This window comes from Baekduia sp., assembly GCF_035996765.1.
GTDB lineage: Bacteria > Actinomycetota > Thermoleophilia > Solirubrobacterales > Solirubrobacteraceae > Baekduia.
In genome coordinates this window covers 1-55,009 of record NZ_DASYJG010000092.1, presented here as the reverse complement: position 1 = coordinate 55,009, position 55,009 = coordinate 1, and the positions used below count along the sequence as shown (strand labels likewise).

At 71.1% G+C, this 55,009-nt stretch carries 57 protein-coding genes (1 of these 57 cut by a window edge); 23 read left to right on the top strand and 34 right to left on the bottom strand.

Features of this window, described 5'->3' with window-relative positions:
- Positions 1-791: the 5' portion of an NAD(P)H-dependent glycerol-3-phosphate dehydrogenase gene (locus tag VGO10_RS19855; RefSeq protein WP_327471689.1), read on the bottom strand. Its footprint begins 364 nt before the window's first position; 791 of the gene's 1,155 nt are visible here — the first part of the coding sequence; the start codon lies at positions 789-791; the stop codon falls past the left edge of the window.
- A 75-nt stretch (positions 792-866) separates the two neighbouring features.
- Here VGO10_RS19855 and VGO10_RS19850 point away from each other — a divergent pair, with 75 nt between their 5' ends.
- Both VGO10_RS19850 and VGO10_RS19845 read left to right on the top strand, forming a co-directional pair.
- Complete coding sequence (locus VGO10_RS19850) at positions 867-2,042, top strand: FIST signal transduction protein (protein WP_327471687.1); 1,176 nt, start codon at positions 867-869, stop codon at positions 2,040-2,042.
- Positions 2,039-4,363, top strand: coding sequence for a putative bifunctional diguanylate cyclase/phosphodiesterase (locus VGO10_RS19845; protein WP_327471685.1), 2,325 nt, complete (start codon positions 2,039-2,041; stop codon positions 4,361-4,363). Before VGO10_RS19850 ends, VGO10_RS19845 begins: the two co-directional genes overlap by 4 nt.
- Before the next feature lie 537 nt (positions 4,364-4,900).
- Here VGO10_RS19845 and VGO10_RS19840 read toward each other — a convergent pair.
- Positions 4,901-5,911, bottom strand: a complete 1,011-nt coding sequence (locus tag VGO10_RS19840) for a glycerate kinase (protein WP_327471683.1) — start codon at positions 5,909-5,911, stop codon at positions 4,901-4,903.
- Here VGO10_RS19840 and VGO10_RS19835 point away from each other — a divergent pair.
- Both VGO10_RS19835 and VGO10_RS19830 read left to right on the top strand, forming a co-directional pair.
- On the top strand, positions 5,910-6,932 hold the full coding sequence (locus tag VGO10_RS19835) for a DNA polymerase domain-containing protein (RefSeq protein WP_327471681.1): 1,023 nt from the start codon (positions 5,910-5,912) through the stop codon (positions 6,930-6,932). The two genes, VGO10_RS19840 and VGO10_RS19835, sit on opposite strands and share 2 nt — an antisense overlap.
- A gap of 9 nt (positions 6,933-6,941) precedes the next feature.
- Positions 6,942-7,832 (top strand): NAD(P)-dependent oxidoreductase, encoded by an 891-nt coding sequence (locus VGO10_RS19830; RefSeq protein ID WP_327471679.1) that lies wholly within the window; start codon positions 6,942-6,944, stop codon positions 7,830-7,832.
- Between the two features lies 1 nt (position 7,833).
- On the opposite strand, the gene VGO10_RS19825 is transcribed toward VGO10_RS19830, so the two are convergent.
- Together VGO10_RS19825 and VGO10_RS19820 are read right to left on the bottom strand one after the other, a co-directional pair.
- Entirely contained in the window at positions 7,834-8,766 is a 933-nt protein-coding gene (locus tag VGO10_RS19825; protein WP_327471677.1) for an ATP-dependent DNA ligase, read from the bottom strand.
- Positions 8,702-9,652 (bottom strand): DMT family transporter, encoded by a 951-nt coding sequence (locus tag VGO10_RS19820; protein ID WP_327471675.1) that lies wholly within the window; start codon positions 9,650-9,652, stop codon positions 8,702-8,704. The genes VGO10_RS19825 and VGO10_RS19820 overlap by 65 nt, the downstream gene beginning before the upstream one ends.
- A 196-nt stretch (positions 9,653-9,848) precedes the next feature.
- Between VGO10_RS19820 and VGO10_RS19815 the strand changes: the two genes are divergently transcribed.
- Both VGO10_RS19815 and VGO10_RS19810 read left to right on the top strand, forming a co-directional pair.
- Positions 9,849-10,796 carry a LysR family transcriptional regulator gene (locus tag VGO10_RS19815; RefSeq protein ID WP_327471673.1) on the top strand — a complete coding sequence of 316 codons (948 nt, stop codon included), beginning with the start codon at positions 9,849-9,851 and terminating at the stop codon, positions 10,794-10,796.
- Between the two features lie 24 nt (positions 10,797-10,820).
- Entirely contained in the window at positions 10,821-11,534 is a 714-nt protein-coding gene (locus VGO10_RS19810) for a metal-dependent transcriptional regulator (protein ID WP_327471671.1), read from the top strand.
- 122 nt (positions 11,535-11,656) lie between these two features.
- Here VGO10_RS19810 and VGO10_RS19805 read toward each other — a convergent pair whose 3' ends face one another.
- On the bottom strand, positions 11,657-12,283 hold the full coding sequence (locus VGO10_RS19805) for a TetR/AcrR family transcriptional regulator (RefSeq protein ID WP_327471669.1): 627 nt from the start codon (positions 12,281-12,283) through the stop codon (positions 11,657-11,659).
- A 79-nt stretch (positions 12,284-12,362) separates the two neighbouring features.
- Between VGO10_RS19805 and VGO10_RS19800 the strand changes: the two genes are divergently transcribed.
- Both VGO10_RS19800 and VGO10_RS19795 read left to right on the top strand, forming a co-directional pair.
- Positions 12,363-13,766, top strand: a complete 1,404-nt coding sequence (locus VGO10_RS19800; RefSeq protein WP_327471667.1) for an MFS transporter — start codon at positions 12,363-12,365, stop codon at positions 13,764-13,766.
- Entirely contained in the window at positions 13,763-14,467 is a 705-nt protein-coding gene (locus VGO10_RS19795) for an SGNH/GDSL hydrolase family protein (RefSeq protein ID WP_327471665.1), read from the top strand. Before VGO10_RS19800 ends, VGO10_RS19795 begins: the two co-directional genes overlap by 4 nt.
- Before the next feature lie 512 nt (positions 14,468-14,979).
- Here the strand turns inward: VGO10_RS19795 and VGO10_RS19790 are convergent.
- Positions 14,980-16,089 carry a PLP-dependent aminotransferase family protein gene (locus VGO10_RS19790; protein WP_327471663.1) on the bottom strand — a complete coding sequence of 370 codons (1,110 nt, stop codon included), beginning with the start codon at positions 16,087-16,089 and terminating at the stop codon, positions 14,980-14,982.
- A gap of 64 nt (positions 16,090-16,153) precedes the next feature.
- Between VGO10_RS19790 and VGO10_RS19785 the strand changes: the two genes are divergently transcribed.
- Positions 16,154-16,543 (top strand): response regulator, encoded by a 390-nt coding sequence (locus VGO10_RS19785; RefSeq protein WP_327471661.1) that lies wholly within the window; start codon positions 16,154-16,156, stop codon positions 16,541-16,543.
- Positions 16,544-16,587: 44 nt separating this feature from the next.
- On the opposite strand, the gene VGO10_RS19780 is transcribed toward VGO10_RS19785, so the two are convergent.
- The 4 genes from VGO10_RS19780 to sucC form a co-directional block, all read right to left on the bottom strand.
- Positions 16,588-17,313 carry a hypothetical protein gene (locus tag VGO10_RS19780; protein ID WP_327471659.1) on the bottom strand — a complete coding sequence of 242 codons (726 nt, stop codon included), beginning with the start codon at positions 17,311-17,313 and terminating at the stop codon, positions 16,588-16,590.
- A gap of 61 nt (positions 17,314-17,374) precedes the next feature.
- Positions 17,375-18,133 (bottom strand): hypothetical protein, encoded by a 759-nt coding sequence (locus VGO10_RS19775; RefSeq protein ID WP_327471657.1) that lies wholly within the window; start codon positions 18,131-18,133, stop codon positions 17,375-17,377.
- 109 nt (positions 18,134-18,242) lie between these two features.
- On the bottom strand, positions 18,243-19,115 hold the full coding sequence (gene sucD / locus VGO10_RS19770) for a succinate--CoA ligase subunit alpha (protein ID WP_327471655.1): 873 nt from the start codon (positions 19,113-19,115) through the stop codon (positions 18,243-18,245).
- Positions 19,115-20,269 (bottom strand): ADP-forming succinate--CoA ligase subunit beta, encoded by a 1,155-nt coding sequence (gene sucC, locus VGO10_RS19765; protein WP_327471653.1) that lies wholly within the window; start codon positions 20,267-20,269, stop codon positions 19,115-19,117. The genes sucD and sucC overlap by 1 nt, the downstream gene beginning before the upstream one ends.
- A 166-nt stretch (positions 20,270-20,435) precedes the next feature.
- Here sucC and VGO10_RS19760 point away from each other — a divergent pair, with 166 nt between their 5' ends.
- The 4 genes from VGO10_RS19760 to VGO10_RS19745 all read left to right on the top strand — a co-directional run bounded on the left by VGO10_RS19760 (position 20,436) and on the right by VGO10_RS19745 (position 23,243).
- Positions 20,436-21,113 carry an HAD-IA family hydrolase gene (locus VGO10_RS19760; protein ID WP_327471651.1) on the top strand — a complete coding sequence of 226 codons (678 nt, stop codon included), beginning with the start codon at positions 20,436-20,438 and terminating at the stop codon, positions 21,111-21,113.
- 3 nt (positions 21,114-21,116) lie between these two features.
- Positions 21,117-21,902, top strand: a complete 786-nt coding sequence (locus VGO10_RS19755; protein ID WP_327471649.1) for an MBL fold metallo-hydrolase — start codon at positions 21,117-21,119, stop codon at positions 21,900-21,902.
- Positions 21,899-22,261, top strand: a complete 363-nt coding sequence (locus VGO10_RS19750) for a VOC family protein (protein WP_327471647.1) — start codon at positions 21,899-21,901, stop codon at positions 22,259-22,261. Before VGO10_RS19755 ends, VGO10_RS19750 begins: the two co-directional genes overlap by 4 nt.
- Before the next feature lie 61 nt (positions 22,262-22,322).
- Positions 22,323-23,243 (top strand): DUF559 domain-containing protein, encoded by a 921-nt coding sequence (locus VGO10_RS19745; protein WP_327471645.1) that lies wholly within the window; start codon positions 22,323-22,325, stop codon positions 23,241-23,243.
- Between the two features lie 33 nt (positions 23,244-23,276).
- On the opposite strand, the gene VGO10_RS19740 is transcribed toward VGO10_RS19745, so the two are convergent.
- From VGO10_RS19740 to VGO10_RS19725, 4 genes are read right to left on the bottom strand one after another with little or no spacing between them, the layout of a single operon-like run.
- A complete protein-coding gene (locus VGO10_RS19740) occupies positions 23,277-23,756 on the bottom strand; it encodes a GNAT family N-acetyltransferase (protein ID WP_327471643.1) in 480 nt (159 codons plus the stop codon).
- Complete coding sequence (locus tag VGO10_RS19735) at positions 23,757-24,203, bottom strand: DUF4442 domain-containing protein (RefSeq protein WP_327471641.1); 447 nt, start codon at positions 24,201-24,203, stop codon at positions 23,757-23,759.
- Positions 24,204-24,238: 35 nt separating this feature from the next.
- Complete coding sequence (locus VGO10_RS19730; RefSeq protein WP_327471639.1) at positions 24,239-24,988, bottom strand: MBL fold metallo-hydrolase; 750 nt, start codon at positions 24,986-24,988, stop codon at positions 24,239-24,241.
- A 6-nt stretch (positions 24,989-24,994) separates the two neighbouring features.
- Positions 24,995-26,788 (bottom strand): acetyl-CoA carboxylase biotin carboxylase subunit, encoded by a 1,794-nt coding sequence (locus VGO10_RS19725; protein ID WP_327471637.1) that lies wholly within the window; start codon positions 26,786-26,788, stop codon positions 24,995-24,997.
- 60 nt (positions 26,789-26,848) lie between these two features.
- On the opposite strand from VGO10_RS19725, the gene VGO10_RS19720 reads away from it, so the two are divergent.
- From VGO10_RS19720 to VGO10_RS19700, 5 genes are read left to right on the top strand one after another with little or no spacing between them, the layout of a single operon-like run.
- On the top strand, positions 26,849-27,265 hold the full coding sequence (locus VGO10_RS19720) for a PqqD family protein (protein WP_327471635.1): 417 nt from the start codon (positions 26,849-26,851) through the stop codon (positions 27,263-27,265).
- Complete coding sequence (locus tag VGO10_RS19715) at positions 27,235-28,296, top strand: hypothetical protein (RefSeq protein ID WP_327471634.1); 1,062 nt, start codon at positions 27,235-27,237, stop codon at positions 28,294-28,296. The genes VGO10_RS19720 and VGO10_RS19715 overlap by 31 nt, the downstream gene beginning before the upstream one ends.
- Positions 28,293-28,958 (top strand): glycosyltransferase family A protein, encoded by a 666-nt coding sequence (locus tag VGO10_RS19710; RefSeq protein ID WP_327471632.1) that lies wholly within the window; start codon positions 28,293-28,295, stop codon positions 28,956-28,958. The genes VGO10_RS19715 and VGO10_RS19710 overlap by 4 nt, the downstream gene beginning before the upstream one ends.
- Positions 28,955-29,653, top strand: coding sequence for a glycosyltransferase (locus VGO10_RS19705; protein WP_327471630.1), 699 nt, complete (start codon positions 28,955-28,957; stop codon positions 29,651-29,653). The genes VGO10_RS19710 and VGO10_RS19705 overlap by 4 nt, the downstream gene beginning before the upstream one ends.
- Positions 29,650-31,401: a nucleotidyltransferase family protein gene (locus tag VGO10_RS19700; protein ID WP_327471628.1), complete on the top strand. Its 1,752-nt coding sequence runs from the start codon at positions 29,650-29,652 to the stop codon at positions 31,399-31,401. The genes VGO10_RS19705 and VGO10_RS19700 overlap by 4 nt, the downstream gene beginning before the upstream one ends.
- Here VGO10_RS19700 and VGO10_RS19695 read toward each other — a convergent pair.
- The 10 genes from VGO10_RS19695 to VGO10_RS19650 form a co-directional block, all read right to left on the bottom strand.
- Positions 31,398-32,618, bottom strand: coding sequence for a sulfate adenylyltransferase subunit 1 (locus VGO10_RS19695; protein WP_327471626.1), 1,221 nt, complete (start codon positions 32,616-32,618; stop codon positions 31,398-31,400). The two genes, VGO10_RS19700 and VGO10_RS19695, sit on opposite strands and share 4 nt — an antisense overlap.
- A gap of 12 nt (positions 32,619-32,630) precedes the next feature.
- The gene (gene cysD / locus VGO10_RS19690; protein ID WP_327471624.1) at positions 32,631-33,548 is read right to left on the bottom strand and encodes a sulfate adenylyltransferase subunit CysD; all 918 of its coding nucleotides are present in this window, start codon (positions 33,546-33,548) and stop codon (positions 32,631-32,633) included.
- Positions 33,549-33,569: 21 nt separating this feature from the next.
- Positions 33,570-34,184 carry a phosphoadenylyl-sulfate reductase gene (locus VGO10_RS19685; protein WP_327471622.1) on the bottom strand — a complete coding sequence of 205 codons (615 nt, stop codon included), beginning with the start codon at positions 34,182-34,184 and terminating at the stop codon, positions 33,570-33,572.
- A gap of 35 nt (positions 34,185-34,219) precedes the next feature.
- The gene (locus VGO10_RS19680) at positions 34,220-36,046 is read right to left on the bottom strand and encodes a nitrite/sulfite reductase (protein WP_327471620.1); all 1,827 of its coding nucleotides are present in this window, start codon (positions 36,044-36,046) and stop codon (positions 34,220-34,222) included.
- 98 nt (positions 36,047-36,144) lie between these two features.
- Positions 36,145-37,392 (bottom strand): RNA polymerase sigma factor, encoded by a 1,248-nt coding sequence (locus VGO10_RS19675; RefSeq protein WP_327471618.1) that lies wholly within the window; start codon positions 37,390-37,392, stop codon positions 36,145-36,147.
- On the bottom strand, positions 37,389-37,736 hold the full coding sequence (locus VGO10_RS19670) for a YciI family protein (RefSeq protein WP_327471616.1): 348 nt from the start codon (positions 37,734-37,736) through the stop codon (positions 37,389-37,391). The genes VGO10_RS19675 and VGO10_RS19670 overlap by 4 nt, the downstream gene beginning before the upstream one ends.
- Positions 37,737-37,744: 8 nt before the next feature.
- Positions 37,745-38,083: a YciI family protein gene (locus tag VGO10_RS19665; protein ID WP_327471614.1), complete on the bottom strand. Its 339-nt coding sequence runs from the start codon at positions 38,081-38,083 to the stop codon at positions 37,745-37,747.
- 129 nt (positions 38,084-38,212) lie between these two features.
- Positions 38,213-38,437: a hypothetical protein gene (locus tag VGO10_RS19660; RefSeq protein WP_327471613.1), complete on the bottom strand. Its 225-nt coding sequence runs from the start codon at positions 38,435-38,437 to the stop codon at positions 38,213-38,215.
- Between the two features lie 10 nt (positions 38,438-38,447).
- A complete protein-coding gene (locus VGO10_RS19655) occupies positions 38,448-38,963 on the bottom strand; it encodes a nitroreductase/quinone reductase family protein (protein ID WP_327471611.1) in 516 nt (171 codons plus the stop codon).
- Positions 38,964-38,973: 10 nt separating this feature from the next.
- Positions 38,974-39,435 (bottom strand): FCD domain-containing protein, encoded by a 462-nt coding sequence (locus VGO10_RS19650; RefSeq protein ID WP_327471609.1) that lies wholly within the window; start codon positions 39,433-39,435, stop codon positions 38,974-38,976.
- A gap of 84 nt (positions 39,436-39,519) precedes the next feature.
- Here VGO10_RS19650 and VGO10_RS19645 point away from each other — a divergent pair, with 84 nt between their 5' ends.
- Positions 39,520-40,467: a hypothetical protein gene (locus tag VGO10_RS19645; RefSeq protein ID WP_327471607.1), complete on the top strand. Its 948-nt coding sequence runs from the start codon at positions 39,520-39,522 to the stop codon at positions 40,465-40,467.
- 8 nt (positions 40,468-40,475) lie between these two features.
- Here the strand turns inward: VGO10_RS19645 and VGO10_RS19640 are convergent, their stop codons facing one another.
- The 8 genes from VGO10_RS19640 to VGO10_RS19605 all read right to left on the bottom strand — a co-directional run bounded on the left by VGO10_RS19640 (position 40,476) and on the right by VGO10_RS19605 (position 48,728).
- Positions 40,476-42,104 (bottom strand): alkaline phosphatase D family protein, encoded by a 1,629-nt coding sequence (locus VGO10_RS19640; protein WP_327471605.1) that lies wholly within the window; start codon positions 42,102-42,104, stop codon positions 40,476-40,478.
- Between the two features lie 54 nt (positions 42,105-42,158).
- On the bottom strand, positions 42,159-42,449 hold the full coding sequence (locus VGO10_RS19635; RefSeq protein ID WP_327471603.1) for an NIPSNAP family protein: 291 nt from the start codon (positions 42,447-42,449) through the stop codon (positions 42,159-42,161).
- A 10-nt stretch (positions 42,450-42,459) separates the two neighbouring features.
- Positions 42,460-43,338: an alpha/beta hydrolase gene (locus tag VGO10_RS19630; protein ID WP_327471601.1), complete on the bottom strand. Its 879-nt coding sequence runs from the start codon at positions 43,336-43,338 to the stop codon at positions 42,460-42,462.
- Positions 43,335-44,549 carry an NAD(P)/FAD-dependent oxidoreductase gene (locus VGO10_RS19625; RefSeq protein WP_327471599.1) on the bottom strand — a complete coding sequence of 405 codons (1,215 nt, stop codon included), beginning with the start codon at positions 44,547-44,549 and terminating at the stop codon, positions 43,335-43,337. Before VGO10_RS19625 ends, VGO10_RS19630 begins: the two co-directional genes overlap by 4 nt.
- 64 nt (positions 44,550-44,613) lie before the next feature.
- Entirely contained in the window at positions 44,614-45,921 is a 1,308-nt protein-coding gene (locus VGO10_RS19620; protein WP_327471597.1) for a type II toxin-antitoxin system HipA family toxin, read from the bottom strand.
- Positions 45,918-46,289 (bottom strand): helix-turn-helix transcriptional regulator, encoded by a 372-nt coding sequence (locus VGO10_RS19615; protein ID WP_327471595.1) that lies wholly within the window; start codon positions 46,287-46,289, stop codon positions 45,918-45,920. Before VGO10_RS19615 ends, VGO10_RS19620 begins: the two co-directional genes overlap by 4 nt.
- 144 nt (positions 46,290-46,433) lie before the next feature.
- The gene (locus tag VGO10_RS19610; protein ID WP_327471593.1) at positions 46,434-48,005 is read right to left on the bottom strand and encodes an acyl-CoA carboxylase subunit beta; all 1,572 of its coding nucleotides are present in this window, start codon (positions 48,003-48,005) and stop codon (positions 46,434-46,436) included.
- A gap of 54 nt (positions 48,006-48,059) precedes the next feature.
- A complete protein-coding gene (locus tag VGO10_RS19605) occupies positions 48,060-48,728 on the bottom strand; it encodes a hypothetical protein (protein WP_327471591.1) in 669 nt (222 codons plus the stop codon).
- A gap of 360 nt (positions 48,729-49,088) precedes the next feature.
- Between VGO10_RS19605 and VGO10_RS19600 the strand changes: the two genes are divergently transcribed.
- The 3 genes from VGO10_RS19600 (at position 49,089) to VGO10_RS19590 (ending at position 51,912) form a co-directional block, all read left to right on the top strand.
- On the top strand, positions 49,089-50,069 hold the full coding sequence (locus VGO10_RS19600) for a hypothetical protein (protein WP_327471589.1): 981 nt from the start codon (positions 49,089-49,091) through the stop codon (positions 50,067-50,069).
- Positions 50,066-50,998: a multicopper oxidase domain-containing protein gene (locus VGO10_RS19595; RefSeq protein ID WP_327471587.1), complete on the top strand. Its 933-nt coding sequence runs from the start codon at positions 50,066-50,068 to the stop codon at positions 50,996-50,998. Before VGO10_RS19600 ends, VGO10_RS19595 begins: the two co-directional genes overlap by 4 nt.
- 77 nt (positions 50,999-51,075) lie before the next feature.
- Positions 51,076-51,912, top strand: coding sequence for a hypothetical protein (locus tag VGO10_RS19590; protein WP_327471585.1), 837 nt, complete (start codon positions 51,076-51,078; stop codon positions 51,910-51,912).
- Positions 51,913-52,000: 88 nt separating this feature from the next.
- Here the strand turns inward: VGO10_RS19590 and VGO10_RS19585 are convergent, their stop codons facing one another.
- Positions 52,001-52,477: a DUF2269 family protein gene (locus VGO10_RS19585; RefSeq protein WP_327471583.1), complete on the bottom strand. Its 477-nt coding sequence runs from the start codon at positions 52,475-52,477 to the stop codon at positions 52,001-52,003.
- Positions 52,478-52,536: 59 nt separating this feature from the next.
- Positions 52,537-54,150 carry an acyl-CoA mutase large subunit family protein gene (locus tag VGO10_RS19580; RefSeq protein WP_327471581.1) on the bottom strand — a complete coding sequence of 538 codons (1,614 nt, stop codon included), beginning with the start codon at positions 54,148-54,150 and terminating at the stop codon, positions 52,537-52,539.
- 77 nt (positions 54,151-54,227) lie between these two features.
- Here VGO10_RS19580 and VGO10_RS19575 point away from each other — a divergent pair.
- A partial coding sequence (locus VGO10_RS19575) for an NAD-dependent epimerase/dehydratase family protein (protein WP_327471578.1) occupies positions 54,228-55,009 on the top strand: 782 nt, incomplete at its 3' end.

Below are 55,009 nucleotides of genomic sequence, written 5' to 3'. Positions count from 1 at the left end.
GACTGCGGCGCGAGCGCGGTGGCGACGAGATCGCCGGTGCCGGCCAGTCCGATCAGCGACTCCGGCCGTGCGCCGAGGCCCTCGGCGTAGCGCCAGACCTCGGCGAAGATGTGGCCCGCGGCCGCACCCGCGGCGTTCAACCCCTGGCGCTCGGTCGCGCCGGCGGCCAGCGCGGCCGCGTTCTTGGCCGCGCCCGCGAGCTCGACGCCGACCGGGTCGTTGGAGGCCTCGCAGACGACGCCGGCCTTCTGGAAGAACGACGCGAGCGCGAGGGCGAGCGCCTCGTCGGAGGAGGCCGCGACGAGGCCGGCGCCCTCGTGGACCATCTCGCTCGCATGGGCCGGCCCGCCGACGCAGGCGACGCGATGGGCGCCGAAGTCGGCGGCCAGCAGCACCGTCGGCGGGGTGCCGGCGGGCGGGACGAGGCCCTTGGCCAGCGACACGATCGCCGCGCGCTTGGGCAGCCCTGCGGCAGGCAATCCGGCGATCACCGTGTCGAGCCCGCGCGACGGGACGGCGAGCAGGACGTAGTCCGCACGCGCCAAGCCTGCGCCGACGGCTTCGATCTTCAACGACGGCGGCAGCTTCACGCCCGGCAGGTAGACCTGGTTCTCGCGGTCGGCGTTGAGGCGCTCGGCCTGGACCGCGGTGCGTGCCTGGAGCGTCGTCCGGACCCCGCCGCGCGCCAGCAGCACCGCGATCGCCGTGCCAAACGAGCCCGCGCCGACCACGACGGCGCGCCGAGCGCCAGGTGTGGGCAGCGAGAGAGACGGCCGCGGGCGGTCGGGCACGCCGCGAGCCTAGATGGTTGATCGGCGAGGTGGCGCACCGGCTCCGCGCACCTCAATGCCCGTCCTGTCCGGCCGATGACCATGAACATGGAGCGCGCCGCGCCAGGGCTTGAGCGTGCCCGCCGCTGCCGCTGGGCAGACGTCGGTCGCTCGGCCCATCCGCAAGCTGCAGTCGCGGGCCGTGAGGCCGCGCGTGCCGCGCTGGCCGGCCACGACGATGCGCGCTTCCTGCTCGTCTTCGCCTCCGGCGCCTACGACCTGCCGGCCCTGGCTGCCGCAGTCGCCGAGGTCGCGGGCGACATCCCCGTCGCCGGCTGCTCCTCGGCCGGCGAGATCGACCGCTCCGGCGCAGGAACCGAGAGCGTCGTCGTCCTCGCGCTCGGCGGCGAGGGCTTCAGCTTCTCGACGGCCGCGGTCTCGGCCTCGGCCGACCCGCGAGACGCCAGCGCGCGCGCTGCCGCCTGCATCGGCGACGTCGCCGACCGCGAGCATCGCGTCCTGCTGCTGCTCACCGACGGCACGTCGGCCCGTCAGCCGCAGATCGTCCGCGGCGCCTATTCGGTCGCCGGCGCGGGCGTCCCGCTTGTCGGCGGCATGGGCGGCCTGCCGCACCATGGCGAGCCGCCGTCGCTGATCTTCGGCGGCGAGATCCTGCGCGACGCCGTCATCGGCGTCGCGATCGGCTCCGACGCACCGCTGGGCGTCGGCGTCCGCCACGGCTGGCGTCCCGTCGGCGAGCCGATGCTCGTCACCAGCGCCGCGCCCGGTCGCGTGCTGGAGCTCGACGGCCGTCCGGCGGCCGAGGTCTATCGCGAGCGGCTCGGCGGCAAGCAGCCCGTGGAGGTCACGCTCGCCCATCCGTTCGGCATGCGCCGCCGCGTCGGCGAGGCCCACGTCCGCTGGGTCGGAGACGACGACGCGCCGGACGGCTCGCTGAGCTCGTCGGTGCCCGCCGGCGCGCTGGTCTGGCTGATGGAGAGCGACGTCGACGGCGTCCAGGCGGCCACCGACGCCGCCTGCCGCGAGGCGCTGGACGGCCTCGACGGCGAATCCGCCCTCGCGCTCCTGGTCCTGGACTGCAACGCCCGCCTGCTCTTCCTCGGCGACGGCGTGACCGATGAGGTCGACCGGATCGTCGAGCACGCCGACGGCGCCGCGGTCGCCGGTCTCTACACCTACGGTGAGATCGCGCGCACACGCGGCTCGGCCGGCTTCCACCAACAGACGCTCGTCGTGCTGGCCATCGGATGAACGACGCCGCCGCCAGCTGGGCGCCTCAGCAACTCGCCGAGTTCCTCGGCGCGGTCTCGGGGTGCCACGACGAGCTCCACGCTGCGCGTGAGGGCGTCGAGCGCGCGGCCGAGAGCGTCGAGGCCGAATGCGCTGCGCTGGTCCGCGGGGACGCGGTGCTGGCCTCGGTCGGCTGGTTGCGCTTCGACGTGCCCGAGCGTCAGCTTGCGGCGGTCGCCGCGGCGCGCGAGGGCCTTCTCGACGTGCCGGGCACCGGCCCGTGTCCTGCGGTTGCCTTGCCACTGGAGGGCTCTGACGCGCTCCTGGTCATCGCCCGTGCGGGCGCGCCATTCACGCCCGAGGAGACCACGTTGCTGCGCGGCATGGTCCGCGGCTTGGCGCTGGCGATGCGCCTGCTGGAGACCATCGACGCCGAGCGTGGCCTGCGCGCGCGGGCTAATCTGGCCGCTGCTGAGAACGTGCGGTTGTTGGAGACGCTGCGCAAGCGCCAGCGGGTGTTGGAAGCGATGGCCCGGATCCAGCGCGCGATCTCCCGGCGCGAGCCGTTGGAGGGCGTCCTGGACACGATCGTCGCCGCTGCCGGCGAGCTGCTCGGCGACGATGCCCCTGCGCTTGTGCTCGTCGATCCCGACGATCCGGGTTGGCTGGTCTTCGCCGCCCAGCGCGGCTACGACGCGGTCCTGGCCGAAGACGATGGCAGCCGCCACCGCGTCGGCACGGGTGTGACGGGCCGCGCGGTCGCCGAGGCGCGGCTGATCGTCGTCGAGGACTACCCGTCGATGCCCGATGCGCGGGCGCCGTGGCTGCGCCACGGCCTGCAGGCCGCGATGGCCGCGCCGGTCCACGAGGACGGCCGCGTGATCGGCAGCCTGCTGCTCTCCTCGGTGCGGCCCGGTCGCGTCTTCTCCCGTGCCGAGCAGGACATGTTGTCGTCCTTTGCCGAGCACGCGTCGCTGGCGCTGACCGACGCACGGCGCGTCGACACGATGCTCCACCAGGCGCTGCACGACGCGCTAACCGGGCTGCCGAACCGCGCGCTCTTCACCGACCGCATCCAGCACGCGTTGGTCCAGGCCCGCCGCCGCGGGACGACGTGCGGCGTGATCTTCCTCGACCTCGATCGCTTCAAGACCGTCAACGACTCGCTCGGCCACGGTGCGGGCGACGAGTTGCTGGTCGCCGTCGCGCGCCGTCTGGCCGGGTCGCTGCGCAGCGCCGACACGGCCGCGCGCCTGGGCGGCGACGAGTTCGCGGTGTTGTTGGAGGACTTGGGTGGTGTGCCCGAGGCCGTGCTCGTGGCCGAGCGGATCACCGCTGCGCTCAGCACGCCGATCGTCATCTCGGGCCGCGAGGTCTACGTCAAGGTGTCGCTCGGCATCGCCGTCGGCGGCCACGAGGCGTCTGAGCTCCTGCGCCAGGCCGACGTTGCTATGTACCGCGCCAAGCGCGACGGCAAGGGCCGGTTTCGCGTCTTCGAGGACAGCATGCAGGCCGAGGTCGTCGAGCGGCTCGAGCTCGAGGGCGAGCTGCTGCGCGCGATCGAGCGCGATGAGGTCGAAGTGCATTACCAACCGGTTATCGCGCTGGACGGCCAGACGCTCGCCGGCTTCGAGGCGCTGGCGCGCTGGACGCACCCCACGCGCGGGCTCGTCCCGCCGCCGCAGTTCATCCCACTGGCCGAGGAGAACGGCTCGATCATCGAGCTCGGTCGCCAGATCCTGCGGACCGCGTGCCGGCAGGCCGCACAGTGGCTGCAGGAGTTCCCGACGGCCGAGCCGCGGATCATGTCCGTGAACCTCTCGGGCCGCCAGCTCGAGGACCCCAACATCGTCGCCGACGTCGCCGCGGCGCTGGCCGACAGTGGCCTGCCCGCCTCTGCGTTGGTGTTAGAGATCACCGAGACGGTGTTGATGCACGACACCGAGGCGACGATCTCGCGGTTGACCGCCTTGAAGGCGCTCGGCGTGCGGCTTGCGGTCGACGACTTCGGCACCGGCTACTCGTCGCTGCGCTACCTGCGGCGGTTCCCGATCGACATCCTTAAGATGGCCAAGCCGTTTGTTGATGGTCTTGATACCGGCGATGACGAGGGCCGTGCGCTGGCGCGGGCGATTGTGGATTTGGCGTCGTCCTTGAAGCTCGCGTGCATCGCTGAGGGCATCGAGGCCGGCGCGCAAGCCGATGTCCTGCATGACCTCGGCTGTGGCATGGGCCAGGGCTTCCACTTCGCACGGCCAATGGCCTCGGACGCGATGACGGCGCTGATCGCCGAGCCGCCTGGCGCGGGCCGGGCGTTCGCGATGCCGTCGACGCCGATTTAGGGGCGGGCGGTCGCGGTTGGGCTGTTGTCCGCGGCGTTGGTGGCGTTCAGCGCGCGGCGTGGCTCGTGGTGCGCTGCGGGGTCTGTCGTCACCGAGGAGAGCGAGCGGGGTCGGCGCCTCGGAGCGTGGCTCGTCGTCCGCGGGCGCCTCGGCGGGTGGGCCTGTTTGCGGCCGGTATGCGTCGGTCAACGGGCCCACCTCGTTGCGTTGACGCCGACATGGGACCCGTGGGCCTGTTCAGCGAGAGCACATCGCGTCAAACAGGCCCACCCCGGCGGCGGTACTCGACGACACGTAACCCGCGATATGCGCGGGTTACGTGTCGTTGACCGCGTGCCCCGAGATGCGGGGCGTCTGGACCCCAATAATTGGGGTTTAGCCGACCCGGGACGCGGCCCGCCTCGCCTGCCCGAGCGCCGCGGACGACGAGCCAACGCTTTGAGCCAAACTCCCCGCTCGCCCTCCTCGGTGACGACAGACCACGTCGCGCGCCACCGACCAGCGCCGCGAACTGAGCGCCCCGGCGCCCGCCCGTCCCTACGCCTCGTGGGCGTCGAGCATGAGGCCGAGGCGCTCGCCCGCGTCGGCCAGCGCTGCTGGCGTGCCCGCCTCTTGGATGACCTGAAGATCGAGGATCCGCGCGCTGAAGCGGTCGATGGCATTGGTGCCGACGATCGCGTGGCAGGGCACGCCGGCCTGGCGGGCGCGAGTGGCGATCTCGCCGGCGATCTTGCCCTCCAACGTCGTGGGGTCGAGCCGACCTTCGCCGACGATGACTGCGCGTGCGGCGCGCATGCGCGTGTCGAAGTCCAAGGCCTTCAGGATGAACGCTGCGCCCGGCTCGAGCTTGGCGCCGTAGCGCGCCCACAACCCGCCGGCCAGGCCGCCCGCCGCGCCGGTCATCGGCACGCCGCGCGGGTCCTTGGGCAGAAGCGCCCCCTGTTGTTGGAGGCGTCGCTCGAGCAGCTTGATGGTCTTGGCGTCGGCGCCCTTCTGTGGGCCGAAGCGGGCGGGCGCGAGCTCGAAGGGCGTGCGCACGTCAGCCAGGACGACGAGCGCCGTGCCCTGCAGGCCGCCGGCCTCCTCGATGGCGTTGATCGCGCCCGCGCCGCCGTCGGTCGTCGCGCTGCCGCCGGCGGCCACGAGGACGACGGCCGCGCCCGCGGCCGCCGCGGCGACGATCAGCTCGCCGGTGCCGCGCGACGAGGCGGCGAAGGCGTCGCGCTCGCCCTCGTCGACTCGCTGCAGCCCGGACGCCTCCGCGACCTCCACGATCGCCGTCCCGCCGTCCTCGATCAGCGCGAAGCCCGCCGCGGCGATCGGCCGCCCGAGCGGGTCGGTCGCCGGCGCGCCCGCGGTCTCGCCGCCCAGCGCGGTGAGCAACACCTCCAGCGTTCCCTCGCCGCCGTCGGCGACGGGGCAGAGGTCGGGCGGGGTCAGGCCGGCGCGCTCGAGGCCCGCGCCGATGCAGGAGGCCACGCGCGCGGCGCGTAGTGTCCCCTTGAACGAGTCGGGCGCGACGAGTACGGGAGGGTGAGGGGACGGCATGGCGGGCAAGGGCGACGCACGCATCTACGAGCTGGACGGGATCGAGGTCAAGTTGTCGAGCCCCGACAAGATCTACTTCCCCAAGGCCGGCGTGACCAAGGGGATGCTGGCCGACTTCTACGTCGGCGCCGCCGAGGCGGTGCTCAACCACCTGCGGGAGCGTCCCACGGTGCTCAAGCGCTACGCCGGCGGCATCGAGGCCGAGCCGTTCTACCAGAAGCGCGTCCCGGCCAAGCGGCCGGAGTGGCTGGAGACGGTCGTGCTGAAGTTCCCATCCGGCCGCGAGGCCGAGGAGCTCGTGCCCGTCAACGCGGCGACGCTGGTCTGGGGTGTGTCGCTGGGCAACGTCGACTGGAACCCCCACCCGGTGCGCCGCAGCGACCTCGACCACCCTGACGAGCTGCGCGTCGATCTCGACCCGATGCCCGAGACGCCGTGGGACCGCGTGCGGCGCGTGGCGCTGATCTGCGACGAGGTGCTGCGCGAGCACGGGCTGACCGGCTTTCCGAAAACCAGCGGCTCGCGTGGGATGCACATCCCGGTGCGGATTGAGCAACGGTGGGACTTCGTCACCGTCCGTCGTGCCGCGCTCGCCCTGGCCCGCGAGGTCGAGCGCCGGGCCGAGGGCATGGCGACGTCGAAGTGGTGGAAGGAGGAGCGCCCGGTCGACGCCGTCTTCGTGGACTACAACCAGAACGCCAAGGACCACACGGTCGTCAGCGCCTACTCGGTGCGGCCGGTCGCCGACGCTCGCGTCTCGACGCCGCTGCTGTGGTCCGAGGTCGCCGACGTCGAGCCGGCCGAGCTGCGCATCGACACCGTCCCGGCCCGCCTGGCGTCGGTCGGCGACCCGAGCGCCGACATCGACGCCCACGCCGGCTCCCTGGACTCGCTGCTGGCGCTCGCCGACCGCGACGAGTCGGAGGGGTTGTCCGACGCCCCCTGGCCGCCGCACTTCGCCAAGCAGCCCGGCGAGCCACCGCGCGTGCAGCCGTCGCGGGCGAAGAAGGACGCCGACTAGGCTGCGCCCATGCGCGTCTTGGTGACCGGAGCAAGTGGGTTCCTGGGTCGGGTCGCGTGTGCGCGGCTGGTCGAGGAGGGGCATGAGGTGGTGGCGCTCGTGCGGCGGCCGGGCAGTGAGCCGGATGGCACACGGGCGGTGGCGGGAGATCTGAGCGAGCCTGCGACCGTGGTGGCGGCCGTCGCAGACGCGGCGCCCGATGCCGTCCTGCATCTCGCTGCCGAGATCGCGTCGCAGCGCAACGCCGCGAAGGTCTGGACGGTCAACGTCGAGGGAACGCGCGCGCTGCTCAACGCCTGCCGCACGCTGGAGACGCCACCGCGCGTCGTCTTCACCTCGACCGTCGTGACCGGCGACGCCGGCGGCGCGCTGCTGACCGAGGACGAGCCGCTGCCGGTCGCCACGCCCTACGGCCGCTCCAAGCAGGAGGGTGAGCGGCTGCTCGCCGAGAGCGGGCTGCCCTACGTCATCGTCCGGCCCTCGCACGTCTACGGCCCGAGCGGCTGGTACGTCGACGAGCTGGTCGCGCGCCTGCGCCAACCCGGCCGCTTCTGCGTCATCGGCAAGGGCACCAACTTGTGGGATGTTGTCCATGTCGACGACGTCGCCACCGCGCTGCTGCTCGCACTCACCACGCTGCCCGCCGGCGAGACCTACCACTGCGTCGACGACACACCCATCGCTTACTACGACTTCATGGCCTTGACCGCGCGCACGCTCGGCCTGAACCCGCCGCGGCGCATTCCCGCGCCGCTCGTGCGCGTCATCGCCGGCGGCGCGGCGGTCGACGCCGTCGTCCGCTCCGCCCGCTCCAGCAACGCCAAGCTCAAGGCCACCGGCTGGACGCCGCGCCACGCGAGCGCCGAGACCGGCGTCCCAGCGGCGCTGAGCGCCGCCTGACCTACTGCTCCAATTGATCCACCGTGCAGGCCGCCGGCGGCTTGTCCTCGCGCCAGCGCTGGACCTTCGCGCCGTGGCGGATGCGGCCGTCGCTCACGTGGTCGAAGGTGATCTCGACCACGAGCTCGGGGCGCAGCCCGACCCAGGAGAGGTCGCGGCCGGCAGACCAACGCGAGGGTTCGCCCGTGCCGCGCTCGCCGGTCTCGTACGGCGCGAGCTTGGTCGGCAGCTCGCGCTTCTCCTTGGCCGAGAAGCCGGATGTGTGGCCGACCCCGCGCAGGTTGCCGTTGGGCTCATAGAGCCCCAGGATCAGCGCGCCGACGGTCCCTTCGAGCTTGCCCGGCCGCCAGCCGACCACGACCGCGTCGATCGTGCGCACGCGCTTGATCTTCACCATGCCGGTCCGCTCGCCCGGCAGGTACGGGGCGTCGGCCTCCTTGGCGACGACGCCCTCTTCCTCGAGCAACCACGACCGCGCCTCGTCAGCCGTCCACACCACCGGCGTCAGCTCGACGCCCTCCAGCCCCGCTGCCTCCAACCCGGCTCGTCGTTCGCGAAACGGCCGCTCCAGCAGCACGTCATCGTCGAGCGCCAGCAGGTCGAAGGCCACCATCCGCGCCGGCGTCTCGACCGACAGCCGCTCGATCCGCGACTTGGCCGGATGGATCCGCTGGCCGAGCGTGTCGAACGACGACGCGACGATCTCGCCGTCGAGCACATAGCGGCCGGCCGGCAGCGACGCGACGACCTCCGGGAAGTAGCGGTCCAGCGGCTTGCCGTTGCGCGAGGCGATCTCGACTGCCTCCCCATCGACGAAGACCAGCGCGCGGAAGCCGTCGAGCTTGGGCTCGTAGGCCCAGCCGTCGCCGTCAGGCAGCGTCGTGCGCGAGCGTGCGAGCTGGGGGGCGAGCGGGGGCGTGAGCGGGAGCGACATCGCCCTCAACCGTACCCGTCCGCAATTGCAGGATGACGACGGCGCCCAGCACCAGGACGCCACCCGCCAACTGGCCGGCGCCGAGCGCCTCGCCGTAGATCGCGGTCGCCAGCGCCACCGTCACGACCGGCTCGGCCGTCGAGACGATCGACGCCGTCGCGGGCCCGACCTCGCGCAGTCCGACGAAGAACGCACTGACGCCTAGGACCGTGGAGCCCAGCGCCATCGCCGCGATCCAGCCCCAGCCGGCGGCGGCGAAGTGGAGATCGAGCGAGCCGCTGCCGACACCGGCGGCCAGCGTGGAGGCCGCGGCGCCGGTGGTCACCAGCGCGGCCATCAGGAACGCGTCGACCGTGCCGACGATGCGGTCGGCGATCAAGATGTAGGCCGCGTAGATCACGGCGGCGCCGAGCGCCATCGCGACGCCGACGCCGTCCAGCGCACCGAGCGAGCCGCTCATGAGCACGAGCGCGGCGCCGACGCTGGCCAGCGCCAGCGCGCCCACACGGCGTGCCGTCACGCGCTCACGCCCCGCAGCGACCGCACCCAAGAACACCAACATCGGATAGAGGTACAACAACAGCGACGTCAGCGACGCGTCGATCCGCGTCAAGGCCCCGAAGAACAGCCCGGCCTGCGCGGCGTAACCGGCCGCGCCGAGGCCGATGCTCGCCACGATCACGCGGCGACTGGGCAGTTGCGCGCCGCCGCGGACGGCCACGATCACCCAGAACAGCGCCGCGGCCAACAGGAAGCGAATCGACAGCAGCGTGACGACGGTCGCGCCGGTCGCGTAGGCCTCCTTGGCAAAGATGGCCATGGCGCCGAAGGCGCAGGCCGACAGGACGCACAGGGCGGTCCCGCGGTGATGCGACGACAGCGACACGGGGCGGCTACCAGTTGCGGCGGTCGTCCGCGCGGCGCGTGTCGGCGCCGTAGCGAGACGAGAGCACGGCGTTGGCGCCGAAGACTCCGAAGACTGCGATCAAAGAGAACATGTCCATAAGTGTCGGACATACGTTCCCCTTCCTCTAGCCTTTGTTGCCTCTACAAGCCATAGCTTTCCCCTTGAGGTCACAACCATGACGCTGCAGCAGCTGGAGTACTTCCTCGCCGCCCTGGACGAAGGCTCGTTCAGCGCCGCGGCCGAGCGCCTGCTGCTCGCCCAGCCGTCGCTCTCCGAGCAGATCCGCCGCCTGGAGGCCGAGCTCGGCGTCGCGCTCTTCACGCGCGTCGGGCGCGGGATCCGCCCGACCGACGCCGCGCGTGCCCTGCGCCCCCACGCCGAGGCCGCGCTGGGCGCTGTTGCCGAGGGCCGCGAGGCCGTCGTCCAGCAGCGTGAGCTCCAAGGCGGCATCGCGACCTTCGGCACGTTCGGGACCGCGCGCTGGTATCCCGGCACCGAGATCGTCAGCGCCTTCCGCAAGCGCCATCCCAAGGTCCGCGTGCGGCTCGTCGGCCAGAACTCGTCCGAGGTCGCCACGGCCGTTCGAGACGGCGACCTGGAGGCCGGGCTGGTCGCCCTGCCGATCGACGACACGGGCCTGGAGGTCCGCCCGATCATGCAGGACGAGATCGTCTACGTCAGCGCTGATCCCGCGCGGCTCAAGAAGCCCGTGACGATCCGCGCGCTGGCCGGCGCGCCCCTGATCCTCACCGACACGAGCTACGGCCTGGAGGACCCGACGCGCCGCCAGCTCTTCGAGCTCGCCCAGCGCGAGGGCGTCACGATTGAGCCGCAGATCGACGTCGAGGACGTCGAGACCGCGATCGAGCTCGCCGCCCGCGGGTTCGGCGACGTCCTGATCGCGCGCGGGATCCTGCTGTCGCTCGGCCGTCGCGTTCCCAAGAAGCTCGGCTGGGTGCCGTTCGCCGAGCCGATCTACGACACGTTCGCCTTCATCAACCGCCGCGGCGCGCGGCTCTCGCCCGCCGCGCGCGAGTTCATGGCGCTGGCCGAGGAGGGCATGGTCGCGATGGCCCAAGAGCTCAAGACGACCCCACCGCGGCGCCATCGTCCTGGCGGCTGAGCCGTCCGGGTACGATGGATTCCGATGACCTCAGAGACCGCCACCGTCGCCGAGCAGGAGTACCTCGAGACCCTCTTCTGGCTCTACGAGGCCGGGCTGCCGATGACCGGCGCCAACATCGCGCGCGCCATGCAGCTCTCGCCCCCGACCGTCCACGAGATGGTTGGCCGGCTGGAGCGCGACGGCTACATCACGCGCGCCACCGACAAGGTCATCAGCTTCACCGACGAGGGCCGCGTGCACGCCGAGGCGATCGTCCGCCGCCACCGGCTGATCGAGCGCTTCCTGACCGACGTCCTCGGCATTCCGTGGGACGAGGTCCACGAGGAGGCCGAGCGCCTGGAACACGCGATGTCGCCGGTGCTCGAGGAGCGGATGCTCGCCGCGATCGGCGACGCCCGGACCTGCCCGCACGGCCACCCGATCGACGTCGGCAGCCGCATCCCGTCGGTTCCGCTCGCCGATGTCGAGGTCGGCGCCTCGGTGACGATCGTGCGCTTCGAGAACGAGGCCGAGGATCTGCTGCACTACCTCAAGGCCGCCGGGCTGGACCCGGGGCTGGACGGCACGCTGGTCGAGTCCGGCGACGACATCGTCGTCGAGACCGCCGCCGGCGAGCGGTTGACGCTGACGCGCAGCGTGGCCGAGACGGTGTCGGTCACTGCCGACCCCTCGCCGCCGCCGCGGGTTGCCTTGCCCGCCCAGCTGGTCCTGGGCGAGCAGCGCTACGGCCGCTAGCTAGGGGCGATTTCCGGGCCGCCCGCTCGCGCCTGACAGGCCCCGCGCAGCTTGACGGGCTGGCGCCCGCCGGCACTTGCCCGTGACCTGTCAGCCACGACCGTTCGGGCCGGAAATCGCGCCTAGAGCGCTGCCGCGCGCAGCCGCGCGGCGATGGCGGCCTCGGCGCGGTCGTAGAGGCTGGCGTCACCGTTGAGCTGGTGGCGCAGGCTCGCCGTCCCGCTGAGCGCGTCGATCTCGAATAGGAGCTGCTCGGCGTCGACGTCGGCGCGGAGGTGACCGGCCTTCTTGGCCGAGGTGATCGCGCGCACCATCAGCTGCTCCCATTGCTGCAGGTCGGCCTCGATGACGTCGCGGACCGGACCGGGCTCGCGGCTGTCGTACTCGGAGCGGACGGTCTCGAAGAAGCAGCCGCCGGTGAAGATCTCGCGGCGCAGGTAGGCCAGCTTGGCGGCGATGAGCGCCTCGAGGCGCGGCAGGCCGCGCTCGGCCTCCTTGGCGGGCGCAACGACGTTGCGGGCGAAGATGCCGCGCGCGGTGTCGATCGTGGCGAGTTGCAGCTCCTCCTTGGAGCCGAAGTGCGCGAAGAGCCCGCTCTTGCTCATCCCCAGCTCGCCGGCGAGGCGCCCGATCGTCAGCCCCTCGAGCCCCTCGACCGAGGCGATGTCGGCGGCCGCCTCGAGGATCTGCGCGCGGGTGCGGCGGCCCTTGGCGCGGCGGCCGTCGGTGGGGGAGGTGTCGACGCTCACGGCCAAGGAAAAATAGCACGACCGTTCGACGTGTGCTAAAAAGCACGACCGTTCGTACTTCTAGTGTCAGGAGCGCCTGATGGCAAGCACCAGCACCCGCACCGCCGCCGCCGGACCGCACGCTTCCGCCCGCTCGTCGACCGCCGTCCTGGCGATCGCCTCCGGCGCCGCGTTCCTGGCGATGCTCGACGCCACCGTCGCCAACCTCGCGGTCGCCGACCTCCACTCCGACTTCCCCGCGATCGCGATCGGCGACCTGTCGTGGGTGATCACGATCTACGCCATCACCTTCGCCGCACTGCTGGCGCCGGGCGGTCGGTTCGCCGACCTGCTCGGCCGGCGCGCGCTGCTGGCCGGCGGCGCGTTCGTGTTCACCACCATGTCGCTCGCCGCGGCCGTGGCGCCGACGTTCGGGATCCTGCTCGTCGCCCGCGGCCTCCAGGGCGCCGGTGCCGCGGCGATGATCCCCGCGTCGCTGGCGGTCATCCTGGCCGACACGCCGCCCGAGCGCCGGGCTGCGGCGATCGGCGCGTGGAGTGCCGCGGGCGCGCTTGCCGCGGCGGCCGGGCCCACGATCGGCGGTGCGCTGGTCGACGCGGCCGGCTGGCGCGCGGTCTTCCTGATCACGGTCCCGGCAGGCATCGCGCTGCTGGCGGCGACGCGGCTGCTGCCGCCGGGCGAGGTGCGGCCGGAAGGCGCGCCGCGACCGCGGACGCCCGACCTGCTTGGCACGCTGCTGCTCGCCGGGGGCGTCGGCAGCCTCGCGCTCGGCGTCAGCCGCGGTGCGGCGTGGGGCTGGGGCGACGTCCGGACGCTGGTCGCGATCGCCGGCGGCTTGGCCCCAGTGGCGATCGTGCTTGGCCGGTCCCGGTCGCATCCGGCGCCGGCCGTCGAGGTCTGGCTCTGGCGCTCGCGCACGTTCGCGCTGGCTAACCTCGCCTCGCTGATCTATGGCGCGGTGCTGTTCAGCTGGCTGCTGGTCGGCGTGCTGTTCCTAACGCAGGTCTGGGGCTACTCACCGCTGGAGACCGGCCTGGCGATGACGCCCGGCGCGGTGTCGGCGGCGCTGGTCGCGCTGGGCTGCGGCCCGCTGGTGGCACGCCACGGCCCGCGGCCGGTGGTGCTCATCGGGCTGGCGACGCTCGCCGCCGCCGGGGTCTGGGTGGTGCTGGCCGTCGAGGACACGCCGGCGTTCGTGGCGCTGTGGCTCCCGGCAGGCACGCTCGTCGGCGTGGGGATGGGGGCGATCGCGACCGGGATGTCGTCGGCGGCTGCCCTGTCGGTGGCGCCCGCGCAGTTCGCGGCCGGCGTCGGCCTCAACCAGGCGGCGCGGGCGGTCGGCGGCGCGCTCGGCGTCGCGGCGATGGCAACCATCCTGCGCGGGACCGACCCTGCTGCGGCGGCGTCGTATCTCGGCGTCTACGAGATGTGCATCGTCTTGCTCGGGGCCGCCGCGGTCGTCTCTTGGGGGCTGAAGCGATGATCAAGGACGTTGACATCCTGGCGCGTGAATGGGCCGATCCCCACGTTGCCGGCGATGAGGAACTTGCGCGGCTGCTCGGTCCGGCGGTGCCGTGGGAGCGCGTCGTGGTGCTGGGCGACAGCATCGCGGCCGGCGTGCGCGAGCCGTCGCCGGGCTACCGCGACCTGTCGTGGAGCGACCGCCTGGCCGCGGGCCTGGCGCGTGCCCGGCCGGGCGCGGTGGTGCACAACCTCGGGCGCCGCGACCTGACGGCGGCCGAGGTCCGGGAGGAGCAGCTGGACGCGGCGCTGGCGCTGGGCCCGGACCTGGCGATCGTGGCTGCGGGTGGCAACGACCTGCTGCGTCGGGAGTTCGACCCCAACTTGGTTGGAGACGAGCTGTCGGCGATCCTCGGGCCGCTGCGGGCCGCGGGCGCCGACGTCCTCACCTTCGACCTGCTCGACAACACGGGCACGGGGCTGGTTCCGGAGCGCTTCGTGGCGGTCCTCCGCGAGCGGCTGGGTCAGCTCGTGGAGGTGACGCGCGAGGTGAGCACCGCGCTCGGCGGTTGGCACGCGCCGCTGCGCGCGCACCCGGCGGCGGCCGACACGGACATCTTCGCCGCCGACGGCCTGCACCTCAACGCGCGCGGCCACGCGATCGTCGCGACGGCGTTGGCGCGCCACCTTGGGGTGGCGCGGGGTGGAGGCGATTCGGGCTAGGCGATGTCGTCCGCGGTGGTGGCTTGCGTGGCGCACCCGCGGCGCTCAGCGCGCGGTGTGGTCCTGATTCGCAGCGGGGTTCGGGGCAGCGAGGAAAGGAAGCCGTTGTGGCTCGGGGCGTCATCGGCCTCCCGCGTGAGGGTTCGCGGGACAGCGGGCGATGCGGGCGTCGACGGTGAGGTCCGTGTCGTCTGGCCCCTGCATGTGAGGGGTGAGGCGACACGGATCTTCGGTTCGGGGCCGAGCGATCGGTCCTGGTCGAGTTGACCGGCACAGCACACGTCAACTCGACCCGAACCACGGGTTCGGCTCCGAAGCGCCCGCGCCCGGGCGCCGGCGGACGACCCCGGGCGCCCCGAGGCGCCGGCTCCTGCTCACTCCCCTCGGTGCGCCCGAACCACGCTGCGAACTGCGACCACGGCGCGCGCTGAGCGCCATGGGTGCGCCACGCAAGCCACCACCCACGGACGACACACCCCAAGCCAAGCCGCGCCCACTCAGGGCGCGCCGGTCTACACCGTCGTCGCAGCCGCCCCAGACGCCGCCTTCACAGCCTCCGCCAACCGCGCCACGCCCTCATCAATCTGATCCTCGGTCACACCCGAGTACGCCAGCCGCAGCGTGTTCTCCCCACCCTCCAGCAGGAAGTCCGTGCCCTTGACGATCGCCACACCGCGGGCGTTGGCCTCCTCGAAGACGCGGTCGATCTCGGTGCCCTCGGGCAGCTCCACCCACATGAAGTAACCACCCTCCGGCGCCTGAAACCGCGCCTCGGGAAGCTCGCGCGCCAGCGCCTCGGTCAGCCGCTTGACGCGCCCCGCCAGGGCCGCCTTCACCGTCGCGATCGACTTGTCGATGTCGCCGCTGGCGCAGAACTCGTAGACGAGCGACTGGGCCACCATGTTGGGCGAGATGTAGGTGTTGGTCGCCAGCCGCTGGATCTCGGAGATCCGCTCGGCCGGGCCGACGAGGTAGCCGACGCGGATGCCCGGGCAGACCGTCTTGGAGAACGACGAGGCGTAGACGACCGACCCGGTCGTGTCCTGCGAGAGCATCGTCGGCAGCGCCTCGCCGGCGAAGCGAATGTCGACGTAGGGGTCGTCCTCGAAGATCACGAAACCGAACTCCGCGGCCAGCCGCAGCAGCGCCTCGCGCTTGGAGGCGCTGAGCGTGTAGCCGGCCGGGTTCTGGAAGTTGGGGATGACGTGGGCGAGCGTCGGGCGGACGCCTTCGTCGCGCAGCAACGTCTCCAGCGCGTCCGTGTCGATGCCATCGCGCTCCAGCTCGACCATGCGCACGTCAGCGCCGCGACCGCGCAGGTTCAGCAGCGTGCGGTCATACGTCGGCTTCTCCACGACCACCGCGTCGCCCGCCTTGACCAGCGCCTCAAACAAGAACGCGTCGGCCTGCATCGAGCCGTTGGTGACGATGACCTGTGACGTGTCGACGCCGTGCTGGTTGGCGATCCACTCGCGCAGCGGGCCGTAGCCGACGGCGGTGCCGTAGGCCGTCGTGCCGGCCGGATCGCGCTCGAAGGCACGCACGGCAGCGGCCTTGAGGCCCTCCACGTCAACGATGTCGAGCGATGGGGCGCCGCGGGCGAAGGAGATCACGTCAGGCATCGCGTCGGATGCTAGCGACCGATCGTGTGTCCGGGAGGGCGGTGATGCTGGGTAGGCAATGGCCATGCCTGCCGCTTCCGTCGTCCTGGTCGAGGACTCGGTCCCGTACGCCCGCCTCGTCGAGCTGATCCTGGCCGACGCCGTCGCGGGCGGCGTCGAGGTCCGCCACCACGACACGGTGCGCGACGCTCGAGCCGACCTGCGTGACCGCGACGCCGACTGCATCCTGCTCGACTTCGGCCTGCCGGACGCCAACGGCCTCGAGGCGCTGGCGCTGGTGCTGGAGGTCTCCGGCGGTGCGCCGGTGATCGTGCTCAGCGGCCACGACGACCTCGAGCTGGCGACCGCGGCGATCCGCGCGGGCGCGCAGGACTACCTCGTCAAGGGCCAGGAGCGCTCGGCGTCGTTCTTGCCGGCGATCCGCCTTGCGATCGAGCGCCGCCGCCACCAGTGACGACGGGCGCGGCAGCATTGGTGTGACGTAGTTAAGGTTCTTGCTCAGGCAGCGTCGTCGGGCGGATCGGGCCGCGGTGGGAGCACGGGCGGCGGCACGACGACCGGCACCGCGCGTGGTGGCGCGCCCGGGCGGCGCGGCAGCGCGCTGGCGACCTCACGCACGTGCGCGCGGGCCTCGTCCTCGGGCTCGGTCTCCTCGGGCGGGTCGGGTGCGGCGGCGACCGCCGGCGGCGCGGGCGCTGCCGGGGGCTCGGGCTCCGGATCCGGGACGGCGTGGGGGCGCGTCGTCAGCCGGGTCACCTCGGCAGTGTGCTCGCGTGCCTCAGGGAGGGCTATCGCGTCGCGCGCGGCCTCGGCGGCGATCGCCTCGGCAGCGGCGGCCAGCGCCTCGATGACCTCTTCGATCCCGCGCTCCAGCCGGCCGGCGCGCTCGGTGCGGTCGGCCAGCGCCTCGGCGTGGGCGAGCAGCCGGTCGGCGGCAGCGCTGATGCGGCGCGCGCGGCCGGCGGCGAACGCGTCGACGCGGCGGCGCGCTTCGTCGAGGTAGTCGGCGGCCGCTCGCTCGGCGCGACGCAGCAGGCGCTCGGCGTCCTGCTCGGCGGCGAAGCGGACCTGCAGCGCGCGCTCCTCGGCGTCCTCGTCGGCCCGGGCGCGGATCGCCGCGGCGTCCTGCTCGGCGGCCTCGAGCACCTCGCGGACGCGGTTGGTCAGCGAGACGGCGAGCTCCTCGGCGGAAGGGATGCGGGAGGGATCGTCGTCGTCGGCCACGGTGTGAGTGCTCCAGCCGGAAGCTACCAGCGCGCCACGACTGCTTGTCGGTGCTTTGACGCTAGCCGAGGGCGAGCGTCAGCCGGCCGTCGCGCACGTCGGTCACGGCGAACGGCAGCGGCGCGGTCGCACGCAGTGCGGCGGCCAGCGCGACGGGGCCGGAGAGGCGCACGTCGATCGCCGCGCGGCCGGCGTCCAGCGCGCGCACGTAGACGCCGACGACGCCGGGAACGCGCTGCAGCGCCTGCTCGAAGGCGGCCAGCGTGGCGAGGTCGCCGAAGGGCGCGGCGTCGACGGTGACATCGCCGCTGAGCAACGTGTCGGCAGGATCGGGCGCGGCGCCGACGCCCAGCTCGGTCAGCACGCGCGAGAGCTCGCTGACGAGGTCGTCGGTGGTGCGCACGAGCCGGTCGCGGAAGGCGAGCAGCTCGTCGAGCTGGCGGTGCAGCCCAGCGGCCGGCGCGGGCGGCGGTGGCGCGTAGACGGGCGGTGGCGCAGGAGCGTAGGCCGGCGGTGCGGCCTGTGGCCACTGGGCCACGGGCGGCGTGATCGGCACCGGCGGCACGCCATTGAAGGCCGGCGGCGGTGGCGGCGCGTCTGCCTCCGCGGTTCCGTGCCACACGGCCGTAAACGGCGTCGCGCCGGCCGGCGGCACCGCGCCGGACGTGCGCTCCTGCGGCGGATCGGGCACCGGCGTCCAGCCGGCCTGGGCCGGGTCGCTATCGAGCTCCCCGCCGCGGCCGACCGTCTCTAACTCCCGCTCGAGCTCCTTGAGCTTGCGCTCGAGCTCACTCAATGTGGTGGTGACGTCGCTCTCCACGTGTTTCGCGAGCGTACTCGTGTCCGGAGAGCGACGCCAACCGGCGCAACGGTTCAGCGGCCGAGGATCTCCACGGCCCGCACCGTCGAGCCCCTCGGCGCCCGCAGTGCTAGCCGCCGAGGATCTCGACGGCAAGCTCCGCCACCTGCGTCGGGGTCCGCCCGACGCGCACGCCCTTGGCCTCCAGCGCCTCGGCCTTGGCGGCCGCGGTGCCCTTGGAGCCGCTGACGATCGCGCCGGCGTGGCCCATGGTCTTGCCCGGAGGCGCCGTGAACCCGGCGATGTAGGCAACGACTGGCTTGGTCACGTGTTCGGCGATGTACTCGGCCGCGCGCTCCTCGGCGTCGCCGCCGATCTCGCCGCTCAGCACGATCAGCTCGGTCTGGTCATCGGCCTCGAAGAGCTCGATGACGTCGATGAACGACGTGCCCGGGACCGGGTCGCCGCCGATGCCGACGATGGACGAATTGCCGAAGCCGGCCTGGGCCAGCGTGTTGCCGATCTGGTAGGTCAGCGTGCCCGACCGCGACACCACGCCCACGTTGCCCTCCTTGAAGAAGGACGCGGGGATGATGCCGACGTTGGCCTTGCCCGGCGACAGGATGCCCGGGCAGTTGGGGCCGACCAGGCGGGTGCCGGTGCGCTGCAGGTGCGTGTAGACGCGCAGCTCGTCGTGGGCCGGGATGCCCTCGGTGATGCAGATCACCAGGGGGATGCCCGCGTCGGCTGCCTCGAGGATCGAGTCGGCCGCGAAACGCGGCGGCACGAAGACCATCGCGACGTTGGCGCCGGTCTGCGCGACGGCATCGCGGAACGTGTTGAACACCGGAATGCCCTCGACGTCCTGGCCGGCCTTGCCGGGCGTGACGCCCGCGACCACGTTGGTCCCGTAGCGGCGGTTGTTGAGCGCGTGGAACGTGCCCTCGCGTCCGGTGATACCGGAGACGACCAGCTTGGTGTCGTTGTCGATCAGGACGGCCATCAGGCTGCCTCCCCCTTGGCCAGTGCCACGACCTTCTGGGCGGCCTCGTCCATCGTGGCCGCGGTGTTCACGTTCGGAAGGTTCGCGTCGGCGAGGATCTTCCGTCCCTCCACATCGTTGGTGCCGTCCAAGCGCACCACGAACGGCACGCTCGGATTCAGCGTCTTGAACGCCTCGATGAGCCCGTTGGCGACCTCGTCGCAGCGCGTGATGCCGCCGAAGATGTTGAACAACACGGCCTTGACCTTGTCGTCGGAGAGGATCACCTCGACCGCGCTGGTGATCGCCTCGGCCTTGGATCCGCCGCCGGCGTCCAGGAAGTTGGCCGGCGCGCCGCCGTAGTGGGCGACGACGTCCAGCGTCGACATGACCAGCCCGGCGCCGTTGCCCAGGATGCCGATGTCGCCGTCGAGCTTGACGTAGGTCAGCCCGCGCTCGTGGGCCATCTGCTCCTGCGGGTCCTCGTCGCTCGGATCGCGGAGGTCCGCGTTGTCGGGGTGGCGGAAGAGCGCGTTGTCGTCCAGCGTGACCTTGGCGTCCAGCGCGGCGACCTTGCGCTCGGGCGTGACGATCAGCGGGTTGACCTCGACCAGGAGCGCTTCCTCGGCGATGAAGGTCCCGTAGAGCTGGTGCAGGAAGGCGCCGACGGGGCGGACGAGATCGGCGTCGATGCCGGCCTCGAAGGCCAGGCGGCGGCCGTGGAAGTCCTGAAAGCCGAGCAGCGGATCGACGTGCAGCGTGGCGATCGCCTCCGGGTTGGACTCGGCGACCTCCTCGATGTCCATGCCGCCTTGGGTGGAGAGCATGATCAGCGGCGCCTTGGCACCGCGGTCGAAGACGATCGAGGCGTAGTACTCGGACTCGATCTGCGGGGCGGCGGTCTCGATCCAGACCTCGTGGACCGTGAAGCCCTTGATGTCCATGCCGAGGATCGCGTCAGACGCGGAGCGCGCCTCGTCCTCGTCGTTGGCGATCTTGATGCCGCCGGCCTTGCCGCGGCCGCCGATCTTCACCTGCGCCTTGACGGCACAGGGGAAGCCGATCTCCTTGGCGGCAGCGATGGCTTCGTCGACCGTTCGCGCCGGGCGTCCGTCGGGGACGGGGATTCCATGTCGGGCAAAAAGCTGCTTGCCCTGATATTCGAGCAGGTCCATAGAGGGGCAGGACGGTATTGCAGGAGTCAGGGCCGATGCTTCGTGCCCGCCCGGCGAAGTAGCAACGCCCCCGGACGGAGACCACCCGCGGTGGCTGCGTCCGCACCGGCCGGGCCGACGACCGGGCCTCGCCCGGAGGGCCAGAGATGGCACAATGCCGGGCCGCATGGCACTTCCGAAGAACATTCAGTGGATCACCTTCGACGTCTACGGCACCCTGATCGATTGGGAGTCGGGGGTCGCTGATGCGTTCGAGCGGGAGGCCAAGCGCGAAGGGTTTCCGATTGACCGCACCCAGGTCGTCGATCTCTTCCTCGAGGCGACCAAGGAGATCCAGGGCGGCTCCTATGAGCTCTACGCCGAGGTCCTGCGCCAGGCGGCGATCAAGATCGCCAAGGAAATCGGCTGGGCGCTGGAGCCCTCGCGCTCAGGCTTCCTGCCCGACTCGGTCGCTCGCTGGGGTGCGTTCAAGGAGACGATGCCCCAGATGAAGAAGTTCCTGGGCAAGTACCAGACGGGCCTGATCTCCAACATCGACGACAAGCTGCTCGGCCTGACGCGGCGTCACATCCCGGCCGACGTCGACCTCGTCGTCACCGCCCAGCAGGTCCGCTCTTACAAGCCCGACCCCGCGCACTTCAACGAGTTCGCACGGCGGATCGGCGGCAAGAAGGGGTGGGTCCACATCGGCTCCGGGCTCTACACCGACATCGAGCCGGCGACCAAGCTGAAGGTCCCGACGATCTGGGTCAACCGCCGCAAGGAGGAGGTCCCGCCGGGCGGCAAGAAGCCGACCGCCGAGGTCAAGACCCTGCTGGAGGCGGCAAAGCTCCTCGGGTTGTAGGCCTTGCAGGTCGTCGCCCTGGACCCGGGCGTCATCGTCGCCCGAAGCGCGAAATGGCAGACGACGTGCACGCTGCTGCACCACGGCGAGGAGACGTTCATCGTCGACTCGCCGATCTTTCCCGACGAGCTCGATGCGCTGCCCGGGATCCTCGGGCAGGCTGGGTGGGGGCTGTCGGGGCTGCTGGCGACCCATGGCGACTGGGACCACCTGCTTGCGCGCCTCGCCTTCCCGGAGGTCGCTCTGGGCGTGGCCGAGACCACGGCCGCGCGACTGCGCGCCGAGCCGGGCGTGGCGCAGCGGCGGCTGCGCGAGGTGGACGAGGACGACTACGTCGCGCGGGTCAAGCCCCTGTCGCTGGGGCAGGTCCAGGCGCTGCCGGTCCCCGGCAAGCTGGAGCTGGGCGGCGACGCCGAGCTGGAGCTGATCCCGGCCGATGGCCACACGGCCGATGGCATGGCGGTGTGGGCGCCGTTTGCCTCCGTGTTGGTCGCGGGGGACTACCTCTCGCCGGTGGAGATCCCGATGCTCTCCGAGGGCGGCTCGCGCAACGCGTACGTCGCGACGCTGCTGCGGCTGGCGCCCTATGTCGAGCAGGCCGAGTGGGTCGTGCCCGGCCACGGCGCGGCGATCGACGGCACCCGCGCCCTGGCAATCCTGCGCGAGGACATCAAGTACCTGGAGTCGCTCGGGGGTGACGGGGAGCCGGCACTGCCGTTGGCGCGCCGCGACCGCGTGCAGAAGAAGATCCACGCCGAGAACGTGGCGCGGGTGGGCGCCTCGTCGTGACCGGCATCCACCACGTCGCGCTGCCGACCCGGCGCCAGGACGTGGAGGCCGAGGTCGCGTTCTGGGCGTTGTTGGGGTTCTCGGTCGTCGAGGCGCCGCCGTCGCTGCGTGAGCGCGCGACATGGGTGCAAGCACCGGACGGGACACAGATCCACCTGCTCTACGCCGATGAGCCGGAGCCGCGGGGCGGCCACACGGCCATCGTCGCCCCGGCCTTCGAGGCAACCCTCACGGCCCTTGCCGCCGCCGGCCACCCACCCGAGCCACGCACACCCCACTGGGGCGCATCCCGCGCCTACGTCCACTCACCCTCCGGCCACCTCATCGAGCTCATGGCCGCCCCGCCGCCGATCGCCTGAGCCGGTCTGACCGCGGACCTCCGCGGGGCGAGTTCGCGCCGCTGGTCGCCTTAACCGGCACATGGCACGTCAACTCGACCACGATCGCCTGATGTCGGCGATCGCCGCCCGACGTCATGGTGTCCTCGCGCGGGCGGTGCTCCTCGACGCGGGCATCGGCGCCGGGACGATCGATGACCGGTTGCGTCAGCGGCGGCTCGTGCGCCTGCACCGCGGCGTTTACGGCCTCGGTCACGCGCAGCTCACCGACGCGGGGTGGCAGCTTGCGGCTGTGGATGCGTACGGGTCGGGCGCCGTGTTGAGCCATCTCACTGCCGCAGGACTCTGGGACATCCTCGATGGGTCGCTGTTTCCCGTTCACGTGTCGGTCGCGAAGCGCAGCGGCAACGCGACTCGAGCACGGACGAAGCTGCACCGACTGACGAGGCTCGATGCGGACGAGGTCACCGTGCGCGATGCGATCCCAGTGACAACCGTCTCGCGGACGATCCTCGACCTGGCGGCCTCGGTGCGCGGTCGCCGGCTCGAGCAGGTCGTTCGCCGTGCGTCGCGGCTGCGGCTGTTCGACCTCCGCGAACAGCAGATCCTCCTCGACCGCCACCCTCATCGCCCGGGCACGCCTGAGCTCGGGCGCCTTCTCACCTCCTTGCAGGGCCGCGGCACCGATGACCTCCGCAGCCGGATGGAAATCGCCTTCGCGCAGTTGTGCGATGACTATGGCCTACCGCGCCCCGTGGCCAACGGCATCGTGCTTGGCGAGCGTGTCGACTTCCACTGGCCCGGCACGACGCTCGTCGTCGAAACTGACGGCTTCGAGTTCCACGCGATGCCCACGACCTTCGCCAACGACCGCCGCCGGGACCAGAAGCTCACGCTCGCCGGCTACACCGTCATCCGCCTCACCTGGGACCAGGTCACCGCGGACGCTCGCGCCACGGCGGCCACCGTCTCCGCACTTCTGAAGCAGTGCCGGTCGAGTTGACCGGCACGGTGCCCGTCAACTCGACCAGGGTGGCTAGGCGGCGTCCGGGCCCGCGTCGAGGTGGCGGCGCATGTAGATGTCGCGTGGCTCGCCGGAGGTGAAGCCGAAGGATTCGTAGAGCGCCAGCGCGGGCTTGTTGGCCTCGTTGACGTCGAGCTCCATGCGGCGGCAGCCGCGCTCCAGGGCACGCGCAGTGGCGGCGTCCAGCAGCGCGCGGGCGACGCCGCGGCCGCGGGCGTCCTCGGTGACGTAGACGTCTTCGACCAGGCAGTCGCGGCCGGCGCGCCAGATGCCCATGCGGTAGCGCAGCTGGATGACGCCGGAGGGTGGCGAGTCGTCGTCGGCTGCGGCGAGCAGGAAGTCGGTGTCGCGGTCTTCCATCAGGCGCTCGACGCCGGCGAGGAACGCGTTGTCCGACGGCCACGAGTAGCCGAGGTGGTTGCGGAACGCGACGAGGAGACGCGCGACGATCTCGGCCTCATGCGGGCCGGCCTTCCAAGCTCTTGCGGGCAACTACAGCTCCTGGCGGACGAGCCAACGGACGGTCATATCGGCGACCACGTCGCCGGCGCCGTCGGTCAGCGAGACATCGGTGGCAAACGCGACGCGGCCGTCGCGATCGAGGTCGGCGAGCAGCGTCTCGGGGTCAGAGCCCAGGACGCCGGTGGCGGTGATCGGGCCGCGCGGGATCTTCTTATAGGAGATCTCGGCGCCTTCGGGGGAGAGCTCCAGCCGCGGCAGGTGCTCGACGAAGACCGCGGCCAGCGCCGCACCCGACGCCGCTTCGCCGACGGCGAAGAGCGCGCTCGCGTGCTGGGAGCCCGTGTGGTTGCGCAGTGCCTGATCATCGGGCAGCCGCGCGACGCCGCGCCCGAGCGACACCTCGACGATCTCCAGGCCGACGTGCCCGTTGAACGGGACGGCTTGCTCCATGCCGGCGCGTAGCGGCTCGAACTCCATCACCGCCAAGCCTAGCGGCGGCGCAGCGCTGCGTTTCAGAGCTCTAAGAGCTGCAGACCATCGGTGGCGACGGTCACGTCTGGATGGACGGCGGCGGCGCGTGCGTGGAGATCGTCCTCGTCGACCTTGGGCGGCACGTGGATGAGCACGAGCCGCGGCGCGCCCGTCTCGACCGCCACGCGCGCCGCATCTGCCGGCTCGGCATGGCCGGGCGCGGCCGGCGGGCCCCAGGCGTCATGCGCCAGAACCCGCACGCCGCGCGCGAAGTCCGCGGTGCCCGGGTCGGCCTCGGTGTCGGTGCACCACATCAGCGCGTCGCCGATGCGGATGCCGAGCGTCGGGTTGGTGTGGAGATCCTGGCGGCGTGTGCGCACGTCCAACCCCTCGACCCCGGCATCGCCACAGCCCAGCTCGCCCACGCTCACCCCGAGCTGCTTCAGGTCCACGGGCATGATCGGCGGCGCGAAGAGCCGCGCCAGCACCTCGGCGGTCGGCAGGTCATACAACGCCGCACCCGGCCCGCGGACCGTGATCTCCAGGTCGTCGAGCTCCGTCAAATAGGCCAGCCCGCAGACGTGGTCGATGTGGAAGTGCGTCAACAACACCTCCAACTGCGTGCGCCCGGCCAACAGCGCGCGGTCGGTGATCAGGCGCCGCAGGCCGGTGCCCGCGTCGACGACCACCGCGCGGTCGCTGCCCTCGGTGAGCAGCAGCAGCGAGGAGGTCTCGCGCGTGCCCGTCGGGATGAAGCCGCCGCTGCCCAGGATGGTCGCGGCGGCCAACATGATGGACTACTCCGCGCTCTCGGCGGGCGGAGACTTGATGATGGCGATCTGGGCACCCGACTGGATTGGCTCGCCCTCGGTGATCGACAGCGTCTCGATCACGCCGGCCTTGTGCGCGGTGATCTCGTTCTCCATCTTCATCGCCTCGATGATGCAGAGCAGCTGGCCCTCCTCGACCGTGTCGCCCTGCTTGACGAGCACCTTCCACATGTTGCCCTGCAGCGGGGAGACGAGCTCGTCGGCACCGCCGCCGGCGCTCTTCTTGCGCTCGCCGCGCTTCTTCGGAGCGGCGCCCGCGCCGTTCGCGCTGCCCGCCGCGACCGCGACGCCGCCGACCGGCGGGGGGCCAATGACCGTCACATCGAAACGTCGGCCCGAGACCTCGACGGTGTAGGCCTGCTCGATCTTCTCGTCCTCGTCGTCGTCACCCAGCGTCGGCGCCGGGAACGCCAGCGTCTTGAGCCAGTCCGTGTCCTCGACCAGGTCGCGACAGGTCTCGGCGTTGGCCCACTGGTCGGTCGCCAACAAGGCCTGGTGGAACGGGATCAGCGTCTTGAGATCCTCGATCTCGTACTCGCCCAGCGCGCGCAGCATGCGCTTGGTCGCCTTCTCGCGATCCGTGTCCCAGACGATCAGCTTGGCGACCATCGGGTCATACATCGGCGTGACCTCGCCGCCCGGGCCGACGCCCGAGTCGACACGCACGCCGGGCCCGCTCGGCTCGCGGTAGTTGCCGATCTTGCCGGGGGCCGGGGAGAACTTGCGCGACGCGTCCTCGGCGTTGATGCGGCACTCGATCGCGTGGCCGCGCAGCTCGACGTCGTCCTGGCTGACGGTCAGCGGCTCGCCGGCGGCGGCGAGGATGCCCTCGCGCACGATGTCGATGCCGGTCGTCATCTCGGTCACGCAGTGCTCGACCTGGACGCGCGTGTTCATCTCCAGGAAGAAGTACTCCCCGTCCTGCAGCATGCCCTCGATCGTGCCGGCGCCGACGTAGTCGACGGCGCGCGCCGCGTCGGTGCCGATCTTGCCGATGGCGGCGCGCATCGCGGCGTCGACGGCCGGGGCCGGCGACTCCTCGATCAGCTTCTGATGGCGGCGCTGGACCGAGCAGTCGCGCTCGCCGAGGTGGATGACGTTGCCGTGGCGGTCGGCGAGGATCTGGACCTCGACGTGGCGCGGGTCGGGCAGGTAGCGCTCGAGGTAGACGGTGCCGTCGGAGAAGAACTTCTCGCCCTCACGCGAGGCGCCCTCGAAGGCGTCCTGGAGCTTGTCCTCGGTCAGCGCGACGCGGAAGCCCTTGCCGCCGCCGCCCGACGCCGCCTTCACCGCGACCGGGAAGCCGATCTCGTCGCGCGCGATGCGCAGCGCGTCCTCGAGCGTGTCGACCGCCTCGGTCGTGCCGGGCACGATCGGGACGCCGGCGGCCTGCATCAGCTCGCGCGCCTTGGTCTTGGAGCCCATCGCGTCGATGGCCGACGCGGGCGGGCCGATGAAGACGATCCCCGCCTCCTCGCACGCCCGGGCAAAGGCGGCGTTCTCGGCCAGGAAGCCATAGCCCGGATGGACGGCCTCGGCGCCCGACTCCTTGATGACCTCGATGATCTTGGGAATGTTCAGGTAGCTCTCAGCAGCCGTCGGACCCCCGAGCAGATAGGCCTCGTCGGCGCGCTGCACGTGCAGCGCGTCCCGATCCAGCTCGGAGTAGACGGCGACGGAGGCGATGCCCATCTCTTCGAGCGTCCGCATGACGCGGATGGCGATCTCGCCCCGATTTGCGACCAAAACCTTGGAGAACATGCGGCGCGGAAGGCTATTTGATCGTGAGATCGGACGGCCTGCCGTCTAGACTCGCCGCGCATGACCGAGCCCGCGCGCCCCGCGCTCCGCCCGCGACGGCCCGATGTGATCGACGAGGCGTTTGACGGCGAGGCCGTCCTTGTCCATATGGGGACAGGGTGTTACTTCTCGCTCAACGCACCGGCGACGGCGATCTGGGCGCTGCTGCAGGACGGTCGCAGTGCGGGCGCGATCGCGGCGTCGTTGGGGTGGGAGCCGTCACCGGTGGAGGCGTTCGTCGAGCGGCTGCGCGCCGAGCTGCTCGTCGAAGAGGCCGAGAGGGATGCCGGGGCGACGGTCGTCGATGCGCCGCCGGCCGAGAGCGAGCCGGCGCTGCAGCGCTTCAGTGACATGCAGGACCTGCTCATGCTGGACCCGATCCACGACATCGATCTCGACGGCGATGGGTGGCCGGTGACGCGCGCGCCGGCCGGATGACGGCGGCCGGGTCCGAGGACTTCGTCCTGGGACTGGTCGACGTCGCGCGCGCTGCCGCGGCGGATGGTCCGGCGCGCACGCTGACGCTGTGCCCGGCGGGCGTGTCGGTGTGCGTGCACCTGGCCGGCGCGGAGCTGATCGACCGGCTCGCTCCCGGGTTGTTGGAGGGGTCGGTCGACGGCGAGCGGCCGGCGATCGAGCTCTGGGCCTTCGATGGCGTCGGGACCGGCCGGTCGGCCCCACGGCCGCCGTGGGGGCCGCGGGACTACCTCCAGCGCGAGGAGATCGCCGGCTGGACACAGCCGCCGCACCTGGCCAGCTACAGTAGCGACTACGCGACGCTCTCGGTCGCCGGCACCGATGCGGGCCTGGGGGTCCAATGGCTGCGCGACGCCGCCGTCATGGCGCCGTGGGAGGGCGGCGCGCCGCTGCGCAGCATCCTGCGCTGGACGCTGGCGCGCCACGGCGCGCATCTGATCCACGCCGCCGCCGTCGGGACCGGCACCGACGGCGTCCTGCTGTTGGGATCCGGCGGGGCGGGCAAGTCGACGACCGCGCTCGCCTGCTTGCAGGCGGGGATGGCGCTCGTCTCCGACGACTACACCTTGGTCCGACCGGGCCCGGTGCCGACCGCGCATCCGGCCTTCGCGATCGCCAAGGCCGGCCCGGCGTCGCTCGAGCTGCTCGGCGGCGGCCTGGACGCGCGCGCAGCCGGCGCCCGCCTGGACTGGCGCGGCAAGCGCCGGCTTCCGATCGCCGATGTCGTCTGCGAGGCGCTCGCGCTGCGCGCGGTCGTCCTGCCCCGCGTGGCGCCGCGGACGGGCGCCGCGGTCCCGGCTGACGGTCGCGAGGCGCTGCGCACCGTCGCGGTCTCGACGCTGCTGCAGCTTCCGGGTGACAGCGCCACGACGCTGACCGTGCTGCGCGAGCTGCTGGCGACGCTGCCGGTCTACACGCTGGACGTCGGGCCCGACGTGGCGGCGATCCCGGAGGCGATCGGCGCGCTGATCGACGCCGAGGCGGCGGCGTGAGCACGGCCGGTGATCTGACGGTGATCATGCCGTTGCACAACGCGGAGCCGTGGGTCGGCGACGCGATCGCGAGCGTGCTGGCCAACGCCGACGGGTTGTTGGAGCTGTTGGTCATCGACGACGGATCGACCGATGGCGGAGCGGCGATCGTCGAGGCCTTCGGACCGCCGGTGCGTGTTGTACGCCAACCCTGCCGCGGGCCGTCGGCGGCGCGCAACGTCGGGATCGCGCAGGCGCGCGGCACGCTCGTCGGCTTCCTGGACGCCGATGATCTCTGGGTTGCCGGCCGGCCGGATCCGCGCCGGGCGCTGCTCGACGACCCGGAGGTCGACCTTGTCATGGCGCGCGCGCAGCCCGTCGCCGGTGATCCGCTGCGACCGTACGGCGAGCCGACCGTGGGCATCCAGCTCGGCACCTGGCTCATGCGGCGCTCGATGCTCGAGCGCCACGGCGGGATGGACGAGGAGCTGCGCCACGCCGAGGACGTCGACTGGCTGCTGCGGCTACGCGAGGCAGGCGTGCGCCTGGCGCTCACCGATGTGGTCACCACGCACTACCGCCTGCGAGACGGGAGCCTCACGCGCGACCGCGACGCGACACGCCACGGGCTGCTCGCCGTCCTGCACGCGTCGCTGCGCCGCCGCGGCGAGGGCGCGGCGTGAACGGCGGGAAAGAAGTCACCGTCGCCGTTCGCGGCGTGAAGATCGGCGTTGTGGTCGCCGTCCGCGATCAAGCGGCGTATCTCGGCGAGGCATTGGACAGCATCGCTGCGCAAACTGTCCCGTCGGAGGCGGTGGTCGTGGTCGACGACGGCTCGGTGGACGGCAGCGGAGCTGTCGCGCGGGCGCGCGGCGTGCGCACGATCCGCACAGCAGGCATCGGGCCCGGAGGGGCGCGTGGAGCGGGTGCCGCTGCGCTGCACACCGACCTGCTCGCCTTCCTCGATGGCGACGACCGCTACTTCCCGACCCATCACGCCACGCTGCTGGCGGCGCTGGAGCAGTCGGGTGCCGACGCGGTCTGCGGCATGGCCCGGCGCTTTGCCGACGACGGCTCGGAGGCCGCCGAGCGCTATGCGGTCGGCGACGAGCTGCAGGTCGGGCGCTCGCCCGGCGGGCTGCTCGTGCGGCGGGCGCGCTACGAGGCCGTCGGCGGGTTCCAGGCCAACGCCGGGCGCAACGAGCTCTTCGAGCTCTTCAGCCGGCTGCCGGACCTCGTGCCGGTCCCCGAGGTGGTCTACGAGCGGCGGATCCACGGCGAGAACCGGTCGATCGTCGCGCGCGAGCAGGTCCACGCGGAGTACCTGGCCAGCGCGCGCGAAGCGATCCTGCGTGCTCGACGCGAGGGCCGCGCGTGAGCCGCGCCGCGCGGATGCAGCCACGGCCCGAGCAGGATCTGCTGCTGCGCGCGGCGCTGCTGCCGGATCCGGCGCAGGCGGCCGAGGCCTACGAGCGCTGGGCGGCACGGGTCGATCTCGACCGCCTCGACTTCGGCTCGCTGCAGTTGCTGCCGCTGCTCGCGCTGCGCCCTGGCGGCGCTCCGGGCGACGATGCGCTGGGGCGGCAAGTGCGCCACGTCGCGCGCTTCTCCTGGCTGCGCACCCAGATGCTCGGGCGCCGTGTGGCGCCGGTCGTCGGCGCGCTGGAGGACGCGGGGCTCGAGCCGCTGCTGAGCAAGGGCGCGGCGCTGGTCTACGCGCACGGCATCGACGCGCGGCTGCGACCGATGTTCGACATCGACGTGGCCGTCGCGCCGCAGCACGCCGACCGGGCGGTCACGGTCCTCAACGGGTGCGGCTACCGCTCGATCCTGCAGGACGCGCTGACCGGCCATCGCGCCGCGGTTGTCCGCGACAGCCACGGCTTCGGCTTCAGCGGACCCGATGGAGCCGAGATCGACCTGCACTGGCACCTGTTGCACCAAGGGCGCAGCGTGGCGCTAGGCGAGGCGTTTCGCGCGGCCGCCGTCGCGACCGAGATCGCCGGCGTGCGCTGCCGCGCCACGAGCGTCGAGGACACGCTCGTGATCGCGGTGGGCCACGGCACGAGCTGGGCGCGTAACGCGGCCGTGCGCTGGGTCGGCGACGTCGCGCTGCTGCTGCGCGACCACGGCGCAGCGCTGGACTGGGACGCGGTTGTGCTGCGCTGCCGGCAGGCGCGGCTGAGCCGCTCGATGCTCGACGGGCTCGACTACGTCGCCGAGGTCAGCGGCCTCGACGCGCCGGCCGCGGTGCGCCGTGAGCTGGAGCGCGTGCCGGTGCCGCTGGCGGTGCGCCTGCGACGGCGGCGCGCCGACGATCCCGGCGCCGACGGCGGGGCTCGTCCCGCCGGACGGATCGGCGGCCTGATCGACGCCTATGAGAACGAGGTCCAGACGGTCGTCGCCCCCGGGGCGCGCACGGGCCCGGCTGATGGGCTGCGCTTCCTCGCCCGGCGCTGGGCGCTGCCGAGCGCGCGAGCCGTGCCGGCGCACGCAGCGTGGGTGGCGGCCGGGCGGCCCGACCGGTTGCGTCCGGAGCGGGTGATGGGCGCCGTGGCCGGCGCGCTCGGCCGTCGACCGGAGGCCATTCGTAGCCAGATGCTCCATACGAGCACCAACGTCCGAACGACACCGGCCGAGGAGGCCGCCGGTGCCTATCCGCTCGGCGGCGTGCTGCGCTTCGCCCTCGGCGGTGAGGGCCATCGTTTCCTCGGCGCCGGATGGTGGTTTCCCGAGACGCACGGCGTGTGGTCGCGCAGCGGGCGCGCGACGGTCGTCCTGCCGCTGACCTCGCCGCCGGCCACGGGTGAGCCGTTGCGTCTCGACCTGCTCGTGCACGCGCCGCTGGCGCCGCGCCGGCCGTCGGTCGCGGTGCGGGTGCTGGTCAACGACCGGCTGATCGCCCGGGCGACGCTTGGCGGCGAGATCGGCCATGGCCATCGGCTCGGGGGCGAGATCCCGTCCGCCGCGCTCGCAGGGCGCGAGGTCGCCGAGATCGCGCTGGTCGTCGACCGGACGATGACGCCGGCCGACACACGCTTGAACACCGACGTGCGCCAGCTCGGCATCGGGCTCATCGCGCTGCGCCTCGGCGCAGACGAGGCGCGCGAGCCGCTGGTCGCCTAAGCGACCATGCCTCCGGCGACGGTGTCGTTGTTCGACTCGTCGATGAGGATGAAGGCACCCGTGACGCGGTTGCGCGCGTAGGGGTCGGCGATCACGGGGCGGCGGGTGCGCAGGCGGATGCGGCCGATGTCGTTGAGGCCGAGCTCGGCCGGCGCCGGCCCGCGCTCCAGCGTCTGGACGTCGACGACGTCGATGATGGCGTCGACGACCGCCTCGGCCGTGTGGGTCAGGTGCTTCAACAAGTACCGCGACCCCGGGCGCAGGGGGCGGTCCGCGAACCAGCAGACGTCGGCCTCGAACTCGCGCACGGGCTCCGGAGCACCGTCCGCGCTGACGAGCACGTCACCGCGCGAGGCATCCACATCATCGGCCAGCCGGATCGTCACGCTCTGGGGCGGGAAGGCCTGGTCCAGCGGGCCGGTGAGCGTGTCGATCGACGCGACCGTCGATTCGACGCCTGACGGCAGCACCTTCACGCGGTCGCCCGGACGCACGACGCCCGACGCGACCTGACCGGCATACCCGCGGAAGTCGTTGCCCTCGGACCGGATCACCAACTGCACCGGGAAGCGCAGGTCCTCGAGGTTGCGATCGTCGGCAGGATCGATCGCCTCCAGATGGCGCAGCAGCGGCTCGCCGACGTACCACGACATGTTCTCGCTGCGGTCGACGACGTTGTCGCCCTCGAGCGCGCTGATCGGGATGTAGGCGATGTCGCGCGAAGTCAAGTGATTGCGGAACACGCTGAAGTCGCGGACGATCTCGTCGAAGCGCTCCTCCACATACCCGACCAAGTCCATCTTGTTGATCGCGACGACGAGGTGCGGGATGCCCAGCAGCGAGGCGATGAAGGCGTGGCGGCGGGTCTGCTCGACGACGCCGTGGCGCGCGTCGATGAGCACGATGGCGACGTCGGCCGTCGAGGCGCCGGTGACCATGTTGCGCGTGTACTGCACGTGGCCGGGCGTGTCGGCCAGGATGAAGTCGCGGGTTGGCGTCGCGAAGTAGCGGTAGGCGACGTCGATGGTGATGCCCTGCTCGCGCTCGGCCTTCAACCCGTCGGTCAGACGCGAGAGGTCCATCTCGCCATCACGCCCGTTGAGGTCGGCGTACTGGTCGGCGAGGATCGCCTTGCTGTCGTGCAGCAGGCGGCCGATGAGCGTGGACTTGCCGTCGTCGACGGAGCCCGCGGTGGCGAGGCGAAGCAGGGTGGGCATAAAGGGGAAGGCCTAGAAGTAGCCCGCGACCTTGCGGTCTTCCATCGCCGATTCCGACACGCGGTCATCGGCGCGCGTCTCGCCGCGCTCGGTGACGTCGGTCGCGGCGATCTCGGCGACGACCTCGTCCAGCGTCGCGGCAGTGGAGGCCACGGCGCCGGTGCACGAGATGTCGCCGACGGTGCGGTAGCGCACCGAAGCGGTGAAGGGGTCGGAGTCGCGCTCGTCGCGCCCGATGAACTCGGAGTCGGCGTAGAGCATCCCGTCGCGGCGGAAGACCGCACGCTCGTGGGCCAGGTAGATCGAGGGCACCTCGATCTCCTCGTCCTGGATGTACTGCCAGACGTCGAGCTCGGTCCAGTTGCTCAGCGGGAACGCGCGGACGTTCTCACCGCGGCGCACACGCGTGTTGTAGATGTTCCACAACTCGGGCCGCTGGGCCTTGGGGTCCCAGCCGCCGAAGTCGTCGCGGAAGCTCAAGATCCGCTCCTTGGCCCGCGCGCGCTCCTCGTCGCGGCGCGCGCCGCCGAAGGCCGCGTCGAAGCCGTGCTCGGCCAAGGCATCCAACAACGTTGTGGTCTGCAGGCGGTTGCGCGAGGCGCGCGGGCCGGTCTCCTCGACCACGCGGCCGCTGTCGATCGACTCCTGCACGGAGGCGACGACGAGCCGCTCGCCGAGGCGTTCGACCAAGTTGTCGCGGAACTCGATGACCTCAGAGAAGTTGTGCCCCGTGTCGATGTGCATGAGCGGGAACGGGAACTTCCCGGGCCGGAACGCCTTCTCGGCCAGGCGCACGAGGACGATCGAGTCCTTGCCGCCGCTGAACAGCAGCACCGGCTTCTCGCGCTCGGCGGCGACCTCGCGCATCACGTGGATGGCCTCGGCCTCCAGGGCCTCGAGGTGAGAAACGGTGTGGGTCTGAATGCTCATGCGCAAGGTCTCCGAACAGCGTCAGACGACGTGGATGCCGCACTCGGTCTTGTCGGTCCCCGCCCAGCGGCCGGAACGCCCGTCGCCCGGCTGGGTGCACGTGGCACAGCCGATCGATGCGAAGCCCTGGTCGTGGAGCGGGTGATAGGGCAGGCCGCGCTCGAAGATTCGGCCCCAGACGTCCTTCTCGGTCCAGAAGGCGAGCGGGTTGTACTTCATGACGCCGGGGCGCTTGGCGTCGGGCTCGATCAGCTCGGCGGTCGCGCGGGTCTCGGCCTGCTCGCGGCGCACGCCCGTGACCCAGGCGTCGGCGCCATCCAGCGAGGCCTCCAGCGCCGCGATCTTCAGCGGGGTGCAGCAGTGCTCGGGGCCCGTCCACGGACGCTCCGAGTTGGCGGCGTCCTGGACCTCGACCTGCACGCCGTAGTGATCTTCGAAGGCCTTCCAGGTCTGCAGCGTCTCGGGGAAGAGCACGCCCGTGTCGATCGTGACCACACGAACGTGCGGCGCGATGCGCAGCAGCTCGTCGAGGATCACCGACTCCTCCTTCTGGAAGGAGCAGAGGAAGACCAGCGACTCGTGCTGCGCCGCCGCCGTCAGCGTGTCGGTGAGCTCGCGGGTGGCGCGCAACGCCACGTGGCCATGCGCGCCGGGCCCCGCGTCTTCTTCTCTCAGACCGCGCATTCGCCTTCGCCCCGGGCCACGACGTAGGGCTGGTTGCGATCCCAGTCCATGAACATGTTCATGGTGTCGAGGCCGAACTCCACCGGCATCGCGAGGTCGCCCTTGACCTCCGTCTCGAAGCGGATCGTCCCGACGCGCTCGGCGTAGGCCTTGAACGTCTCGGTGTCGTCGGTGCGCTCGGCCTCGTACATGCGGATCCAACGCTCGACGGCGTCCGGCACGCGCTTGGCGGGCAGGCGGACCTTCAGGCGTTGGCCGTAGCCGACCTTGCCGCCCTCGTAGACGCCACCGATATGGGCGACGTAGGCCGGGATCGTGTGCTCGCCGACCTTGATCGACGCGCCGTAGAACCCCATGTCGGCGATGTGGTGCTGCGAGCAGCCGTTCGGGCAACCGGAGTTCTTGATGTGGATGCGGCGGGAGAGCGGATCGGTGATCTGCATCTCCAACAGCTTGCGGTTGATCGCCGCGTTGAGGCCCATCGAGGAGGTGATGCCGAGCTTGCACGAGTCGGTGCCGGGGCACGAGACGTTGTCGGTGATCTCCTGCGCGCCGGCCTCGCCGAGCTCCAGCTCCTTGAGCCGGTTCCAGAGGTCGTAGATCGACTCGTCGCGGACCCAGCGAAAGACGATGTTCTGGCCGACGGTCATGCGGGCGTTGCCGCCGGAGAAGTCGCGCATGATCTGGCCGAGGCCGCGGAACTGCTCGGGCGTGAGGTCGCCGCGGTAGACCTTGACCTCAACGGCGCTGAAGCCGGTCTGGCGCTGAGCGACGACGTTGGACTCGCGGAAGCGGTCAAACGCGGCGCGGTCCTCGTCGTCGGCCGGCGTGCCGAAGGAGGACGGCACAGCCGGGGCGACGGCCTCCTCGTCGAAGTCAAAGCGGCGCGGCGCGACCGAGAAGTCGCGCTCGGCGACCCAGTCGCCCTTGAGCTGCTCTTCGACCTGGGTGCGCAGCTCGTCGATGCCGAACTTGTCGACGAAGACCTTGATGCGCGCGCGGGCGCGATTGACGCGCAGCCAGTCCTGGGCGTCGAAGATCCGGAAGACGGCCTCGGCGACCTTGAGGTAGTCGCCGTTGTCGGCCTCGACGAAGTCATACAACGTGGGCGCGATGCGCGGCATGATCGACGTGCCGCCGCCGACGACGACCTCGAAGCCCTTGGTTCCGTCCTCGCGCACCTTGGAGATGAACGCGATGTCGTGGATGCCGGTGATCGAGCGGTCCTCGGCGGGCGTGCCGTCGAACGCGGTCTTGATCTTGCGCGGCATCAGCTGCGTCGTGGGGTGGCGCACGAAGTAGCGGACGTAGGCGCCGACGTAGGGCGTCGGGTCAAAGACCTCGCCCTCCAGGATCCCGGCCCACGGGTCGCCGGTCACGTTGCGGACGGTGTTGCCGCAGCCCTCGCGGGAGGAGAGCCCGGTCTCGCTCAGATCGCGGATCAGCGCCGCGGCGTCGCGCAGCGGCACGTGGTGGATCTGGATGTTCTGCCGCGTCGTGATGTGGCCCTTGTTCAGGGGCGCGTAGCGCTCGATCACGTCGGCGAAGTTGTCCATCTGGTCCGGCGTGACGCCGCCGAACGGCAGCTTGATCCTGATCATCTGGACGTCGGGCTGGCGCTGGCCGTAGACGCCCTGCTTCAGACGGAAGCCGATGTACTCGTTCTCGGGCGTGTCGCCGGCGAGGAACTTCTCGGCCTCGTTGTCGAAATCGTCGAACTCGCGGACGATCGCGGGGATGATCTGGCCGGGGACGTTCTCGTAGACCTCAGGGTTCTTGAGGCTCCCCTTGCGGCCAACGGTGGTGGGCTCCATGTGGGGGAAGGTAGCAAATCCCGATCGCAAATCCACCTTTTGCGTAAGCCGTTGCGGCACGGCGTTTTCTGCACGCTTTCGGTGCGGAAAACGTACCGTCAGACTGCCGCGCGGCGGCGCTCGAGCTCCGCGCGCTGCACGGCGTTGCCGGTGGCCGCGATCGCGCGGTCATAGGCGGCCGCTGCGGCGTCGGCCGCGCCGGTGCGGCGCAGGAGCTCGGCATGGGCGGCGTGCAGCGGCGCGTAGCTGTCCAGGCGTGGGTCGTCGAGCAGGGGGGCGACCAGCTCCAGGCCCGCCTCGGGCGCGCCCGCGAAGGCCAGCGCGGCGGCGCGGTTGATGCGGATCACGGGCGAGGGCGAGCGGCGGTCGAGCTCGGCGTAGAGCGCGGCGATCTCGACCCAGTCGGTGGCTGCGGTGTCCGTGGCGGTGGCGTGCAGGGCGGCGATCGCGGCTTGGAGTTGGTAAGGCCCCGGCGCTCGTGCTGCGATCGCCTGGTCCAGGGCGTGCGTGCCCTCGGCGATCCGGCCTTGGTCCCAGAGCGCCCGGTCCTGGCGGTCCAGCGCCACGTACTCGCCGCGTGCGTCGACACGGGCGTCGCGCCGGGCGTCCTGGAGCAGCATCAGCGCGAGCAGGCCGAGCACCTCGGGGTCGCCGGGCAGCAGGTTGACCAGCAGACGACCGAGGCGGATCGCCTCGCCGCAGAGCTCGCCGCGCACGAGCCGGTCGCCGTCGCTGGCCGCGTAGCCCTCGTTGAACACCAGGTAGATCACGGCCAGGACGCCGTTGCGCCGTTCGGGCAGCAACTCGGCCGGCGGGAGGCGATAGGGGATGTGCGCCGCGGCGATCTTGCGCTTGGCGCGCGTGAGCCGCTGGTACATCGTGGGCTCTGAGACCAAGAAAGCGTGGGCGACCTCCGCCGTCGTCAACCCGCCGAGCGATTTGACGGTCAGCGCGACGCGGGCGTCCAGCGCCAGCGCGGGGTGACAGCAGGTGAAGAGCAGGCGCAGGCGGTCGTCGGCGATGGCGCCGTCGTCGGGCACGTCGTCGTCTTCCTCCTCAACGGCAGTCGCCGTCTCGCGCGCCGCCAGCACGGCGAGGCGCTCGATGCGGTCGGCCAACCCGCGCTCACGCCGCAGGCGGTCGATCGCCTTGCGCCGCGCGGTCGTGGTGATCCACGCGCCAGGGCTGGCCGGGACGCCGTCGCGCGGCCACGTGGCGACGGCGGCGGCGAAGGCGTCCTGCAGCGCATCCTCGGCGAGGCTGAAGTCGCCGACCTGGCGGATGAGCGTCGCGAGGATCGCGGGGCCCTCGTCCTTGAAGGCCCTGGCGATCGCCGCGTCGGTCATGGGCCGTCGTACTCCATCAACGGGCGCACCTCGATCGAGCCGTACGGCGCGGACGGCACCTTGGCCGCCCACGCCAGCGCCGCCTCGCGGTCGGGCACGTCGATGAGGTAGTAGCCGCCGAGCATCTCCTTGGTCTCGGCGAACGGCCCGTCGGTGACGAGCGTCTCGCCGTCGCGGACCCGCACGGTGGTCGCCATGTCCAGGCCCTCGAGCGCGTTGTTGCCGAGGTCGATGCCCTCGTGTCGCAGCGCGGCGCCATAGGCCATCCAGGTCTCCAGCGACGCACGGGCGTTCGGGTCGTCGCGGATCTTCTGCGGGACGTAGAGCAGGAAGATGAACTTCATGTTGATGCTCAGCCCTGGTCGAAGACCATGACCGGACGCACCTCGACCGAGCCGTAGCCGACGCTCGGGATCTTGGCGGCCCAGGCCAGCGCGGCGTCGAGGTCGGGCACGTCGAGGAGGTAGTAGCCGGCCAGCATCTCCTTGGTCTCGGCGAACGGGCCGTCGGTGACCAACGACTCGCCGTCGCGCACGCGGACCGTCGTCGCGGTGTCCAGGCCCTGGAGGCCGTCACCGGCGACCATCACGCCCGACTCCTGGAGCTGCTGGGTGTAGGACATCCACGCGGACGTCTCGGCCTGCTCCGGGCTTGCGTCGGTCGGCGTGTAGATGAGCAGCATGTACTGCATGGAGGGCCTCCTGAAGGCGTTGGCGTCAGCCGGCGGTTCCGGCCGCTTCGAAGGATCGACGGACGGCCTTGGTCGATTCGACACCTTCTGGGTGTCGGAGGCAAGGCTGGCGCGTTGGCGCTCGGGTGTCTAGCCCCAGGGAACCGGGTCGCCCCAGGGCGACTGTCCATCGGGCTCGCGGCCCGTGGCCTCCAGCAGCGCGGCGCGCTGCCAGGGGTTCTGCTTGGGTGCGGCCTCCACGATCACCGGAGCGAAGTCGCGCAGGAACTGCTCCAGCGCCGCGACGACCGCGGCCGCCTCCTCTGGGGAGGCCGACGGCGCGACGATCTCCAGCTGGGGGCGGCGATTGGGCACGGCGCGAACCCTAGCGGCCGGGGCGCTCGACGAGAGAGAAGGCGAGGACCGGGATCTGGCGCCCCTCGCTGCGCTGCTCGTAGTCGGCGTACCCGACCGAGAAGCGCTTGGCCAGCGCCCACAGGCGGTCGTGCTCGGCGCCGGTGGCCTCTTCGCCGCGGAAGCGGCCCTCGTAGCCGCCGGCGTACAGCGTGACCTCGGGGTTGGCCTTCACGTTGTAATACCAAGCCGGATGGTGCGACTGGCCGAAGTTCGACGCCATCAGGATGACGCGGCCCGCGTCGGTGAAGTAGACGAGCGTGGCGGTGCGCTGCGCCCCCGTTTTGGCCCCGACGGTGGTGAGCAGGACGGCCGGGGTGAAGACCAGGGTCGAGAGGCGGCCGCGGCTCACGCGCACGATGGCAGGGTCGATCCGGCGCGAGATGTTCATCAGCGTCCACCGGCCTGCACGGGTGCGCGCCGGCGGCGTGATGATGCGCTTGGCCAGCGACGCGGGAGCTGTCGGATCGACCTCGGGAATCGGCACGGGCGCGAGCCTACCTGTGCTCCGATCGCTCGACAGCGGCGGCGAGCTCCTCGCCGGCGGTGGTGAAGCTCGCCTCCACCAAGGTGGCGGCGAGCTCGGCGTTGCCCGTGCGCAGCGCGGTGATGATCGCGGGATGGCTGCTCTCGCCGTGCGCGAACGCCTTGCGGGCAAACAGCCACAGGTCCATCCGCCGCAGTCGCGGCAGCAGGAGCTCGACCGAGACGATCAGGTCTGGGTCGTCGGCGGCGTCGAGGATCACGCGGTGGAAGGCGTCGTCGGCCGCGATGCCGTCTTGGACGCGACCGTCGGTCAGCGCGGCGACGTAGTCGGCGTCGTGGGCGGCCAGGTGGTCGTAGTCGGCGTCGGTCAAACGGTCGGCGGCGCGCCGGGTGGCGGCGCCGTGCAGCTCGGCGGCGGTGCCGAAGGCCTCGCGTGCCAGCTTGAGGTCGAAGGGGACGGGCTCGTACGTCATCGGCATCTCGTTCTCTGGCAACGCTAACCGCGCCCGAAGGTCACGACGGTGGGGCTACCACGACCGTGGATCTACTCTTGGTCGATGCCTGACGTCGCTGTTCTGGATTACGACGCGGTGCTCGCTGCGGTCTCGCCACGTGAGGCGATCGACCGCACGCGCGACGCGTTCCTGCGCCATCGGCGGGACGAGTGGCTGATGCCGGCCAAGGTCTACCTCGAGTCGGCGCCGCACGGCGACTTCCGTGCGATGCCGGCGCTCGGCGGCGGTCTGGCGATCCTGAAGTGGATCTCGTCGTTTCCGTCCAACCCGGCGCGGGACCTGTCGACGGTGATGGGGATCCTGCTGGTCAGCGACGCGGAGACCAGCGAGCCGATCGCGATGCTCGACGCGCGCTCGGTCACCGCGCTGCGCACGGGCGCGGTCGCGCCGGTGGCCGCGCGGGCGCTGGCGCGCGCCGATGCGGCGACGGTGGGGATCGTCGGCTGCGGCCTGCATGGCGCCTGGACGGCGCGCTGCCTGGCCACCGACGGCTACGGGCCGGGCGTCTGCTGCGATCCGCGACCTGAGGCGGCGGCCGCGCTGGCCAACGAGTTGGGGTGGTCGGTCGGGACGCGCGAGGAGGCGCTGGCCGCCGACGTCGTCTGCTGCATCACGCCCGGTGCGGAGATCGTCGTCGACACCGGCGACCTGCGCCCCGGGCAGCACTACAACATGCTCGGCGCCGACGGCCCCGGCAAGGCGGAGGCGACGATCGGCGCCGTCGCCGCCTGCACGCTCTTCTGCGACGAGTGGGCCCAGGCGTCGCATGGCGGCGAGCTGACGGGCGCGGTCGAGGAAGGTCTCGTGACGCGCGACCGCGTCACTGATCTCGGCGCGGTCCTGGCCGGCGAGGCGCCCGGCCGCGCGGACACCGGCGCCGTCACGCTCTTTGACTCCACCGGCCTGGCGATCCAGGACCTCGCGATCGCCGCGGCGGCCGTCGAGGCGTGGCGCGAAGGCCGCGTGCAGGCGCAGACCGTCAGGTTGTAGGTCTACGTCTAGGTGGCCGGACCATGCTGGCCCTTGATCGACGGTGCGCCCGGGGCCACCTTGTAGGTCCAGGTCGCTGACGGCAGCTTCTTGGTGGACTTCTTCTTGATGGTGTCCATCCGGACCAGCTCGCAGGTGAAGCCGTTCGCGCTCGCGGTGACCGCGCCGAAGCCGTGGTGGTCGAAGTCGGCGTTGTCGACCTGCGGGTTGATCCCGCGCAGCGCGTCGATCACCACGGCCGACGTCGCAGGGTTGGCGTCGTTGCCCTGGATCTTGTTGCCGGCGCCCGCGTCGAGGGTCGTCTCGCCCAGCGACTGGGAGGTGATCGAGCCGCCGACCAGCTCGGTGGCGACCGTGTCGCCGGTGGAGCCGTCGCCGGTACGCACGTCGCCGGCGATGAACGTGTGGATGTCGCCCGTGACGAACACCACGTCCTTGATCTGCTTGTCGCGGATGTGGGTCAGCAGCTCCTCGCGCTCCTGCGGGTACCCCAGCCAGTTGTCGTAGGTGTAGTTGGCGCCGCCGAGCACCCGCGTCGGCATGATCGTCACCTCGTTGGCCATCACCTTCCACTTGGCCTTCGAGGATGCGAGCGCGTCCTTGACCCAGTTCATCTGCGGCCGCCCGAGGAAGTCGCGCGGCTGGTTGTAGTCGGCGCACGGCGCGACGACCGCGTCGTCACACGGCTGGTTGTCGCGGTAGGTCCGCTGGTCCATGACGATGAGGTCGACGTTGGCGCCGAAGGAGAGCTTGCGGTAGAGCTTCTCGCCACCGGGGAAGGCCGGCATGTTCTCGAAGAACGCCTGGCGCCCCGCCTTCTTGCGCGCCAGGCTGAAGCGCTTGGCGGGCGGCAGGCCGCCGTCGGCCGGCTTGCCCGCGTAGTTGTCCTGGACCTCGTGGTCGTCCCAGAGCATCACCATGGGGAACCTGGCGTGCACGGCGCGCAGCAGCGGGTCGGTGCGGTAGAGCTGGTACTTGGCGCGGTAGTCGGCCAAGGTGATGGCCTCGCGCACGATGTCGGGGTTGTTGGGGTTCTCGCTGCCGATCTTGTCGTCGCGGACGCCGGTGCCATTTGCGATCGAGTGATAGGCCTCGGCGTAGATGTAGTCCCCGAGGCAGACGACGAAGTCGTAGTCGCCGTCGGCCATGACGTCGAGCGCGTTGTAGAAGCCGTGCGTGTAGTCCTGGCAGGAGAAGAACGCGAACTTCACCGGCGCCTTGGAGTCGGCCGGCAGCGCGGTCCGGAAGCGGCCGACGGCGCTGTCGGCGCTCTTGGAGGAGAAGCGGTAGTAGTACTCCTCGTGGGCCTTGAGCCCGGCCACGCGCGCCTTGACCGCGTGGTTGGAGGCCGCGCCGGTCTTGACGTTCTTGCGCGCGACCACGTGGCGGAAGGACTTGTCGGTCGCGACCTCCAGCTCGATCGTGCCGGTCCCGCCGCCGCCGGACGGATCGAAGCGCGTCCACAGGCTGACGCCCTTGGGCGTCGGGTCGCCGGAGACGACGCCGTCGGGGAAGTGGCCGCCCTGCAGCGGCCGGGTCTTCGCCGAGGCCAGCGGCGTCGCGAGCGACGTCGGGACCAGGACGGTGGCGGCGGCGCCACTGGCGCGCGCGACGAACTGACGGCGGGTCGTCTCCATGGCGCGAACCTACATCCACCGGGTGTCACCCGTGTGAAGGTTCGCTTGCGCGCGTCAGACCGGGCGCATGACCTTGGTGTGCGACCCCGCGAGGAAGTCGGCGGGGTTGCGCGGCAGGCCGGCGCGCTCGGGCGAGTCGTAGTAGGCCTTCTCGACCGGCTCCCAGCCGTCGGGCGCGTCGTGGCCGACCACCCAGGTGAAGGTGGTGTCCTCGAGATCGCGCCAGGCGCCGAGCACGGTGAAGCCGTGGGCCGCCCGCGCCGGCACGATGTGGTCGCGCCACAGCGCGACGAACTCCTCCATCGCACCCTCGCGGACCTGGTACGTGCGGACCTGGCAGAGCATGCGCGGCAGCCTACGCTGCCGCGGTCTGCTCGCGCAGGAACGGCAGGACGGCCGCGGCGACGCCCGCCGGGTCGTCGGCCAACGGCCAATGGCCGCTGGCGGGCAGGACCGTCACGTGCGCGTCACGGAAGACCTCGCGCTGGCGCTCGGCGAGGCGCAGCTTCAAGTACGGGTCCTTGGCGCCCCAGACCACCAGCGTCGGTCGCGGATGCTCGCGCAGCCGCGGCGCGACGGCCTCGGCGTGCGGCCCGGCCGGCGTGTTGCGGTAGAGCTTGAGGACCGCCCGCCGCGTCGCCTTGTCGGCGTAGAGGTCGAACAGCTCGTCGGCGTAGGCCATGGGGAACGTCGGCGGGTTGGTGCGCTTCATGAACTGCCGGAAGCCGCCGCGCGTCGAGCTCATGAAGAACAGCTCACCGAGGACCGGCGTGCGCCAGACCTTGGCCAGCGCGTGCCAGCCCTCGCGCAGGAGCACGCCGGTGTTGATGAGCACGGTCGAGGCATGCAGGTCCGGGTTGTCGGCCGCCCACTGCAGGCCCCACGGGCCGCCGAAGTCATGCAGGACGAGGTGGACGCGGCGCACGCCGAGTTGCTCGAGCGCGCCGGTGAGATGCGCGGCGTACCCGTCCACCGTGTAGGGGAGATCGCGCGGCTTGTCGGCCCCGCCGTAGCCGGGCATGTCGAGCGCGATCGCCCGCGCGAAGGCTCCGGCGGGCTCCAGCAGCCTGGTCCAGTGGGCGGCCATGCCCGGGTTGCCGTGGACGAAGACGATGGCCTCCTCGGCGCTCGCCGGGCCGGCCTCCAGGACGGGCGAGCGCACGCCGTTGACGGTGACCGCGGAGGAGCGCAGCGTGGTCGCATCGCCGGTCGCCGCCGCTGCCTCACCGCTCATCGTGCCACCGCCATCGCCATCCCGCGCGCCAAGCGGCGCGGCGTCATGATCCGGTCCAGCGGCTCGGCACGGGCCGCCACGGCGGCCATCATCGCGGCGGTCTGCGGGTCGCGCGTGGCCGCGCGGTGCATCGCGCGCTCCAGGACGTTCATCTCGCGGCCGCTGGCGAAGTCCGACGTCTGCAGGTGGTGCAGCGCCAGCCCGCGCCGGTGCTTGCGCCGGTAGCGCTGCAGCGCCGGGTCCGGATCGGCGCCTGCGGTCAGCGCGCCGGCGAGCTCGTCGGCCAGCCAGGCCGCGGACTGCAGCGCGAAGCCGACGCCGACGCCCCAGACAGGGTCGCTGGCCTGCGCCGCGTCGCCGACGAAGGCGATGCCGGGCCGAGCGGCGGGGCGGCGCACGTTGGGCAGGTCGAGCTTGCCGATCATCGGTCCGACGCGCGTGGCGCCGGGAAGGTCGGGCGCGCGGTCGAGCGCTGCGAAGGCCTTCAGGAACGCGGCCTCCTTGTCGGCCTTGAACTCCGGCAGGCGGTCCTTGTGCAGGAACAGCGCGGCGACGGTCACGCCGTCGTCGTTCGGGAAGCAGTAGAGGATGTCGCGGCCGGTCAGCCACATCTGGGAGTGGCCGGGCGCGCTCTCCAGCTCCAACCCCTCGTAGTAGCCCATGTAGCCGAAGCGGCCATGGGGCAACACGCGGCCGGGGATGTCGGCCAGGCGTGCGATCGAGGAGCCGCGGCCGTCGGCGCCGACGACGACCTGCGCGTCGATCGCGACCTCCTCGCCGGAGGTCGTGCGGCCGCGCAGGCCGGAGGGGCGGCCCGTGGCGTCGCGCGAGACGGCGTCGACGGTGACGCCCTGGCGGACCTCCACGTTCGGGGTCCGGGCCGCGAGCTCGCGCAGCATCGGGTCGAGCTTCTCGCGCCGCAGGTTGTAGCCGTAGCCGTCGTCGGGCATCGAGTACCACCCCGCCTCGGTCCACACGTCCAGACCGTTGCGCAGCGCTCCTGCGCGTTCCATCGTGGCGTCGATGCCGAGCCGTTGGAGCACCGGTGTGGCGCCCGCCTGGATGAAGTGCGAGCACACGACCTTGTAGTGCTCGGGCTTGGGGCTCTTCTCGAGCACCGTCACGTTGATGCCCTGGCGGCCCAGCAGGGCGGCCAAGGCACACCCGGCGACGCTGCCACCGGCGATGACCACATCCGTCTGTTCCGGCATGGTCGAAAGCTATCGCTGTGAGTTGCTTCGCGCAACTCTGTGCCGTATGTGGCTTGTGGCGGTCTCAGCCGGCGGGCAGCGTGAGCCGGTGCGAGCGGGCGATCTCTTCGGCCAGCTCCGCGCCGACCCCTGCGGCTTCGGCGAACGCGGGCCACTTGCCCACGACCTCGCCGACCTCGGCGAGGATCGCCCGTGCGCGTCCGCGCGTGAGGCCGGCGAGGCGCTCGACCCCTCGGAGGTCGGCGATCGTGAACCCGTCGCGCTTGCCGTTGATCGACATCTGATGGCGGTCCAGCCACGGGTTGCCGGCCTTCCACGCCCACGTCACGTCGTAGGCGGGCGCGAGCGACCACGCACCGCTGCGGTCCATGAGGAAGGCAATGTTCTTGACGTGGTCGTCCTGGTTGCGGGCGACGACGTTGAAGACCATGCGACGAAACTGCTGCTCGACGGCCGGTGTGCCCAGCCCGAGCTTGCGCATGAGCAGCAGCGCGCGCTCGTAGCTGTAAATCCCAGGCTCGTTGTAGCTGATGTGCTCCAGCGCCCCGAGCGTCTGCACGTGCAGCTTGCCGCCGCCGTCGGGACGGTCGAAGCGGCGGGTCATGAAGTGATGGCGCCCGTTCTCGGCCAGCAGCCGGGACTCGGTCATCTCGATTCCGGCCGCGACAGCCATGCTGGCGTAGGCGAACTCGATCAGGCCCCAGCCCTGCGGATCCTGGAGGCCGTGATCGCCGGCGCGGGCGACGCCGTCGAATTTCAGCAGCCACTGGCGGAAGCCCGGCTCGGCATCGACCTGCCCGGAGCGGACCTGGCCGGTGGCGTCGTTGTAGGCGATGATCGCCTTCGGGCGTGCGCCGCCGGCGGACGTGCCGACCTCCAGGATCGCGCGCATCGCTGCCTCCTCAGGGTGCTCGGAGAGTTCGGCCACGAAGGCCGAGCGCTGCGCGAGAACCTCGCTGGCGAGCGCGACCAGCCCGCCGACCTGGAGATCTGTGGCGTCATCGCTCTGAGGTCCCTGCGCGGGCTCGAACTCCAGCGCGCCCATCGCGCGGGAGCCGACGTAGCAGAGGCGCTGCACGACGTCGAAGCTCGCCTCGTCGCGACCCTGGGAGGCCAGCCAGGCGTCGACGAGCGCGGTGCCCCAGCGGTCGGGGAGGGCGTCGGCCAGCAGGCCGGGCAGCCCGCGGAAGGCGTCGGCGGGCAGGCCGGGAAAGCGGTAGGGAACATTGCGCAACGGCATTTGCGCCGGTGACAGCTGGAGCCCGCTGCGCACGAACGCCTCGTCGTACTGGAACGTCGCGTAGCGCTCCCGTCCCGCGATCGAGACCGCCGCGATGCGACTGCCCCAAAGCGTCACGGCCGCGATCGTCATCGGGTGGGCTCCGCCTCGTCACCCCAGCGCCACGGCGCGGCTTCTTTGGCCGCTGGATCGTCGCTTGATGTGCGCACCCGCTGGCGCTCCCCGCGACGCTCGCGCTCCAGTTGGGCGATCGGGAATGCGATGGTCTCGGGGATCGCCGCATCCAGCGCGCCGAGCAGCCCGAGCGTCCGCAGGAGCCGGATCAGCGAGGTCATCTGCACCGACTCACCACGCTCGAGGCGCTGGAGCGTCGCGCGCCCGATGCCCGCCTCCTTGGCCAGTTCGGCCTGCGTGCGGTTGCGCGCGACGCGATGGCGCGCGAGCCGCTGCCCGAGCTCGGCGAGCGCCGCGTCGTCGGTGAGAAGCTCTGTGAGATGCATCAGTTCTGAGGCGTTAAGGCCGTTTCCGGGGATAAAGCATCGAAAGCGATGCTTAGTCTACCATGGAGTGGCCGCCGTCAAGCCTCAGTTCTGATGCTTTATCCTTGATATCGGGGATAAAGCATCAAGATTGATGCGCTAACGCTAGAGTGGGATGTTGCCGTGCTTGCGCTTCGGGCCCGGCTCGCGCTTGGTCTGCAGCGTATGCAGCGCGTTGATGAGCTTGGGGCGCGTCTCGTGCGGCGTGATCACATCGTCGATGTAGCCGCGTTCGGCCGCGCTGTAGGGGTTGGCGAAGCGCGCCTTGTAGTCGTCCATCAGCTTCTTGCGCCGCTCCTCGGGCGTCGGCGAGGACGCGAGATCGCGGCGGTAGATGATGTTGACCGCGCCCTCGGGGCCCATGACCGCGACCTCGGCCTGCGGCCAGGCAAAGTTGAAGTCGGCCAGCAGGTGCTTGGAGGCCATGACGTCGTAGGCGCCGCCGTAGGCCTTGCGGGTGATGACCGTGATCTTCGGGACCGTCGCCTCGGTGTAGGCGTACAACAGCTTGGCGCCGTGGCGGATGATGCCGCCCCACTCTTGGCTGGTGCCCGGCAGGAAGCCCGGCACGTCGGTGAAGGTGATGATCGGGATGTTGTAGGCGTCGCACGTGCGGACGAAGCGCGCGGCCTTGGCCGAGGCGTCGATGTCCAGCACGCCGGCCATGTGCGCCGGCTGGTTGCCGACGACGCCGACCGCGAAGCCGTCCAGGCGCGAGAAGCCGCAGATGATGTTCTTGGCGAAGTGCTCGTGGATCTCGAAGAACTCGCCGTCGTCGACCACCAGCCGGATGACGTTGCGCATGTCATACGGCTTGTTGGGGTTGTCGGGGACGGCGGAGTCGAGCTCCTCGTCCATGCGGTTGGGGTCGTCGGTCGGCGCCAGCCGCGGCGGGATCTCCAGGTTGTTCTGCGGCAGGAACCCCATGAAGTAGCGGGTGTCCTCGAGCAGCTGGTCCTCGTCGTCGGCCGCGAGGTGGGCGACGCCGGACTTCGTGTTGTGCGTCATCGCGCCGCCGAGCGACTCGAAGTCCACCTCCTCGCCCGTGACCGTCTTGATGACGTCGGGGCCGGTGATGAACATGTGCGAGGACTCCTTCACCATGAATATGAAGTCGGTGATCGCCGGTGAGTAGACCGCGCCGCCCGCGCACGGGCCCATGATCAGGCTGATCTGCGGGATGACGCCCGAGCACTTGACGTTGCGCACGAAGACGTCGCCGTAGGCGCCGAGCGAGACGACGCCCTCCTGGATCCGCGCGCCGCCGGAGTCGTTGATGCCGATCACGGGGCAGCCGATCTTGGCCGCGAGATCCATGATCTTGCACATCTTCTCGGCCATGACCTCGCCGAGCGAGCCGCCGAAGACGGTGAAGTCCTGGGAGAAGACGCAGACCTTGCGCCCCTCGATCGTGCCGTGGCCGGTCACGACCGCGTCGCCCCACGGACGCTGCTTCTGCATGTCGAAGTCGATCGTGCGGTGGCGCACGAACGTGTCGAGCTCCTGGAACGAGCCCGGGTCCAGCAGCTTCTCGATCCGCTCGCGGGCGGTCAGCTTGCCGCGGGCGTGCTGCTTCTCCTCGGCCTCGGGCGAGGAGTGCATGGCCGCCTCGCGCAGCTCGTTGAGCTGGGCGAGCTTCTCATCGAAGGTCTCGGGGTTGTGCTGGCGCTGGGTCATGGGCGGCGGCGAACTCTAGTTCGCCGGCCCGGCCGTGCGCCGCGCGACCCCGGGTCAGCCGCGCGAGAAGGGGCGGTGGTGCGCGGAGCCGAGGTCGTCGAGCACGCCGACGAGGACGGCTTCGACCTGCTCGGGATCGAACGCCGCGGTGGCAGCCGCGGCGCTGGCGGTGATCTCGCCGTCGAGTTCGGGCTCGGCGATCTCGGGGGTTTCGATGGCGTCCCGGACCTCGACGGCCTCGGTGATCTCGGCGACGGGCTCTGGTTCGGGCTCCGGCTCCGGCTCGGCCGCGACGGGCTCGATGAGGGGTTCAGCGGTCCGACGACGGCGCCGCAGCCGGGCGAAGAGGCCGCGTCGCGGCTCTGGCGTCGCGACGATCTCTTCGACCACCTCGGCCTCGACCGGCGCCGCGTCCTTGTCTGCCTCGGGCTCGGGCTCCTCGGCCACGATCTCCGGCTCCGGCTGGGCCTCCACGACCTCTGCCTCTACCTCTTCGACCTCAACCTCGGCGTCGTCCGTCGCGATCGCCTCGGCCGTGATCGTCACCTTCGTTCCCCAGCCGGAGGCCTCGAGCTCCACTGTGCCGCGTGCGCGGTCGCCCTCCCAGACGACGGTGGTCTCGGCCTCCAGCCGGGTGATGCGGATCTCGCCGAACTCGCCGAGGTGGCGCGCCAGGGTGCTGACGTCGCTGACCTCGGCCCAGATCTCGGGCGGAGACTTCACGAGGGTGCGCTGTGCTCGAGGCTCGGGCATCGGCTTGGTGTTCGCCTCTCGGCGCGGCGATCCCTGCGTCGGCAAGCCCCTGCAAGGGATGTCCCGCGGCGAGCGCGTCAGTGTCAACGCGCCAACTTCACCAGGATCTCCCTGATGTACGGGCAGCTCCCTTCACCGATTCTTCACTTCCACGTAGATTGCTCCGCGCGGCGCCCAGCGCGGGAGCTGGTGAACCGTCCAGCAAGGTCCTGCAAACCAGTCAGTTGGGAGTCCGTAGTGCATTTCAGGTCCAAGACCGCGTTCGCGGTAGCCGTGGCGAGCCTCGCCGCCGTCCCCGGGGTCGCCTCGGCGGCCACCAAGTCCGTGGACATGGGTACGCCCCTGTCCGCGCAGAAGGCCATTCAGAAGGCCGGGTCCGACGCCAACGCGTTCTTCCCGAGCAGCATCTCGGTCCACGTCGGCGACAAGGTCAAGTTCGTGCCGACGGGCTTTCACACCGTCGAGCTGCTCGGCAAGGGCGCCAAGCCCACGCCGCTGCTCAGCCCGAACGGCCAGCTGACGGCTGAGAAGGACGCCGCCGGCGCCGACTTCTGGTTCAACGGCCAGCCGCAGATCGGCTTCACGCCGTCGCTGCTCGCGGGCCTCTACGGCAAGTCGGTCAGCTACAACGGCAGCAAGACCATCCAGTCCGGCCTGCCGCTGGCCAACAAGCCCAAGCCCTTCACGGTCACGATGAAGAAGGCCGGCACGTTCACCTACCTCTGCACGGTGCACACGGGCATGAAGGGCACGATCAAGGTCGTGGCCAAGAGCAAGCCGGTGCCGAGCGCGAAGGCCGACGCCAAGCGCGTAGCCGCCCAGGCCGCCGCGGCGATCAAGGTCGCCAAGGGCCTGGCTGCGACCAAGCCGCCGGCCAACACCGTCAGCGTCGGCGGGGCCGGTGCCGGTGGCGTGGAGAGCTACAGCTTCTTCCCGTCGTCGCTCACCGTCGCGGCCGGGACGACCGTGACGTTCACGATGGCCAAGGCCTCCTACGAGGTCCACACCGCCACGACCGGCCCGGGCGACCCCGAGAAGGATCCGAAGAGCTACCTCGGCGCGCTTGCCGCATCGGTCAACAGCCCGGCGTTCGACAGCGCCGCGATCTACCCGAGCGACGTGCCGGGCGCGCCCGCTGCGCTGACGACGACCTCGCACGGCAACGGGTTCTGGAACTCCGGAGCGCTGGACTCCGCCAGCGCGACGGCGCAGTTGCCCTCGTCCAACGCGGTGACGTTCGCCGCGCCGGGCACCTATCAGTTCTACTGCATGATCCACCCGTTCATGCACGGGACGGTCACCGTCAAGTGAGACGGCTGGCCACGATCGTGGCCATCTGCGCGTGGGGGGCGGCGGCTGCGGCCGCCGCCCCCGTCGCGTCGGGCGCCGTGCGCGAGTACTGGGTCGCCGCGGTGCCCACGACCTGGAACATGATCCCCAACGGCCGTGACGCGATCACCGGCACGACCTACGACACGGCGCAGTCGGTGTTCCCCACGGTGGTCTACCGCCGCTACACGCGCGGTTGGAAGCACCCACTGTTCAACAACCCGACGCAAGGCGGCAACCAGGACCTGATCCCGGGCCCGCTGCTGCAGGCGCGGACCGGCGACCGCTACGTCATCCATTTCAAGAACCGCGACAGCGCGTTCCGGCGCCCGCACTCGATGCACTTCCACGGCGTGCACTACAAGCCCAGCTCCGACGGCGCCTACGTGCCCGGCTTCTCGGGCGGCGACGCTGATGTCAAATACGGCAAGACGTGGACCTATCGGCTAACCGCCGGGCGCGACTCGCGTGGCGTCTGGCCCTATCACGACCACTCGCCGTCGATGGACGACTCGATCGCCGGCGGCATGTACGGGATGCTCTCGATCCTCGGGCGCCACGAGGCCGCGCCGGACCGTGAGTTCGTCGTGGTCTTCGCCGAGATGGGTGCGTTCCAGACGATCGACGGGCGCGCGTTCGTCGGCAACACGCCGGTCTTCACGTCGAAGGTCGGCCAGCTCGTGCAATGGGACGTGATGGCGATGGGCTCCGAGCACCACACCTTCCACGTCCATGGCCATCGCTGGATCGCGCCGGACGGCACGCCGCGTGACACCCAGACGGTCGGGCCCGCCGAGAGCTTCCGGATTCGCTGGCGCGAGGAGGATCCCGGCACGTGGCTGTATCACTGCCACGTCGAGCAGCACATGATGCAGGGGATGATCGGCACCTACCACGTGACGCGCGCATGAGGCGCCGCGCGCTTGTTGCTGGCGCCGTTGCGCTCCTCGCTGTCGCACCCGTCGCGCGGGCGGCGCACATGCCCGGCATGGACATGACCATGGGCGGCGCCGACGCGGGCGCACCGCCGGCAGCGAGCATTCCCATCGGCTTCGCCGCGTTCGGGACGCCGCGCGTCGACGTCGTTGCGGGCGACGCCGTGCAGTGGTCTAACGACAGCTCGCGTGCGCACGACATCGTCGCCACCGACGGCTCGTTCGACTCCGGTCGCGTCATCGTCGGCGACCACTACGCGCACCGCTTCAGCACGGTCGGGGCCGTCCCCTACTACTGCTCGCTGCACCCGTTCATGACCGGCGAGATCGACGTGCACGAGGTCGTGCTCGACGCGCCGACCCTGCGTGCCGGCTCGGGCAAGCCCTATGTGTTGACCGGGCGCGTCGCGGCGGGCGTCACCGGCAGTGTGGCGATCGAGGGTGACGACGGCGGCGGGTTCGTGCCGATCACCACCACGCCCGTCGCTACCGACGGGACGTTCCGGACCGCGGTCGTGCCGCACACGACGACGTCCTACCGCGCGCAGGTCGACGACGATCAGAGCCCGGCCGTGCAACTGCTCGTCCTCGACCACGCCGTGGCCGTCCACGCGATGCGCCGCAAGGGCGGGACCACGGCCATCGACGTCCGGGTCACGCCGGCCGCCCCCGGGCAGACGGTCGTCTTGCAGGAGCGGCTGCGCGAGCGCTTCGGCTGGTGGCCGATCTCCACGGTCAAGCTCGACGCGCGCTCGGCCGCGCACTTCGTCGTGCCACGCGGCGCCGCGGTGCCCGCGCGCGTGCTGCTCACCCTGCGCGACGGCGCGACCGAGCTGGCCCGCAGCGCGACCGTGCACGTCGGCACCACGCGCTCACACCACCACCACTAGCCCCACCAGTCACCACCCAGCCACGTCGAGGGACGACTGATGGTCCTCTACGGATCATCAGTCGTCCCTCGACGTGGCTGGGTGGTGACTAAGGCTTGGCCGCCATGAAGAAGATCGCGACGAGCACGAGGGCGATGACCGCGAGGCCCGCGGCTGCGACGCGGCGGAAGAGCTCGTCGTACTCCGCTGAGAGCTCGCCGCCGGCCTCGATGTCGCGCGTGGCGAGCGCGGCGAGCCTCCGGTCGCTGGGCGCGAAGAACATGCCGCCCAGGCCGCCGATAAGGACCAGGATCACCAGCGGGACCGAGACCCAGACCTCCGACCACGCGTGCAGCTTGCTGGCCAGGTAGATCCCGCAGACCAGCACGACGGCGAGCCCGGGAGAGACGACCATCCGTCCAATGCGAGCGCTCAGCTCGTGGATCACCGGCATCGCCTGCGGATGGTTCCTGCGCGCCCACGGCATGAACGCCGGGTAGGCGAAGAACGAGCCGAACGCGACGACGACGCCCATGATGTGGACGGCGAGGACGACGCCGTAGAACGTGATCGACGCGAGGACCATGGCCTAGAAGGTGGGCCCGAACTTCTGACGGGTGGCGCTGGCGGAGATCACGGTCGCCATCAGAAGTTTGGCTGGTACTTGCCGAAGACGTCCTGCATCGCTCCGCAGACCTCGCCCATCGAGGCGCGGTCGCGCAGCGCGTCCTTGATGGCGGGCAGCAGGTTGTCGCTGCCGCGCGCGGCGGTGCGCAGTTGCTCGAGGCGCTCGTCGACCTTGGCCTGATCGCGGTTGGCCTTGAACTCCTTCAGGCGCGTGACCTGCTGGTTCTCGGATTCGGGGTCGACGCGCAGGAGGTCCGGGACCTCGATCTCGTCCTCTTCGTACTTGTTGACGCCGACCACGATGTCCTGACCGAGGCGGTAGCGCTCCTGGTAGCCCCACGCCGACTCGTCGATCTCGCCGGTGATGAACTGGATCGCGTTGACGGAGCCGCCGAGCTCGTCCACCTTCGCGATCAGCTCGTTGGCGCGCGCTTCGATCTCATCCGTCAGCGACTCGACGAAGTAGGAGCCGGCGAACGGATCGACGGTGTCGCTTGCGCCCGACTCGTGCGCGAGGATCTGCTGCGTGCGCAGCGCGATCTTGGCGGCGTGCTCGGTCGGCAGCGCCAGCGCCTCGTCAAAGCCGTTGGTGTGCAGTGACTGGGTGCCGCCGCAGACGGCGGCGAAGCCCTGCAACGCGACGCGCACGATGTTGTTCTCCGGCTGCTGCGCGGTCAACGTGACGCCGCCGGTCTGCGTATGGAAGCGCAGCATCGTCGCCTTCGGATTGGTGGCGCCGAAGCGGTCGCGCATGATGTGCGCCCACATGCGGCGCGCGGCGCGGAACTTCGCCACCTCCTGAAAGACGTTGTTGTGCCCATTGAAGAAGAACGCCAGCCGTGGCGCAAAATCGTTGACGTCCAGGCCCGTCTCGATCGCGGCCTGCACGTAGGCGATGCCCGATGAGAGCGTGAAGGCGACCTCCTGCACGGCGGAGCAGCCCTTCTCGCGGAAGTGATAGCCGGAGATCGAGATCGTGTTCCACTTCGGCACGCGCTCGTGGCAGTACCGGAACAGGTCGGTCGTCAGCCGCATCGTTGGCACGGGCGGGTAGATGTAGTTGCCGCGTGCGATGTACTCCTTGAGGACGTCGTTCTGGGTGGTGCCGCGCAGCAGCTCGCTGGGCACGCCCTGCTCCTCGCCGACGAGCTCGTACAGCAGCAGCAGGCACGCGGCCGGTGCATTGATCGTCATGGAGGTGGAGACCTCGTTCAGCGGAATGCCGTCAAAGGCGGTGCGCATGTCGTCGATCGTGTCGATCGCCACGCCGGTGCGGCCGACCTCGCCGAGGCAGCGCGGATTGTCGGAGTCCAGGCCAAGCTGGGTGGGCAGATCGAAGGCCATCGAGAGGCCGGTCGAGCCCTTGGAGAGCAGGTAGCGGTAGCGCTCGTTGGACTCCTTGGCTGAGGCGTAGCCGGCGTACTGGCGCATCGTCCACGTCTGCTTGCGGTACATCTCGCGGTGCACGCCACGCGTATACGGAAACGCGCCGGGCTCGCCGAGGTCGAGCTGCTCGGGCAGGTCGGACTCGCCATACAGTGGCTCGATCTCGATGCCCGAGTCCGTGAAGTGGCGGGGGTCGTCGGCCCCCACGATCGGTGCGACGCTCAGATTGTCCTCGGGATCGCTCATGCTCGGCAAGAGATCATATGGACCCACGCCGGCCTCCCGGCAGGTCGTGCGGGTGGGGCCCGAGTATCCTGCCGGTGATGGCTACCTGCCTAGTGACCGGTGGCGCCGGCTTCCTCGGTTCGCATCTGTGCGATGAGTTGCTCGCGCGCGGCCACCGCGTGATCTGCGTGGACAACCTGGAGACCGGCTCGCTCGTGAACATCGAGCACATCCGCGATCCCGAGCGGTTCGTGCACCTGAACTTCGACATCATCGAGCCGTACGTCGTTGATGAGCCGGTGGACTTCGTCTACCACCTCGCCTCGCCGGCCTCGCCGATCGACTATCTGCGGTTGCCGCTGCACACGCTGAAGGTCGGCTCCTACGGCACCCACCACACGCTCGGCCTGGCCAAGGCCAAACGGGCGCGCTTCCTGATCGCCTCCACGAGCGAGGTGTACGGCGATCCACAGGAGCACCCGCAGTCCGAGGGCTACTGGGGCCACGTCAACCCGATCGGTCCGCGCGGGGTCTATGACGAGGCCAAGCGCTATGCCGAGGCGCTGACGATGGCCTATCACCGCCAGCAGGGCGTGGACACGGCGATCGTGAGGATCTTCAACACATATGGCAGTCGCATGCGCCCGCATGACGGGCGTGCGATCCCGACCTTCCTGCGCCAGGCGCTGGCGGACAGGCCGATCACCGTGTTCGGCGATGGCTCCCAGACACGGTCCTTTTGCTACGTCAGCGACTTGATCCGCGGAATCATCGCGTTGGCGGAGTCCGGCCACCATGACCCGGTCAACATCGGCAACCCGGATGAGTTCACATTGCTGGAGCTGGCGGAGACGGTCAGGGAGCTGACGGGATCGAGCTC

Bases quoted from the DNA above. Each gene is read 5' to 3' on its own strand.
- VGO10_RS19850 (WP_327471687.1), top strand. From the start codon at position 867: ATGACCATGAACATGGAGCGCGCCGCGCCAGGGCTTGAGCGTGCCCGC.
- VGO10_RS19845 (WP_327471685.1), top strand. From the start codon at position 2,039: ATGAACGACGCCGCCGCCAGCTGGGCGCCTCAGCAACTCGCCGAGTTC.
- VGO10_RS19835 (WP_327471681.1), top strand. From the start codon at position 5,910: ATGGCGGGCAAGGGCGACGCACGCATCTACGAGCTGGACGGGATCGAG.
- VGO10_RS19840 (WP_327471683.1), bottom strand. From the start codon at position 5,911: ATGCCGTCCCCTCACCCTCCCGTACTCGTCGCGCCCGACTCGTTCAAG.
- VGO10_RS19830 (WP_327471679.1), top strand. From the start codon at position 6,942: ATGCGCGTCTTGGTGACCGGAGCAAGTGGGTTCCTGGGTCGGGTCGCG.
- VGO10_RS19825 (WP_327471677.1), bottom strand. From the start codon at position 8,766: ATGTCGCTCCCGCTCACGCCCCCGCTCGCCCCCCAGCTCGCACGCTCG.
- VGO10_RS19815 (WP_327471673.1), top strand. From the start codon at position 9,849: ATGACGCTGCAGCAGCTGGAGTACTTCCTCGCCGCCCTGGACGAAGGC.
- VGO10_RS19810 (WP_327471671.1), top strand. From the start codon at position 10,821: ATGACCTCAGAGACCGCCACCGTCGCCGAGCAGGAGTACCTCGAGACC.
- VGO10_RS19800 (WP_327471667.1), top strand. From the start codon at position 12,363: ATGGCAAGCACCAGCACCCGCACCGCCGCCGCCGGACCGCACGCTTCC.
- VGO10_RS19795 (WP_327471665.1), top strand. From the start codon at position 13,763: ATGATCAAGGACGTTGACATCCTGGCGCGTGAATGGGCCGATCCCCAC.
- VGO10_RS19790 (WP_327471663.1), bottom strand. From the start codon at position 16,089: ATGCCTGACGTGATCTCCTTCGCCCGCGGCGCCCCATCGCTCGACATC.
- VGO10_RS19785 (WP_327471661.1), top strand. From the start codon at position 16,154: ATGCCTGCCGCTTCCGTCGTCCTGGTCGAGGACTCGGTCCCGTACGCC.
- sucD (WP_327471655.1), bottom strand. From the start codon at position 19,115: ATGGCCGTCCTGATCGACAACGACACCAAGCTGGTCGTCTCCGGTATC.
- sucC (WP_327471653.1), bottom strand. From the start codon at position 20,269: ATGGACCTGCTCGAATATCAGGGCAAGCAGCTTTTTGCCCGACATGGA.
- VGO10_RS19760 (WP_327471651.1), top strand. From the start codon at position 20,436: ATGGCACTTCCGAAGAACATTCAGTGGATCACCTTCGACGTCTACGGC.
- VGO10_RS19745 (WP_327471645.1), top strand. From the start codon at position 22,323: ATGGCACGTCAACTCGACCACGATCGCCTGATGTCGGCGATCGCCGCC.
- VGO10_RS19735 (WP_327471641.1), bottom strand. From the start codon at position 24,203: ATGGAGTTCGAGCCGCTACGCGCCGGCATGGAGCAAGCCGTCCCGTTC.
- VGO10_RS19730 (WP_327471639.1), bottom strand. From the start codon at position 24,988: ATGTTGGCCGCCGCGACCATCCTGGGCAGCGGCGGCTTCATCCCGACG.
- VGO10_RS19725 (WP_327471637.1), bottom strand. From the start codon at position 26,788: ATGTTCTCCAAGGTTTTGGTCGCAAATCGGGGCGAGATCGCCATCCGC.
- VGO10_RS19720 (WP_327471635.1), top strand. From the start codon at position 26,849: ATGACCGAGCCCGCGCGCCCCGCGCTCCGCCCGCGACGGCCCGATGTG.
- VGO10_RS19695 (WP_327471626.1), bottom strand. From the start codon at position 32,618: ATGCCCACCCTGCTTCGCCTCGCCACCGCGGGCTCCGTCGACGACGGC.
- cysD (WP_327471624.1), bottom strand. From the start codon at position 33,548: ATGAGCATTCAGACCCACACCGTTTCTCACCTCGAGGCCCTGGAGGCC.
- VGO10_RS19680 (WP_327471620.1), bottom strand. From the start codon at position 36,046: ATGGAGCCCACCACCGTTGGCCGCAAGGGGAGCCTCAAGAACCCTGAG.
- VGO10_RS19675 (WP_327471618.1), bottom strand. From the start codon at position 37,392: ATGACCGACGCGGCGATCGCCAGGGCCTTCAAGGACGAGGGCCCCGCG.
- VGO10_RS19670 (WP_327471616.1), bottom strand. From the start codon at position 37,736: ATGAAGTTCATCTTCCTGCTCTACGTCCCGCAGAAGATCCGCGACGAC.
- VGO10_RS19665 (WP_327471614.1), bottom strand. From the start codon at position 38,083: ATGCAGTACATGCTGCTCATCTACACGCCGACCGACGCAAGCCCGGAG.
- VGO10_RS19650 (WP_327471609.1), bottom strand. From the start codon at position 39,435: ATGACGTACGAGCCCGTCCCCTTCGACCTCAAGCTGGCACGCGAGGCC.
- VGO10_RS19645 (WP_327471607.1), top strand. From the start codon at position 39,520: ATGCCTGACGTCGCTGTTCTGGATTACGACGCGGTGCTCGCTGCGGTC.
- VGO10_RS19640 (WP_327471605.1), bottom strand. From the start codon at position 42,104: ATGGAGACGACCCGCCGTCAGTTCGTCGCGCGCGCCAGTGGCGCCGCC.
- VGO10_RS19635 (WP_327471603.1), bottom strand. From the start codon at position 42,449: ATGCTCTGCCAGGTCCGCACGTACCAGGTCCGCGAGGGTGCGATGGAG.
- VGO10_RS19630 (WP_327471601.1), bottom strand. From the start codon at position 43,338: ATGAGCGGTGAGGCAGCGGCGGCGACCGGCGATGCGACCACGCTGCGC.
- VGO10_RS19625 (WP_327471599.1), bottom strand. From the start codon at position 44,549: ATGCCGGAACAGACGGATGTGGTCATCGCCGGTGGCAGCGTCGCCGGG.
- VGO10_RS19620 (WP_327471597.1), bottom strand. From the start codon at position 45,921: ATGACGATCGCGGCCGTGACGCTTTGGGGCAGTCGCATCGCGGCGGTC.
- VGO10_RS19615 (WP_327471595.1), bottom strand. From the start codon at position 46,289: ATGCATCTCACAGAGCTTCTCACCGACGACGCGGCGCTCGCCGAGCTC.
- VGO10_RS19610 (WP_327471593.1), bottom strand. From the start codon at position 48,005: ATGACCCAGCGCCAGCACAACCCCGAGACCTTCGATGAGAAGCTCGCC.
- VGO10_RS19600 (WP_327471589.1), top strand. From the start codon at position 49,089: ATGGGTACGCCCCTGTCCGCGCAGAAGGCCATTCAGAAGGCCGGGTCC.
- VGO10_RS19590 (WP_327471585.1), top strand. From the start codon at position 51,076: ATGGACATGACCATGGGCGGCGCCGACGCGGGCGCACCGCCGGCAGCG.
- VGO10_RS19585 (WP_327471583.1), bottom strand. From the start codon at position 52,477: ATGGTCCTCGCGTCGATCACGTTCTACGGCGTCGTCCTCGCCGTCCAC.
- VGO10_RS19580 (WP_327471581.1), bottom strand. From the start codon at position 54,150: ATGAGCGATCCCGAGGACAATCTGAGCGTCGCACCGATCGTGGGGGCC.